The organism is Bacteroidota bacterium (assembly GCA_016714535.1).
Taxonomy (GTDB): domain Bacteria; phylum Bacteroidota; class Bacteroidia; order AKYH767-A; family OLB10; genus JADKFV01.
Genome location: JADKDR010000002.1, coordinates 403,700 through 461,370 on the forward strand (window position 1 = coordinate 403,700; position 57,671 = coordinate 461,370).

Here is a 57,671-nt window from a genome sequence, read left to right on the forward strand (position 1 = left end):
CATCATAAGTACAACCATTACAATTATGAAACAACTGAATGCAGCTGCAATGACCAATATTAAACGCTTTGATGAGTTAGGCACAGCAGGCATATCAGGCGGATCAGTAATCGAAATATTCTCAGTTACTACCAGGTTGCGCTCGCGCAGTTTAGCCTGATTTAAATTATGCAACAGGTTTAGATATTCCTTTTCAGAAACATCAACATCGCGCTCCAGCTTATTTAAATCAGAACCCATTGGCGCAAAGAGATCATAAATTTTTTCAAACTCTGCTTTGCTTTTTTCAAGCACTTTTAATTTAGCCGTTCCTTCTTCTGTACTCACCGTTAAGGATAACCACTCATCCAGTAAATCTTTGCCGGGTATGCCTTCGATTGAATTATTTACTTCATACAGTCCCTGAATATTTTCTTTTAAATCTTTTTTCAGCGCATCAATCTTTGTATTTTTAGCCGCATCATTTTGATTACCTTTTACAAGTGATAGTCCTAATGAATTGTATTGTGCCGAAAGTTCATCTTTTGATTTTACCACTTCATCGCTTTTCAATTGTATTACAGCGCGGCTGCTTAATTTTTTTTCCACCTTGGCTAATGCCGATTTATAGCCTTCCAAATCCATTTGCAATTGCGATTCGCGCTGATCGTAATCTTCTTTCTGATCTGCGATATATTTTGTTTGCTCATAATAATTGATGAGGCGGTTAGTTGTTCTGAAATTTTTCAAGATCATTTCAGCTTTTTGCAATCGTGCCAAAGCCAAAGCAGTTTGTTCTTCAAAATATTTTACAACACTGCTAACTTCACCTATGCGCATACCTTTGTATTTCTGTAAAAAAACTTCGGCTAACAAGTCAAGCGTTTTTTTGGTGATGAATGCATCTTCTGATGTGTATTCAACTTTAACCATATCGCTAAAACCGATACGCGTAGCTTTAATAGTGTTAAGCGTACTCAGGTTAAATGGATTTGCATACTGGCCATAAAGCAATTGGTAGTAAGGGTTTTGGCTTCCCTGTAAAATTTGTGCCGACAGGTTTTGCATTGTTGCAGCTTCGCTGGCACCGCGCACTTTTTTTAATGTGCTGCTATCGTTCAACCAATCAAAACGTTCTAACTTTAATTTGGTAACAACACGATTTAATTCCTGCGGATGATTAATTAAATCAGCTAGCAATCTTAATGCTACAACTTTACGTGTTTCTTTTGATGTGATGGTGTTTATCAGATTATCAAACTTAGAATTGGCTTCGTGATAATCGATTTTACCTTCTGCATCACTGTTGAAATTATAACCGCTGGCAATGCCTGTGTAAATTACCATTTCTGATGAATAGGTATGCGGCATGTTGCGCGTAAGAAAGAAAACAGCCACTCCGGTAATAATTGGAAATGCAATTATCCACTTTTTATTCCTGAGTAACAGTTGTATGAATTCTATAAAGTTCACGTTTGTTAGTTTTAGTTATTGTTAAATCTTCTGCCGCAAAATTGCTCCAGCTGCATGTAATAATTTTTTAAATCGTTGATGGTAGTTTCGACTTCCGTTTGTGTCTTGGTATAAATCTCCGTTACACGCGAAAGTTCTCCAAGTGCAATAGCACCCTGATTAAATTCTTTCTCAGCCATTTTCTGATGTACATAAGCTGCGTTAACAGCCTCGCTTTTTATTCGTAAAATATTTTTTTGCGATTGCACATTGTTATATAAGATGGTTATTATTTTGTGCAACTCAAATATTACTTCTTCGCGTTTATATGTTGCCACTCTTTGTTCGGCTTTGTACACATTTACCAAATCATGATTACTGGCAATATCGTAAAGTGAAAACGACACCGATGGACCGTAGCCGTATCCAACCTGTGTTTGATTTATTACCGAATTGCCGTATTGACCATTGCTGATGTTGGCACTAAACTTTACTGCATCCATCCAACTTTTTCTTACACGTTTAGTATCGGCACCGGCTTTTTCTATTAAGGCATCCTGTATTTTTATGGTGGCGTAGTTAGCACCGGCCCATGCAAACAAACTATCGATGGGAGGCATATTTAACTCGTTATCAGCATTGGATGGTACATTCTGTGCCCACACATTAGAAGTACCAAAAAACACTATCAATAAAAATAAATTTTTCATCGTGTTATACATTTTCCTCCTGCAACAAAGCCGGGAATGTTTTCATAAATATTTTGAAATCGGTTTTGAAAGAAAATTCTTTTGCGTAAGTTTTATCGAGTTCTATACGCTCTTGCTCCGAAACTTCGCCCTTTCCACGTTTGGTAATTTGCCATAATCCTGTTAGGCCCGAAGGTGCATTGAAACGGGATATGGCATCATCTGTTGTTAGTTTTTCTGCTTCGTACAATGGCAGCGGCCTGTTGCCAATGAGCGACATATCGCCTTTCAAAATATTTATTAGTTGCGGCAATTCATCGATGCTGGTTTTGCGTAAAAGCTTTCCCAGTGGAGTTACCCGCGGATCGTTTGCTATTTTCATAAAGGCCGCTTCTTTTTTTTGTGCTTTGCGCATCAAATGCAGATTTTCGCATATTACCACATCATCGGCAATCAGTAAAGTAGAACATGTCTCTGTCAATATTTCGCAAAATGGGCATGTACGTATTGTTGAAGAATCCGTTGATGTTTTATATTGATTCAAATCTTTCATGAGCCCAGTTTGCTTATCAGACTGCGCGTACATAGTTCTGAATTTTATCATTCCAAAGGTTTTATAATATTGACCTACACGTGGTGATACATAAAAGATATTGCCACGTGATGTTAGTTTTATTAAAATGGCTGCAACAATTAACACAGGAGAAAATAGAATCAATCCTGCAAGGGCAGCGCAAATATCATATGACCGTTTAAAGTGTTTGTACATGACTATTTATTTATTGATTTTGTAAGTAAATGATTGGCAAGCATCAGGTGCAAACGAAAGCTCAGTTCTGTAGGATTAAAAGGTTTTAATAAATAATCCTTAGCACCATTTTTAAAGCAACTGATTTTGTCGTTGCTGTTTTCCACACTCGATAACATGAGTACAGGTGGCATTTTAAGATTTGCGATTTTCAATGCTTTGAGGAATTCTATTCCTGTCATTTCGGGCATCATTATGTCCGCTATAATGGCATCAGGGGTTCCGCCTCCTTGCAACCATGCAAGTGCATTTAATGCATTTTCCATTTCTACCACTTCGAAACTCGATTGAAGGTAGTGCGACAAAAGCTTTCGTGTTGAAAGCTGATCTTCGATAATTAAAATTTGATTTTTCATCTCTGTTATTATTTTGATGCAAAAGTGCGGTCAAAACAGGTGCAGAAATGTTTAATTCGATTAATGTGGTTTTTGGGAGGTTAAAAAAGACATTACCGCTGCTAAAAAAATCAGATAATGTTTAAACGGGCTTGCAAATTGGCTTTGTACTTGTTTCCGATAGGGATAATATGGCCGCCAACTATGGAAGTTTCGGCATCAAAATTCTCCAGAAAATTGAGGTTAATGATGTAGGAACGATGCACACGCATAAACTGCTTGTTCATCTTTAATTTGTCCTCAATGTTTTTCATGGTTGAATTAACCACATGGGTTTTTTCTTTCAGATGTACTTTTACATAATCGCCAAGCGCTTCGCAATAGATAATGTCCTTATGCATAATTTTAGAAAGCACGCCATTTTCTTTAATAAAGATATAATCCAGGTGCTGATTGTTATCGGCTTCATTGATTTTAAAAACACGTTCAACAGCTTTTAAAAATTTACCATACTCAACAGGCTTTACCAAAAAGTGGATTACTTTATGTTCAAATGCTTTAACAGCATATTTTTCTTTCGAAGTGATGAGGATAACCGGTGGCAGTTCTTTAAACGATTCAAGGAATTCTATACCCGTCATTTCGGGCATTTCCACATCCAGAAAAATTAGATCGGTGGTTGCTGCATTTTTACGTATGTAATTTACACCGGCAATGGGATTTGAAAAAGCTTCCACAAAATTTAAACCTTCAGTACTGGTAATAAAATGTTTCATCAGGTTTATCGAAACCGGATCGTCATCTATAATAATGCAATTTATCATGCTGCAAAGTATAAAAATATTTATGATACAATGAACACTAAATTTTATTGCTCAAAATAAGTGAGGCGTGGCAAATATTGAAAGAGCCGAATTTACATTGCATGGTTATGTATACAAAGCAATGGATGGACCGGGCAATCATAATTTTACTTTCAGCGAAGGTTTATCGTTTGTAATAAATTGCGACACGCAAGAACAGATAGATTATTACTGGAATAGCTTTACAAAAGATGGTGGTGAAGAAAGTATGTGTGGATGGTGCAAAGACAAATTTGGTGTTTCGTGGCAGGTTGTTCCATCCATACTTGGTAAATTAATGAATGATGCTGAAAAAAGCCAACGTGTAATGCAAGCTTTTATGCAAATGAAAAAATTCGATATTCAAGAATTATTGAATGCTTAATACAGATTGCATTTTTTAACTTTGGTTTTAGAATTGCAGATTTTATTACCATAAATACAATGAGATTTTGAAGTCCCTCGTAAAATTATGTATTTGCATAAAGTCTGCAATGTTTTTAATATTGAGTTGGCATCGCTACACTTGAAATTGAATTCCTTAGTGCCTTTGCGTCTTAGTGGCTGTAATTTATTTATCGAAAATCAATAAGATTTTGGCACGTATAAGGTGTATGCATATCACTTTTCAAATTTGTTTTTCACATACTGCATTCAACCTTCAATTTTTATTTCCGCAATTATTACCTTTGTAAAATATTAGAAATAAAAATAAAATGGAACCAATATTCTTTGCCAAACAATCGGATTTTAGAAAGTGGTTGATAAAAAATCATAAGAAAGAAACTGAGTTGATAGTGGGTTATTATAAAGTGGATAGTGGTAAACCAAGTATAACATGGCCACAATCGGTTGATGAGGCTTTGTGTTTTGGATGGATAGATGGTGTACGACATTCCATAGACCAGTACGCTTATCAAATAAGATTTACACCGCGAAAATCAACCAGCGTTTGGAGTGCAATAAATATTAAGAAGGTAGAGGAGCTAACAAAAAAGGACTTATGCAGCCTGAGGGGCTGGCCGCTTTTGAAAAGCGAAAAGATGAAAAGTCGAAAATATATGCTTTTGAAAAGGATGAAGTAAAATTAACAGAAGGTTTTGAAAAAATTTTTAAAGCGAATAAAAAAGCATGGAATTATTTTCAAGCACTTGCACCTACATACAAAAAACCTTCGGCCAATTATATAATGAGTGCAAAACAAGACGCAACCAGGTTAAAACGGCTGAATGAAATTATTGCAGATAGCGCAGCGGGAATAAATAAATGGAAGGATAATAAGTATAACAAAAAGCAAAGCTAAGGCAGTCAATATTTTTGTGCATGGTTCGTGACCTCGCAAACTATTCTGCATTCAACATCAACATCCTTGAAATCTATCGACAAATCAAGAAAATATTTTTTAGTGCATGGTTCGCGGAAACACAACCCAGAGACACAAACATTTTCTTATTTTTCTTGTTGCAAAATAATCTTTTCGGTGTAGCTTCCTTTTGTGTCTGTTGTAATTGTAAGAAAGTAAACTCCATCTTCGGCATCAAAATTTACTTCTGTAGTTTTATTTATCAGTTTTAACTCCTGCAACTTTTGTCCAATTACATTTCTTAAAGTAAGAGTTTGTTTTTCAGTTGGAATATCGGAAAGCTCAATATAAAATTTTCCATTACTTGGTTTAGGATAAATTTTAATAGATGAACTCAAACCATTTTCTTTTACACCAGTAATCGAAATCACATTAGATGTTCCTATACAGCCATTGCTATCATTAATAATAACATAATAAGCGCCCGCTTGTATGGGTACAAAAAAACTATTGGTTGCGCCAAAAACAATACCACTACCAACATTCCACCATTGATAAGAAAAAGCTGGTGAAGCAAACAAGGTATCGTTAGATTGAGTAATGGATGGTATGGGAGATTGATATTCATTAATAAAACCGGGTAGGGTTAAAGTGTCACAACCTGCTGTGTTACAGGCTATGAGTGTAACATCAAAACTTCCATAATTGTTGTAACAAATGTTTGTTGGATTTTGAACAGTTGAAGTATCAGGCGATGCTCCATTGAAATACCATTGCCATGATGTTGGGTTGTTGGTTGAAAGGTCAGTGAAATCAATGCACTGTTTCTCACAAAATATCGAATCGCTTGAAGCAAGATTAACCACTACCGCTCCACAAGGATCAAATAGCACATTTACAGAATCTGTTCCACTACAACCATCCAATGTAACTGTAACAATATACGTAGCTGTACTGTTGGCAGTAATCGTATTGGTTGTGTTGCCATTATTCCACAAGTAAGTAGCGTACACAGAATCAGGCGATAATATGATGGATTGTCCATTGCATAAAGTGGTATCATTGCCTATAAACGGCAATGGGCTCTTATTAATCTTAATATTAAAATTTATCGTGTCAGAAAATGGAGCTATTGATTTTGTTCGAAAAAGTTGCACGTTATAATTGCCTACTGCTGCAAAATAATGTGAAGTTGATGCATCAATAGATTGATTGAGAGGGCCACTGCCGGGATCACCAAAATCCCATTGATAGGTGAGGTAGCTTAACGAGTCGTCAAGAATGAATGTGGTAGTATCGCCAAAACAACATTTGGCAATTTCAACAAACTGAAAAATGCCCTGGTTAAAATTCGGCAAACCATATATGCATTTTGCCCCTGCCAAAAACACAGCACTATCAACAAAGTTGCAGGCCAGGCCTAATAAATTAGGTGAGTTTATTGCGCCCAACCATTCTGCACTAAAGCGCGAATAATAAATTTTACCATCAGGCGCTAATTGTATTGCACCTGGAATAAAAACGCCTAGAGTTTGAGTTGGGATGGTTATTTGCGATGCTGCAATAGCAGCACTAGAGCCGGCATTTAAGTCCCATTGATACAATTCAAAAACATCATAAGTGCCAGCATATAATACATCGCTCGATGGTGAAAACTCTACGCTATAACCCCCGGTTAAATTTGAATTTGGCGTAAGCACATTTGCATTTGATACTATACCGGTTGCGTTGTCAAAATCACAGTACCAAAATTCGCAAGGCTTACCTAACGCAATTGCCAAGCGCTTGCCATTAGGAGACATTTTCAAATTTCCCACAAAAGCAGGAGCTAAGTTTGAACATACCGGTCCAACACTAGATATGATTGGAGCCAATAAACCGGTGGGTGTTAGCTGATAGGCTACAAAATTAGTACCTACTGCTTCATGCGATACTACCCAAACATCTTTTCCATTGGCATGGAAACAGGCGCTTAATCGCTCCGATGTGGGGCCATACAGTAATTGATTTTTCAAAGTAACAGCTCCTAATCCGCCATTTAACGAAATATCAATTATGTTATATCGAAAGCCATCGGGGCCGCAAAAGCCATCAGTGGTAAATACATAATAGATAGTATTTGGCCCAGGTTGTTTTACAATTAATGCCGATTGTGTGGATGAAGAATTTCCAAGTAAGCCGGTACCATTGGCCATTAAAATATGATTTTTATTCCATACACTTATTCCGTCAGTATAAAATTGCAAATCGCCATTCTGGTCGGCAATGCTACTGCAACCTTCTACTTGGGTCATAACACTTGATAGATTGGCAACAGGAACTCCCGAGTTGAAATCTACAGCTGCTTCGTGGCCAAAGTACCATTGGTTAGCGGTTTTTTTTGGCCATTGGCAATTAAGCTAACTAGCATAATGTAAAGCAAAATTTTTGTTTTCATGTTTTATTTATTTAGATGTTTAGATAAATCAATTGATAAAAAATCGGTTCGTATAAATTTTATTGGCACAAATTATTTTTGCAAAACAAATACAGATTATAAGGAATAGATTTTTTTTCCCCGATAAGAATCGGGATTTCGCTTCTTGTTTGTAGTTGAGTTCAACATTTTGTTCGTTTTTAATTGTTGGAGTAAAATGATTTTGTCAACTGTACAATTAAATAAAACAGGTTAACTGCTTGAAATGTTTTTCTTTTTTATTAGTTAAAAACTAAAAGTTAAAAGTGAATAGTTTTTTTGTCCCTTGTTCGCTGTGACTTGAACCATTAACACAATTTATTTTTCCACGACAAGTTTTTTTGTTTCAGTAAAATCTGCTGTTTGAATTTTAACAACATAAATTCCCTTTGCAAAATCTTGCGTGTTTACTTCTAGTTTTTGCGTTTCTACTTCAATTGTTGTGTAAATTATTTTTCCCGTAATATCGGTAATGTTTACATCAACTTTTTTGTTGTTGCTACCTAAATTGATTGTGAATTGACCTGTGGTTGGGTTAGGATAAATTATAAAGGAAGAACTAAAACCATTTTCTTTTACACCAGTAATCGCAATCACATTAGATGTTCCTATACAGCCAATGCTATCATAAATAATAACATAATAAGCGCCCGCTTGTATGGGTACAAAAAAACTGTTGGTTGCGCCAAAAACAATACCACTACCAACACTCCACCATTGATAAGAAAAAGCTGGTGAAGCAAATAAGGTATCGTTAGATTGAGTAATGGATGGTATGGGAGATTGATATTCATTAATAAAACCGGGTAGGGTTAAAGTGTCACAACCTGCTGCGTTACAGGCTATGAGTGTAACATCAAAACTTCCATAAGTGTTGTAACAAATGCTTGTTGGATTTTGAACAGTTGAAGTATCAGGGTTTGCTCCATTGAAATACCATTGCCATGATGTTGGGTTGTTGGTTGAAAGGTCTGTGAAATCAATACATTGCTTCTCACAAAATATTGTATCAGAAGATTGAAGTGCTATTATAGGAATATTTCCGGTTGACGAAGCACACAGTGAAGAAACCTGACCGGCAGTTAATGCGACATTGTAAAATGTTATGTCATCAAGTTTTCCATCGAAATGATCAAAAATAGATTCTCCCTTTTTTCCAATACCGATTCCGCTTGTGGATTGTGTAATGTACAAACCACTGTTTAAAGATTGTGATTCAAGTAAACCATTAATATATAGTTTCCAGGTGCCATTGTTATAGGTTCCGGTAACGCAGTACCATTGACCGACCTGGAGTTGTGTGGTGGAAAAACAAATATGCGTGTTAGAATATCCTATCATTATTTTATTGTTGGTGAACAGATAGATTCCATAATCCCAATTTGAGCTCATTGGTGTTGGACCATTATTACATTTAATAAACAAAGCCCTTGCACTACTGTTAAAAGAAGCCGAGTTTACCCATAAACTAATCGTAAACTGCCCCGCAGGAAGAATATTAAAATCGCTGTGATAAGCAATTGAAATAGACTGATTCAATCCATTAAAAGAGTAAGCACTGGCCGGGTTCCCATTTCTGTCAACTGACAAAACAGCTCCATTGACAACACCATTGTGATTATTCCCACTTATATCATTCGCATTTCCTGTAAATGGATAGGAAGCAACCTGCGCATGTGAAATTTGAACAAAGGATCCGATCAAAATATAGAAAATAATATAAGAGCTTTTTTTCATTTTCGCGATTCTAAAAACTACAGTGAACAAACTTATGGATAACCTGACTACTGGTGCGAAGATTAGTCATTCAACTGCGAAATTAAATTTATTTTTCAATGACAAGTTTTTTTGTTTCAGTAAAATCTGCTGTTTGAATTTTAACAACATAAATTCCGGCTGTAAAATCTTTTGTGTTCACTTCTATCTTTTGTGTTTCATATGCTGTTGTTGAGTAAATTATTTTTCCTGTAATGTCAGCGATGGTTACTTCAACATTTTTATTGTTGCTACCTAAAACGATGGTGAGATGATTTGTGGCGGGATTGGGGAAAAGAGATATTGATGAAGCAAACGAATTTTCATTTATTCCTGTAGCAGTTGTTTGCCCAGCAAGGATGGTTTGGTTGTGAATGGAATTGTAAGCGTAATCTTTTAAAGTAAAATATACTGGAGGAATGCCGGTAACAAATACATTCAAACGTGCCCAACCGTAATAAGTGCTATTGCCAACTGTAATTTTCAAACCAAGATAATGGTCTGATGTACTTGTCCAACTTCCGCCTGAATCAGGGCAAGCGTCAAAAGAAATAAATCGTAATGCTGCGGGATTTGCACTAAAAGTTAGATTACTACCTACTGTATCGTTTGAGTTCATCATAAGCGGGGTATTCATCATTGGTGAAACCGTTCCTTTTCCACTTTGAGGAGTTATGTAAACTCGCTGTTTAATTGCAAGGGGACTAAAAACGCTTGCTGTGCAATGGAGAGAATCAAAATAGGTATTTAGAATGAAATCTACCATTCCATCATTATTTAAATCAAGATTATAAGATTGGGTGCAGGGAGAAGATGAACAGATAACAGTCGTATCCGGATTTACATCCGTGTAAATAATCTGTGCATTTGCACTTGCTGAAAATAGCATTGCTGTTACGATGAAAGCATAAAACTTTTTTGAAAGTAGATTTTTCATTTTGTTTTTGTTTTTAATTGTTTTAGTAAAATATTTTCGTCAAAATTATAATCAAACTCAGCAGGTTGTACTACCCGAAATGGTTAGTTTTGATGGTTGATATTTAAAACTTGATGAGCAAAAGAATAACTTATATTATTATCAGAGTCCCGCGAAAAGCAGAGACTCTGATAATAATGAAACTTTATTTTGTAACAATAAGTTTTTCAGTCTTGGAATATTCTGCTGTTTGAATTTGCAAGAAATAAATACCTGAATTTACATCTTCCACTCTCCATTCTATTGAATGTTCTCCATCTTCAAAAAGATTATCAGCAAGCACTTTCATTAATCTTCCATTTAAGTCAACAACCTTTAATGAAACTTTTTGTGATTGCTCAAGCGTGAAAGAAATAGATGTAGTGTTAGTGATTGGGTTAGGAGCAATTTGTAATTCATATAGATTTTCTAATTGCTCGGTAAAAACTTCGTTAGTTAATCTGCATGGAATGCTAACCGTTCTTGTTCCGGAACCTTTGCTGCCACAGCTGTTGGTTACTTTGCATTTGTATATGCCTGCTGTTTTTGCAACGTAGGTTTGTGCTGTTGCTCCTGCAATATTTACATTATTCTTTTTCCATTGGTATTGATAACCTGTTCCATTTGCTGTGAATGTTACACTATCGCCTGCACAAAAAGATAACGAACCGCTTTGCGTTATACTTACTGTTGGAATTGCGCAACTTGTTTCTCCGGCACGGATAGGTTGGTTGGGAATAGTATTGTAAGCGTAATCTTTAATCGTGCAGGATGAGGTGCTTCCATCTGAATTTATTTGCATTCGCGCCCATCCGTAATAGGTATTTGCTCCGACAATTAATTTTAGCCCCAAGTAACGATCAACTAAGTTTGGCCAAACTCCAAGAAGACTATAACCAAGGCAACCACTCGATGTATAACGTAAATATCCGGAGGCGGATAAACTAAGTCCTGATGAAATGACATTATTGAAATTCATTGCAAGCGGATAAGTTGTATTTGTAACCGCAACTAAAGTATTCGTGTTGAGAGCAGAAACCGAAACATATACTTTAGAATAGCCCAAAGGATTATTAGGTGAACATTTGCCATTATTTTTAATGCTCAAAATGTTATAATCACTGATACCATCATTGTTTAAATCTAGACTATATGATTTGGTACATGGACTGCTTAAACAGGTAATAGTCGAATCCGGATTTACATCCGTGTAAACAATTTGTGCATTTGCACTTACCGAAAACATCATTGCTCCCGATATAGTCGGGATGATGAAAGCAGAAAGCTTTTTTAGTAGTTGTTTTTTCATTTTGTTTTTGTTTTAAAGTTTAAAAAATAATTTAAGTCAATAATAATTTGGTCAAATGTATAGTAAGCCGAAGCTGGTTGTACTGCATGAAACAGGTAGTTTTGGTGAAAGGTGTTTAATACTTGGAGAAAAAATGGGACAGGTTATAATATTTCAGAGTCCCGCGAAAAGCGGAGACTCTGAAATAATGATGCTTTATTTTGTAACAACAAGTTTTTCTGTCTTTAAATAATCTGCTGTTTGAACTTGCAAGAAATAAATACCTGCATTTACTTCTTCCACATTCCAAACTACTGAATGTTCTCCTTCTTCAAAAACTTGCGCTGTAAGCGTCTTTACCAATCTTCCATTTAAGTCAACAACCTTTAAAGAAACTTTTTGTGATTGCTCAAGTGAGAAAGAAATAGTAGTTAATCCAGATGTTTCGGAAGAAATTGGATTAGGAGCAATTTGTAATTCATAAGGATTTTCTAATTGCTCGGTAAAAACTTCGTTGGTTAATCTGCATGGAATGGTAACCGTTCTTGTTCCTGATGATTTGCTGCCGCAACTGTTGGTTACTTTGCATTTGTATATGCCTGCTGTTTTTGCAACGTAGGTTTGTGCTGTTGCTCCTGCAATATTTACATTATTCTTTTTCCATTGGTATTGATAACCTGTTCCATTTGCAGTGAGTGTTACACTGTCGCCATTGCAAAAAGATAATGGACCGCTTTGAGTTAGGTTAACTGTTGGAGTAGTGCAACTTGTTTCTCCGGCACGGATAGGTTGGTTGGGAACAGAATTGTATGCAAAATCCTTAATGACTAAAATTGAAGCATTTGGTCCGCTCGAAAAAGCTTGAACGTTCAATTGAATCCAGCAATAGTGAGTTTGCCCTCCTGCAATAAATCTAAGACCCAGAAATCCATCTGAAGTAGTATTCCAGTTTCCTGTGATGGTAGTAGTATTACCGGATTTTTTATTAGAAATTATAAACTGGTCGGTTATTGCACTCCAAGTGGCATTAGCATTTATACTATTATTTAGATTCATCTTAGCTGGATATCCTGAATTACCTGTTAGGATGGCGCTCCCATTTAGTGGGGTGGCCTTAACTGTTCCTGCCGTATAACCAGGTTGCCATTGGCTAAATGATGTGATAATACTTGAAGTCAAAATAAACTTCAAATCGGATATGCCATCATTGTTTATATCCATAATATGTTCAATGTGAACGTGACCTCTTTGATTAAGTCTAGTCCGGGTAATTGAATCATTAGGACTGATGTCTGTGTAAAGAAGTTGAGCATTTGCATTTGCGGAAAACATCATTGCTGTTACGATGAAAGCATAAAACTTTTTTGACAGTAGATTTTTCATTTTGTTTTTGTTTTTAATTGTTTTAGTAAAATATTTTCGTCAAAATTATAATAAACTAAGCCGGTTGTACTACCCGAAATGGGTAGTTTTGATGGTTGATATTTAAAACTTGATGAGCAAAAGAATAACTTATATTATTATCAGAGTCCCGCGAAAAGCAGAGACTCTGATAATAATGAAACTTTATTTTGTAACAATAAGTTTTTCAGTCTTGGAATATTCTGCTGTTTGAATTTGCAAGAAATAAATACCTGAATTTACATCTTCTACACTCCATTCTATTGAATGTTCTCCATCTTCAAAAAGATTATCAGCAAGCACTTTCATTAATCTTCCATTTAAGTCAACAACCTTTAATGAAACTTTTTGTGATTGCTCAAGCGTGAAAGAAATAGATGTAGTGTTAGTGATTGGGTTAGGAGCAATTTGTAATCCATATGGGTTTTCTGATTGCTCGCTTAAAACCTCGTTGGTTAATCTACCTGGAACGGTAACCGTTCTTGTTCTGGAGGTTTTGCTTCCGCAACTGTTGGTTACTGTGCATTTGTATATGCCCGCTGTTTTTGCAACGTAGGTTTGTGCTGTTTCACCTGCAATGTTTACATTGTTCTTTTTCCATTGGTACTGATAACCTGCTCCATTTGCAGTGAGTGTTACACTATCGCCATTGCAAAAAGATAATGGACCGCTTTGAGTTAGGTTAACTGTTGGAGTAGTGCAACTTGTTTCTCCTGCAAGGATGGGTTGGTTGGGAATAGTATTGTAAGCGTAATCTTTAATTATGAAAGTTGGTTGATATCCAAAAACAACCTGCATTCGCGCCCATCCGTAATAGGTATTTGCCCCAACAATTAATTTTAGCCCCAAGTAACGATCAACTGAGTTTGGCCATAAATTAAGGCTGCCAGTGCCGCAATTACCCCAATATTTACTAAACACAAATCCGGAGGTGGATAAACTTAGTCCTGATGAAATGACATTATTGAAATTCATTGCACGCGGATAAGTTGTATTTGTAACCGCAACTACAGCATTTGCGTTAAAAGCAGCAACCTTAACTTGACTTCTGTAAACCATACCACCATGTTGACAAATGTTACCTGAACGAATGCTCGAAATTGAATAATCGTTGACACCATCATTATTTAAATCAACATTATATGTTTTGGTGCATGAATTGCCTAAACAGGTAATAGTCGAATCAGGATTCACATCCGTGTAAATAATCTGTGCATTTGCACTTGCAGAAAACATCATTGCTGTAACGATGAAAGCATAAAACTTTTTTGACAGTAGATTTTTCATTTTGTTTTTAATTGTTAGAGTAAAATTATTGTTATTTGAACGGGGACAAAGGTGGAGCGATAAATAAAACAGAACAATACCATAAACAGGGTGTTTTGCTTATGCAACTAAAATAATACACCATGTTCAAGGGGTTTCAGATGAAATATGAACAGGTTACATTTGCAACGTTTTTATTGCAAATTTTAAAGCCCTCACATAAATGAAGCTTAAGTTATGAAAAATTTTTTCCGCCTTATTTCCGTTTTATTCCTGTGTGGAGTTTTATTTAATGCTGCACAGGCGCAGAATCAACAAAAGATTGACTCGTTGCTGAATGTTTTGAAAACGGCAAAGGAGGACACGAACAAAGTAAATCACCTCTACAACCTCGGCCGGGAGCTGTTGTATTCCAACCCCGATACTTCCATGATACTTGGCAATCAAGCATTATCACTTTCCGAAAAAGCAACAAGCAAAAAACACATTGCTGATTCTTATCACATAATTGCGCTGGCGTATTTTTTGAAGGGAAATTATCCTTCTTCCCTGGAAAACAATTTTAAAGCATTAGCACTCAGAGAAGAACTTGCCGATAAATCAGGAATTGCAAAATCTCTCGGCAACATCGGAAATAACTATATGCACCAAGCCGATTATCCCAAAGCATTGGATTATTATTTCAAGGGATTGAAAATGCTTGAAGAACTTGCCGATAAAATGGGAATTGCCATACATCTCGGCAACATTGGAAATGCCTATTATTCCCAAAGCGATTATACCAAAGCACTGGATTATTATTTCGAGGCATTGAAAATGAATGAAAAAATCGGAAATAAAAATGGAATTGCAATGTGGCTCGGTAACATCGGAGTTGTCTATTGGAAACAAAAGGAATATCCCAAAGCATTGGACAATTATTTCAAGGCATTGAAAATACATGAAGAATTCGGAAATAAAAATGGAATTGAAACATGTCTCGCCAACATCGGAAGTGTCTATGCTGATCAAGGCGATAAACCCAAAGCACTGGATTATTATTTCAAGGCATTGAAGATTGCGGAAGAACTCGGAAATAGAGATGGAATTTCAGCACATCTCGGCAACATTGGATTTGTCTATCATGTACAGAAGAATTATCCCAAAGCACTGGACTATTCTTTCAACGCATTGAAGATTGCGGAAGAACTCGGAGATAAAAATGGAATTGCAATACATCTAAGCCGCATCGGAAGTGTTTATACTGAAACAGGAAAGTTCGCAGAAGCAGAAGAGTATCTGAAAAAAGCAATTGCTATATATGACAGCATTGGCGTTATGGATTTTTTAAGGCAATCTGAAGAATCACTATCTCAACTTTACGATACCACCGGAAGATACAAGCTCGCACTGGAGCATTACAAAAAAGCAATGGTGTTAAGGGATACTCTTTTTAACCAGGAGAAGAATAAAGAAATCACACGCAAGGAAATGAATTATGAGTTTGATAAAAAGGAAGTCGCAACAAAAGCTATGCATGATAAGCAAATGGCAGTGGCAGATGTAGAATTAAAAAAACTAAACTGCAAAACATCCGCAACCGGATTGCAAGCGACCTTCACGATGATGTTGGCTCTACGTTAAACAGTATATCGGTTTACAGCGAAGTGGCAAAACAAAAATCTCCGGCTGTGGTGGATGAACTGGAACATATTGGAGATGCATCAAGAAAAATAATAGAGGTGATGAGCGATATTGTCTGGACCATCAATCCAAAGAATGACACCTTTGAAAATATCATTTCACGCATGGGCACACTTGCGTACAACTTGCTAAAGGCAAAAAACATTGAACACACATTTCAGGCAGATGAAAACTTAAACGAGACAAAACTCTCCCTGGAATCGAGAAGAAATTTTTACCTGATTTTTAAAGAAGCACTCAACAACCTTGTAAAGTATTCCAATGCTACCCGCGCATCCATTACGTTAAAGAGCGAAAACGGATTAATAAAATTAGCAATCAGGGATAACGGGGTTGGGTTTGATGTTGCTCAGACATCAAAAGGGAATGGCTTGCTCAATATGAAAAACCGCGCAGAAGAAATGAAAGCGCAATTGAAAATAGAATCGGAAAAAGGAAGTGGAACAAATGTTGAATTAATTTTTAAAGCATAAGAAAAAAGAAGATAGAAGATAGAAGATAGAAGATAGAAGAGAGTAGAGAGTAGATAGAAGTGAGTAGTAGTGTATAAATAATGATTTCGGAAAGGAATTTAATTGAAAAAGATATCCAATGAATAGTCCATCAAAAAGTTTTAGAAATATAATTTACCCACTTCTGCTATCTACTATCTTCTAACTTCAAAATTCAAGTAAAATGAATACACCATCAAAAAATTTTCGCGATTTAATTGTCTGGCAAAAAGCGCATCAATTCGTTTTAGAAACTTATGATTTTACAAAGAAATTTCCTAAGGAAGAAGTTTATTGTTTGACATCTCAGTTTCGAAGAGCTGCCGTTTCCATCTCAGCAAATATTGCAGAAGGTTATAAAAAGAAAGGAAAAAACGATAAGTTAAAATTCTATAACATTGCCGAAGGCTCACTATCAGAATGTCAATATTACTGTATACTTGCTCAGGATTTGAAATACGGGAATTCAAATGAACTGTTGAATTTGTCATTTGAAATTGAGAGACTATTAAATTCCTACTGCGATTCCATTAGAAAATCTCAACAATAACTCTACTATCTACTAAATTCTATCTACTACACAAAATGAACATACGAGTAATTATTTTTGAAGACAACAGAAGCCTGCGCGAAGGATTGTTCCAGCTTATTAATGGTAGCCCCGGCTTTGAATGTGTGGGCGCATTTGCTAACTGTACAGATATTGTAAATGACATCCATCAAACAAACCCTGATGTTATTTTGATGGATATAGAAATGCCTGGAATATCGGGCATTGAAGCAGCTCTCATAGTGAAAGAAAAATTTCCTGATGTTAAAATTTTGATGGAGACCATTTTTGATGAAGACAATAAAATATTTCAGTCTATCTGCAATGGAGCTGATGGTTATATTTTAAAAAGTACGCCTCCGGTTCAAATACTTGATGCCATCAAAGAAGTATATGAAGGGGGTTCTCCAATGACACCAAGCATTGCCAGAAAAGTATTGAAGATGGTAAAAAATAAACCATCAACTGAATCAGCAAATGATTTTGATCTGTCAGACAGGGAAAAAGATGTGCTGAAATATCTTGTGCAAGGAATGAGTTATAAAATGATTGCTGAATCTTGCTTCATCAGCCCCGAAACGGTAAACGGTCACATCAAAAACATTTATAAAAAGTTGCAAGTTCATTCAAAAGGTGAAGCGGTGGCGAAAGCGATTAAAGGGAAGATTGTTTGAAGAAAGTTTTTAGCCGATATAATTGTTTTCCTTCCTACCTGCATCAAACAACCAAAACTGTTGGCGTAAGGAACACCAGCTCAAACAGAAGTATTTATAAATCAAAAAAGCGGAGCCATATTATTTAGCTCCGCTTTTTCGCTTTAATAATTTAAAAATTGTTCCGCTTCTAAGTCGTCCTCTTTTATTATTTTTTTGGGGTTGACAGACTCTGAAACTAAGAATCCTTATAGATTAGCCGCTGCTTTATTTTAGTGCTATCAATTTTTTGTGCTTGCGAGATGTTAATGATAAGGCAATTAAAAAGAAGTAAGATAAACTTTACTTTAGGAAACGTCATTATTATTTTGTTTAAAAAACTCATTATAATTATTTGTTATGGTTTGCGAAATCTTCTAAGTTACTATTGTTCCATTTCAGAGTCGTTCAGTTTTTTTGGGGAGTGGACATACTTGGAAACTAAGAAATATTTGTATCAACTTATTTAAAAAATAACCCATAAAAAGACAATAAAACAAGCGGTATTAAAAGCCATTTAATTGGAATGGGAATAATGGGAGTGCAAATTTTTACTTTGCCTTTTCTTTCTAAAAAAATCAACCAAATGTAGGTTAACAGAACAATTATGAATATGTGATAACTCATATATTTATCTGAGCTATCGCTATCAAATACGATCCATACAATTATAAAGTAAATAAATGCTGGAATTATCCCTACAGCGGTTGTTATATATTCTCCAATTAGTGGCAAACCTAAAGCTTTCTGAAGAAACGTTTTTTCTTTTTCGACATATTTTTCTTCTTCTAAATTTTTGTTCTGCTCATCCATGACTTTTGCTTTTGGAAAGATTTATTTATATAACTTTTTAACTTTTTTGGTATGTGATTCGCGGGGACGCGAACCAGGGACATAATGTAAAATACTAAAAATATATTCCCCAGTTGAATTGTATTGTATTCCATTTGAAAGGCGAAACAAAGTTTGCGCCATTAGAGTAGCCTATACGGTGATAACGATCCCAACCATACGATAGTGATACATAATAAGATTTTTTCTTGCTTATTGGCGTATATAAATACTTTACGCTTAAAAGATTTATCCCCGTACTTTCCAAATGGCTTTGGATTACTTCAGGAATTAGCCGATAATCTATAAAGAAGCGCGCAACTCTTGCATGTAATGCGAAAGCAGTACCGTAAGTATGACCCATTTGCGCATCGCCACGGAAAAAAATAGGGTAGTATTTTAACCCAACATCAAAAGTTTTATTGATTCTGTATACTGACTGTAGCCCTAAACCGTAAATAGCAGAAAAGCCGGCACGTGTGCTTTTAGATCCTCCTTCGATTCCTGGATTGAGCGATGCACCTATTACGATATCATCTGCAATCCTGAATCTGTGCTTATTCTTATGAACAAATAAATAGATAAGGGGAAAATGTCCTTCAAGACCACCGCCAAAGCCTGATCGAACTTTATCCACTTCATTTCCAGTTAATGTGTAACCCTCATATCGAATGTTATTTATAAAGAAGCCCATATCCATGAAGCCATAAGGCGCTGAAGTTTCTTCATTTATATAATCAACTTGAGCAGTTAAATAATAGTGATTTAAGCAAAAACATACAAGAAGTAGTAATACTTTAAATGTCTTCATAATTTTATTTGGATTTTGGTTTCTCGAATTTTTGTTTTCGAGACGTTATTTGAATTTTGTAAATATAAACTAAATTAGATAGGATTAAACAAAAAGTTTATATTGGATAAAAAATCTTATTAATGATATTGCTTTATCTAAATTTTTATTGGGCAATTAGTGAAGTTTATCTTTTTACCGCATTAAGGACACTTTATTGTCAGATCCAATTAAAATTGATGTCTTATAGATAAGTTATCAAACCGGTTTCAACTTTTTTGTTTTGAGTAATAATAATTTCTCGTTGCAAACCTCTTAATATAAAGTCATTAATGTTAAATCTAATTATTGCTTCACAATCACGAATACATTTAATATTCAGCGCGAATGCTTGAATAGTATCAAGTATAATGAGCTCTGGTCTTCTTTCAAATTCGCCTATTCAAACGCTCATATTATACTTTCTCATAAATTGAAAATAGGGTTGAAGACAAACAATATTAATAGTTAGCTCTACTAATTTTTTATTAAAATCTCAATCAACAATGCTTCACCTACCTGCCCTGCTGCCATAATCAAATTGAGATATCAACTTTCTATTGTAATAGTGATGTATAAAATGATGTGTGCTTTTTATATGGCTAGCAGACATGCAATATTAAGTAAGTGCAAAATCAAAACGTATACACCAACAGATACAACCACCAAGTAACCCAACACACACTTATACAGGTAACAAGTTGTAGCTCATACTAAACAAATCGAGGCTTGTGTCGCTCTGCGCCATCTATGCAAAAAACGCGCTCATTTGTTTTACTCGAGAGTAGGTTTTGTATTGATGACAAAATGTAGTGTTGGCAGGTGTTCTTGTCATTCGTATATTTTTAGTACAACATTTCCTTTTTTTCTTCCTGTGTCTACGTATCTGTGTGCTTCAACTATCTCGGCAATTTTAAAAGTTCTGTCAATCGTAGCTATAAAATCTCCTTTCTCAAACAACTTTTTTAATAGCGTTAGTTGTTGTATATTTTCAGAAGCGTATCCTATGTTCACACTTACATAAGCACCGTTTTTGTTTAAGATATTTTTACATTGATTTTTATTGTACTTACCAATTGCGTCAAAAATAATATCAAACTTTTCTGTCTGTTTTGTAAAGTCTTCCTGGTCATAATGAACAATGTTATTCACTCCTAATTCGGCAACCAGTTTATCACCTTGAGAGCTACATACTGCAGTTATATTTGCATTATGATATTTGGCAACTTGTATTGCTGCTGCTCCTACTGAGCCAGTTGAACAAATTATTAAAATATTCGGATAAGATTTTTTTGCAATCTGTGCTTTTTCTAAAAAATGAATCGCTGTTTGTCCACCAAATATTATTGCAACAGCTTCTTCGAATGTGGCATTTTTAGGCATTTCAAGTACATTGCTATTCTGATTAACTGCAATATATTCTGCATAGGTTCCGAATTTGAAACCAGTCATTCCAAAAACTTTATCTCCAACTTTAAATTTTGTTACTTTATTTCCTTTGCATTCAACAATGCCTGAAAATACAGTTCCTAAAATGGATTTTCTTGGTTTCGAAATACCTAAGACCAATCGCATAATGACCTTCATAAGTCCCTTCACATCAAGGCTTCTTACCCTTACATCTCCAGAGTTAACCGCAGTGGCAACTATTTTGACAAGAATTTGATTGTCCTTAGGTATTGGTTTCGAAACTTCCTGAATTTGCAAAACTTCAGGGGGGCCGTATTTGGTGCAAATAACTGCCTTCATCAAATCATTATAGTTTTAAAAATTAAATCCAACATTAAGTCCTGGTTCGGGAAAGATGAACTTAGACCATTTATCATCTAGCTGTTTAAATCCATCGGGCAATTGTGTATGGTGTGCACGATGGGTTACACATATTGATGGTTGAAAGAAAAATTTGTCCTTAAATAGTTTGATATGATAACCAACACGGTATGAGTTGAAAATCTGAAAACCATCGTTAATTTTCTTACCATTATCATTCACAAAAATTTGCCAGGTAGGCATTACATCAAGTTGGGCATACAAACCTTTCCATAAAAATCGTGTGTAAGACGCTGTTACACCATACTCACGAACATATCCCGGAAATTTTTCTTCCGGCTTTTTGTAGGCTTTGTTTAATAATGGATGAATGCCATTTGGCCAGGCATATTTCCAGGTTTTGGGAGCTAGTGTAATAACATCTTTTCCAGTAATCCGATATCCTATATTTAGTTGAGCGAAGTTGGGTGGGTTTTCTTTATCAAGATTACCCAATAGAACAAATAAAGAAGTCCCAACGAACCACCGTTTGTAAGTACTGTCTTGTTTGGCATATTGTGCTTTGAGGTGTATTGCGATTGTCATTAATAAGACTAAACCAAAGAAGGAATTTTTCTTTTGCATATCAATTCAATTTGTTTTTAAATTAGAATGCAAATGTAGATTGGCGAGATCCTATAACTCGTTCACTTAAGTTAAGAAATAATCTTTACGTTTTATTTTTTCCAGAATCCTAGCTCTTAATCTGCTTAATGATTGAGGTTTAATACCTAGATAACTTGCTAATTGGTGTTGTGGCACACGTTGCACAAGGTCTGGTCTTTTCTGTAATAAATTTAAGTATCGTTGTTCGGGTGATGAAGTCCTAAACTCGTCAAAGTCTATTTGTTGTTTAGCTAAAAGTTCTTCGGATAATATTCTACACATTATTTCAAATTTAGGAGATTTCGTAAAATAATCATCTTCCATATTTGAGTTTCCAACCGTTAGTATGGTATCTTCTACACAACTTATAAAATATTCAGACGGAGCATTAGTTATTACACAATGGGGTGTTAAAGATTCCAATTCTGTAAAAAAGGCGGTAGTTTTTTCTTCACCGTTTATGATGTAATATTTCCGAATACATCCTTTTAGAATAAAATAGACATTCTCCGATTTCTGTCCTTCTTTGAGTAACATAGTTCCCTTCTTAACAGAGCGGAATATATCTAACGAAAGTATTGTGTTCTTCTCATCTTCTGTTAGAGAAATGTATTTTGATATAAAGTCAAATAGTATGTCTTTCATTTTTTAATGTTGTTACCGTGTTCTGTTACACATGTCACCAAAGTTTTGCATGTTTGAAATGCGTGGGCTTTTTACTAAAAGTGTTCATACGCAGTGCTGAACTTTCGTCTACCACCAAACCGTATGCATAGCATAACCACGAAGCAGTGCCGATGGTAAACTCCAGCTTTTTGAGCAGGTGCTGTTAACAGTGGCGTTTTTACTTCTGCACACACATCAGTCTTTTTTTAATACAATAGCCCTGTGTTTAAGTCCCCATTCAACAATGTGTTTAATTAAGTCTTTTATTGACATACCATGTTTTGTAAGTCTGTATTCAACTATGATTGGCGTTTCTTGAATTGCTTTTCTTTCTACCATTTTGATGTCTTCCAAATAGCGCAATTCCTTTGTTAGCGTTGAAGAAGTAATTCGATTCAAAACTGTTTTTAGTTCGTTGAAGCGTTTTGGATTGTCGCACAAATGGGCAAGAATTTGGCCACGCCATTTGCCACCAACAATGTCCAAAACATCGGCCACCACTTTAATTCCTTGTTGTTTGTTTTTTACTTCCATCTGTTGTAATTAAAGTAAGTATCTTAAAAACTACTTGTATTTTTTCACTACTAAGTAGCAAATATATACTAGGTAGCATACATTTGCAACATCATTCAAAAATCTGTTTCAATGAAGACGGGTATGGATACGGTTGAAACATATGATAATCTTTAAAAAACAAACAAATAAAAAATATGAAAGCAATACAATACAATGACTTTGGAAATTCAGAAGTAATAAGCTTGGTAGAAATTCCTACACCAGAGATTAAAAATGAAAATGACGTTTTAATTCAAGTGAAAGCTGCAAGTGTAAACCCTTTGGATATGAAAATACGAATGGGTTTTATGCAAAAAATGCGACCTGTTCAATTGCCTTTTTTTCCAGGTTTAGATGTCTCAGGAATTATTGTTGGTATTGGCTCTGGCGTTACTCAATTTAATATAGGTGAGGAAGTCATTGCCGCAACCATGGGAAATGGATATGCTGAATATGTTGCAGCAAACGTGAATCTTGTTTCATTAAAACCAACAAATATTTCATTTGAAGAAGCTACTTCATTGGCAGTAAATATTGGCACTGCACAAACAATTTTATTTACAGAAGGTAAATTAGAAAAGGGTCAAAGAGTTTTGATTCAAGGTGCTGCTGGAGCGGTTGGAGCAACAATGGTTCAATTGGCAAAAAACAAAGGCCTTTATGTTATTGCAACAGCATCAGGAAAAGGATTAGAATTAGTAAAAAGTCTTGGTGCAGATGAAGTGATTGATTACAAAACACAAGATGTATCCAAACTTGTTAAAGATCTTGATTTGGTTGCCGATTGTGCAGGTGGTGAATCACAAGCTAAACTTTTTGAAGTATTAAAGTCAGGCGGTAAATTATTAAGTATTGCTGGTATGCCGTCAGTAGAGTTGGCACAAAAATTTAATGTCGATGCCCGATTTATTTCTTCTAATTTATCAGCAAAGAGTTTGGAATATGGATTGACTTTGGTTCGCGAAGGAAAACTAAAGCCGTTTGTTACAAAAACTTTCAGACTTGAAGAAGCTGCAAAAGCACAAGATTTTGTTTCGGCTGGTGGTGCCAATGGTAAAGTTGTGCTTGTTGTCGGAGAATAACGGTTTTGGTGTTAGTAGTAATTTTTTTGGTGTTACATGCAGTGCTTGCCGCTAGCGGTTGGGTGCTTCGCGAAAAAACGGAGTTCAGAGTACAGAATTATTAATCGAGAAGAAAAATTGATACGAGGAAGTATGTTCAATTAACCTTTGGACCTGCTTTTTTGCCTGGCGACTATTATCGGTTTGGTTTTCTTTTCGCGTGTCTTTCAATTCGCAGGTTTCAAAAATTCGTTCCAATTTTCTTTTAAGGCCAACTCAAATTTATTAATAGTTTCCTTTTGTGTTGCCGAGCAGTTTTTACAATTTGATTTTAGTTTCTTAATGTAGTCGTCAACTTTGGTTTTGTCATAACTTCCTTCTTCGCGTATGCTAAATTCCAAAATTACAATGTGCGCCCATATTGCTAAATCATTATCTGTATGGCATTGTTTGTTGTCAAAGTAGGAAGCAAATTCTTGAGTGTTGTTCAAAACGTAATTGTAACCTGCGTAAGCAAGTCCTTCCGCGAAATAACCGTCCGCTTTCTTCTCTGTTTTCGTCACTACCTTAAAATAAAAGGGTCTTGAATTTTTGTCCTTCGCTGTTAAACTATCAAGCAATGCCAAAATTTTATCGTCAGTACTTAAGTTCCATTCTTTGTCAAAATAGATATCTTTCGCAATTTTTGGTGTCTTCGGGTCATTTAAAAATATGTCAAAGTCACACCTATAAAACTCTTTGTATTCGTTGCTGCTTACTTCATTTTCGGCAATGTAAAAACTGTCAATGTGAACTAAACTATCTTTTTTCATTTGATTAGTTTCATTGTCCCTTAAATTATTCTCTCTTGCATTGTTGCATGCAAAAAATCCAAAAGCCAATATTGTTATAAATTTCAATTTCATTGTTGGTGTCGTTTTTTAGAAAGAAACAAATGCAAGAAATCGAGTAGATTACGAATGAATTTATGCTCACTTGTTGGACTCATATCTGTTGTGTTTTTAAAAAGTATTCATTTTCAAAAGCTCCTCACCTCAAAATGCTAAAGCCTTAATACCAATAAGTTTATTATAGCTGGTATTTCTAAATGTACAATTATTATCATGTTTGAATTTATAGTATTTAGCTTTTATTGGTTTACCAATAATGCCCGTTTGGCAAAGTTCCGAAAAAATTGGAGCGAAGCGAAATTTTGGAGTTTTACCTAGAAGAGTTATCCTTTATTGTAAAATAGATTTTTCAAGTATCAAGAAATTGTATGCCAATTATTTTTTCACTTCCTTCCCATAGTGCTTTTGCTTTTTGTTCATCATAGCTGTCAGTTGATGACTCAATAGCCTTTTCTTTATCATAATATTGTGCACTTGTGTTGACACTATCAATTAAACGAACCACTGCTTTTGCAGAATCTTTTGGATTATCACCCAAACCAATTAATTTAAAAATGAAATCTAAAATATTTCTATATAAGTTTTCACCCTTTGTATACTTTCTACCCAAATTGGTGGTAAGCATTAATCCAGGATTGATGGCATTCACTAATATATTTTTGTATAATCCTTTTGTTTTAAGCCTTCGGTCAAGTTCATAAGCAAATAACACCATGCATAATTTTGAAGTAGCATAAAATGATTGTGTTTGTTTTTGCAAAGTTGAACTTGCATCTACTTCCGGATAGGCTAATTCATTTACAGGTTTGAATACTGCCTTTGCAAATGGCGATTTATTTATAGGGTTGTGCAGTTCACTGGAAACTATAACAATTCTCTCAAGGCTATACTTTTCAAGTAACAAATTGGTGAGCAGAAAATGTCCTAAGTAATTTGTTCCAAAACTTGCTTCCACACCATTTTTTGTATACCGAAATGGTCCTTCATAAGATATTCCTGCATTACAGTCAAGGGCATAAATATCTTTAAAGTCAGATAAATCGTTTACAAAATTTTGGACGCTTTCAAAATCAGCCAAGTCAAGTTGTTTTATAATAAACGATTTGTTCTTATCAAATGGAGAAAAGTCATTAATGGCCTTTTGAGTTTTTTCGATATTTCGACAAGCCATAATAACTCGGTAATCTAAATCAAGAAGATACTTTGTTGTCCATAAGCCAAGACCACTATTTGCACCTGTTACAATTACTGTTTTCATTTGCATGTTTTCATTTGTGTGTTCTAGCAACTCAATTTACAAATTCACTCCAAACGTATAAAATCAATCATCAATTCGAAATCTTCTTCTTGTTTGTTGGCAATCAAAAAACTGATTTGTTCAATACTTTCAAAATTGAAGTTCGGGATGTTCAATTTGCGCCCTCGAAACTGTGGGTAAAATTCACTTATTGATAACTTGATATTTTCCCATTCTCCTGAAGTATTAAATTGGTGCACGTATGATTCGGATTGCCAAGTTTCGCCCTTCAAACGAAATTCATATCGCTTGCCATCCCCTTTTACACGCAAAATAATAAACTTTTTTTCGTCAGATATTTTTATCGTTGTGTTCAATTGTATAGATGCAAATCCTCCATTGTTCGCTAATGAAACGTGACCTAAAAATTGTCCATGTCCGGCATCGGAAAGCGCCAATGAACTTTTTGATATACCACCCATAACACCATCGTTGACTATGCGCCATTCCTTAATGATCGTATGTGTTGTGAAATTATAAATCTCGTCCATGTTTGATTTCTTGGATAAGCTTAGCATTAGTATGATTATGAAATATTTCATCAAATTTATTCTTTTAAGTTGTTTATGACTTCCTATGAGACAATATACAGTCGATTTTGTTTTCTTGTTTCATTAATTTTCATTTTTTTAAATCCCATCAACGCTTTATGGTATTCTGTTTTCTACTTCTTTTCTTAGGCTACCTGCTTACAACCGCTCCTCTAGTTTAAGGTGACGATTTTCACCCTCCCAATCTTAGTTGGTATTGATGAGGAGAACCAAGGTTTGATTAGCCAAAAATGTGCCTGCGTAGCGCTGAACCACCACGTTTGCTAAACCGCTGTTCTAGCTACACCTTCTATGAACCATGCTTGTCAATGTGCTTTTTATACTTTCTTGCATTTAAGTTTAGCCAATTAAAACAAATCAATTGCAAAAGAGTAAAAGTTCTTCCACTGAAGTAAGTGCAGAGTCGTAAATCGGGAGCAATAGCGATTGCATATTTTACCTTGTTTAATTATCATAAAAATATTTACACCCACCGTTACAAAAATCAAATACCCAACCAAAAACCAATACACTTAAACACACAACAGGCTCTAGGGCATATAAAGTTCATCATGGCTCATGTCATTTAACACTATCTTTCGGAAAACGCCCTTGTTATCTTTACTCGTGTGTGGGTTTGGTATAGATTACTAAGTGTTGCACGCAGTCCTTATTAATCCATCCTTCATTTGTATTATTAAAAAATTCTTCCGTTGAAATCAGCCTCTGTTGAGAAAGTAATAACTTCCGTTAAGCACGCTTGCAAAAGTCACCCATAATAAATATGGTACATTAATATATGAGGCTATAGGCGTTATTTTGTAAAACAACACAAGCATAAGTATAATACTAAACCATAATAAAATTATTTCAATGAATGCAAAGCCTATCAGGTTGAAATAGAAAAAAATAAAACTCCAGCCAAAGTTTAAGAGCAATTGAAGTACAAAGACAAAGAGTGCCAAATTTCGCTCTTTGCTCATTTCCTGTTTCCAAATCAGGAATAATGAAACACCCATCAAGATGTATAGCGTTGTCCAAACAGGTCCAAATATCCAACTAGGCGGATTGAAAGATGGTCTGTTTAAGGTTGCATACCATGCAGGTACTGATTGAGCAGTAAATATTCCTGCTATGGAGCCAAGTCCTAAAGGTAATACGATAGATACAATTAATTTAATAATTAGTAATTTACTCATCTGTAAATATTTTTAATTTGACTCTTTCTTGTTCTTAAAAGTATAAGACAATCCAAACGAAGCATAATGGAACAGTGCAAAATTGTAAACTTCGTTATTATCTGCACCCCCTTCTAGAATGCGGTATCCTGCACGAATACCAAAATTGTTGGTGATACTATAAGTAGCAGCGATGAGCACATCTTCAGCTCTTCCCTGAGGGGCGGCAAGTGCATCGCCATCCAGAAGAATACCAAACTTATTATCAACTTTCCATAAAAGCCTGAAATTAATAATTGGAACAAAGCCAACATTAGATTTTGTAGAAGTTATTGTAGGTGAAGAAAGTGCAATTTTTGCATCTCTGATTTTTGCAGTGAATCCTAACCCAAAAACAATCTTTGATTTATTTATTATATCGTATCGGTAGGTTAGCCTATATGAATTAAATTTATAAGTGCCCACAAGATCAGTGTTGGCAGGAAATAAAACACTTTCAAAGAAAATATCATTTGCCACACGACCTTCTGATTTAGTTTCTAGCGGAGCATATAACAGAGAAAAAGTGTGACGCTTTTTTATTACGTAACCCGCTCTCAAACGATAAAATAGCTGTGCATTAGATTGTAAATCATCTTTAAGAGAAAAGTATGTACCCACATCACCCGGAATGCGAACATCATTATAGCCAATAATAACAGCACCGGTTTCAAAATCAAAAATTGCCTGTGCTTTCGCTGTTGTTTTCAAGAAAAAAGTCAGGAGCATAATGGAAATTGAACAAGTTATTATTTTCATTTTCTTATGTAATTTTTATTTTTTAATGGATGGTTAACTTTCAAGGTTATTAGACTTGCGCACAAAGGCAGCATGCGAACATACTTGATTTTACCTTCCGACAATCGTGTAAACAAAAACTTTATCTATAAAGGCCGGATATAAAAAACATGAATAGATGTTTTTTTGCAAGGTTTTTGGAGTTTAAGAAGTTGGCGACTTTTGAAAATAAAACTCTATAGCAGCGCTGAATTTGATAAGAAGATCAAATGTTCGTTTAACCATTGAAAGGCCATTTTCTTAAACCCACTTTTAGCATTAGTGCATATTGTCTCTTTACCAATTATTTGGCTAATATTTGGCGCCATAATTCGCAGATTTTATCAAAGTCAATACCTGTGTTTGCTGGACTTGAGCTTGGTAAAGAAAAATATTTTAAAACACTTTTTCTATTCAAATACTTGTCGAACATTTCTTCTGCTTTTGTCCCGTTGAAACCGATAGCTTTTAAATTCTTGTGATTGGCGATAAAGTTATCCAGGTCGTTTGGTTCTTCGTCAGCAATTTCACTGTCAAGGCTGCGTTTTCGATTTGCTTTACGAGCTACGTCCTAAATTCCAATTTTAGATTTCAGTAAAAGTTCTTTTTTGTCGGAATAGGTAAGCGGTAAATCGCTGTTAGTAATAGTGGAAATAATTTTCCAAAATCTATTTCTTGTATTTGAGTAATACTCGCCAAGTTCAAGAGATTTGTCACCCGGCATAGTTCCTAAAATCAAAATGTTCGTATCAGTATTTGAAATTGGGTCAAACGATGTTTTGGTATATGTCGAGTTTGGTCTTGGTAATTCTTCTAAAGCCTTCGGTTTTTCTGCTGGTGTTGCTTTTACTTTAGTTGTTGGTTGTTCGATTAGTGAAACTGTCGAGCCGTCACGGTCAAAAATGGTAGCGTAGTTTCTTGTTCTGCCGTGAATTTGAAATGCTTGAATTGTCGAGCCGTCCTTTTTTTGATACCAACCATTTTTATTCAACTCGTCAGCAATTTGCTGGGTCGTCATTGATCGTCCAGTTTGTCTTAATAGTTTTTCTGTTGCTTCGTGTAGAGTCATGTTTTTCTGTTTGTTGAAGGTCGTTCTGCTAATACTACTAAATTAAATTCCCCTTTTGTTTGGAAAGATAACCAAGATAAATGTCCGGCATTATTTCACAAATTAAACAAAAACTAATTTATAAGAAATCAATCAAACTTTTTATTTCAAAATATTTTATTGCTGCCCACGTACCTGTAATCCTCCCTTTGTTTTCCACTTTTGTCACATAGCAAATAAGGCAGGAATAAGCAAATTGATAAACCTCAATTAAAATTAAAAATGTAATGGCTATAGAAACTGGTAATTAAAAGAGACGGAAATATTTTTGGAATAAAAAATTAGTCAACCTTTATGTGCTGCGCTGTATCGGGAATAACTTCGGATGGAGGAAGTTCGGTTTTAATATCTTTAATGTTGAGTTGTAGGGTGGTCTTATTATTAAAATAATTTTCGTCAATATGGTAAATAATATGAAATGGCAGTCGCTTGTTAACGTGCGCAAAGTGGTCGCCTAATTGAAAACCAATACCATCAAGTTTTAATTTGCTCACCCCATCCTGATAGAGCGAAATTTTAAGATGATTATTTCCAACCACACGCCCATAGCCATTATCAGTAACTTGATTGGTGCGGAAGTTAGGAGCCATATTACCAGGGCCAAAGGGAGCAAATTGTTTAAGTATCCTGTAAAACTTGGGAGTTATATCATGAAAATCTAAAATGGCATCAACTTCTATTTCTTTGGTCAGGCTATTTACTTCAATCGTTTCGGCAACTATACGTTCAAACTTTTCAATAAAGGCATCTACATTTTCTATTTTCATAGTAAGGCCTGCTGCATAGGTATGACCACCAAACTGATCGAGCAAGTCGCTGCATGCTTCTATGGCATTGTAGATGTCAAAATCTTTCACACTGCGTGCCGAACCGGCAATGTGTCCATTGGTTTGTGTAAGCACAATGGTTGGTCGGTAATATTTATCGGTAAGGCGCGAAGCCACAATTCCAATAACCCCTTTATGCCACTCTGGATTAAAGACCACCGTAGAGCGTCTGTTTACAAAATCCATATTTTGCTCAATCATAGTCAGGGCCTGTTCGGTAGTAATGGCATCCAGTTCTTTGCGGGTATTATTTTTTTCATCAATCTCATCGCCATGAAATCCGGCACGTTCCACATCTTTGCTAATCAACAATTCAACCGCCTGCTTGCCACTTTCTATGCGTCCGGCAGCATTTATGCGTGGCGCAATAACAAACACGATATCGTTAACATCAAGAATCTTATTTTCAATTTTCCCAACTTTAGAAATTGCTTTAATGCCATGCCGTGGATTCGAATTTAAGCGCTTCAACCCAAAGTGCATCAATATTCTGTTTTCACCTTTTAATTCCACAATATCGGCAGCAGTGCTTATGGCTACAAGGTCCAGGTATTGTTCCAGTTCGCTAAAGGGTATGCTATTGTTTTGCGCTATGCCTTGTGCCAGTTTAAACCCAATGCCGCAACCGGTAAGTTCTTTATAAGGATAGTTGCAATCGTTACGTTTAGGGTCGAGTACGGCAACTGCATCGGGCAATTCGTCACTTGGTCGGTGATGATCGCAAATTATAAATTCTATCCCCTGCTCTTTGGCATATTTCACCTTGTCCATTGCTTTAATGCCACAGTCAAGAGCAATAATCAGGGTGCATCCTGTTTGTTTGGCATAGTCGATACCTGCAAAACTTACTCCGTACCCTTCCAGGTAACGGTCGGGAATATAAAAATCAACATTGGCAAACAAACTGCGCAGAAATAGATACATTAACGAAACAGCAGTAGTTCCATCCACATCATAATCGCCATAAACCATAATGCGCTCTTTGGCAGCAATAGCTGCATTAACACGTTCAACGGCCTTATCCATATCCTTCATCAGGTATGGGTTGTGAAGTTGGTCAAGATTGGGGCGGAAAAAATTTTTGGCTTCTTCAAAAGTGGTTATACCACGTTGTACCAGGAGTCTGCATAAAACAGGGTGTATGCCTAGCTGTGCAGTAAGTTCTGCCACAGCTGCATCATTATCTGCAGGTTTGAACACCCATCGTTTCGACATTTGTGTTATTTATATTACTTTGAGTAACGCTACAAATGTAATATTTTATTGCTACAAAAAAATATTAAAGCCGCACCCCATCCAATGCATTAATTGCAATGCCTGAATTGTTTGTTTCTATTAACCTATACCGATGTTTTGCAAAAAAAATATAATCAAGTAACGATACAGATATGATTTACTAACCAGGTAGCTTTGGGATTTATAAATATGTTTTTACTTTTGGAAAATTACTATTCAGGAACTTAGGACAATTATTTATTAATTTTTAACAAGCCACAAGCAGTTTAATTATGAGAATTTTGAAAAGGGTTTTCGGTTTTATTTTTTCTGTAAATTTTATTTTTGGTTTTTCGTTTGGTCAATCCATTTTCCCTAACGGAAAAAATATTTATAGCACCGCTTTGCATGTGCATGCATTGAGCAATCACAATGGAAGTATAACACCTGCTAGTATGCAATATCAAAACAATCAGGCAAATAAAATGAACGTAGACGCTATTTGGTTTACCGAACATTGGGATTTTTGGAAGCAACAAAGTGCAGTGCAGTTTAAATTTAATAATGCAACCATATTATCCAACGGAGATATTTCTATTCCAAACGGAACATCAACATCGCCCAAAACATGGAAGTTACAAAAGGCAGGTGGCATCCACTCGGTAAGCTTTGATTCGCAAGATGGTTTTAATATTAATTTTCAATCAAACTCAAGTTCAAGCACATATCAATATGTTGGGTATAACCCCAAAAATGCTAATGGATCTTTGTTGCAGGGCACTGCCGGATTTGTAAAACCCATGACTTCGCATCCTTATGCACTAATACAAGTGTTTTGTACTAATCTGCCATCAACAGGACATATAAGGCCAGAAATTACCTTTTTACTTGCCTATCACAATAGAGGAACCAATGTGCAACAGAAAATTATTTATCGTTTTGTAAATAGTTTTATGAATGCTACAAAAGAGTTGCTCAGTCCCAATACCGTGTTGGTTACTGTTCCTATTGCAGTAAATGTGTGGAACTCGCGCAATCTTGATTTATATGCCGATGCATCGCTTATGCAAGATGGAAATGACAATACACTTAGCGATTATAACATCAAAGTATCAACCCGTAGTTTGCAATCTACTTTGTTTAAGTTTAAATTTTTCAAAATTTGCTCTGACGATGCTGGGCAATCGAACCTTGCTGAAGAACGCCAATTGGCAAATAGCTATTCTAATGAGTATGGAATAAAGAATTTTGTTAGCTCTGAGTTCAGTCCCGGTGCCGCGGCCACACATATCAATTCGTATTACCCGGTAGATACTTTGCCGCTTGATGTGCTTATTGACTATGGTAACAAAACCAATTACGATTTATTTGTGCAGCGCACAGCGGCAGTAGGTGGAATTACTTCTATGTGCCATCCATTTGGTGTGAAGTATACACCTCAACAATCTGATTCGGTACTCGATTCAAGAACAGACTCGCTCATGAACCTGCTTGTTACCAATAATGTATATGGTGTAAATATGATAGAAGTTGGCTACGCCATTCGTGGTTATGCCGATATGAAACACCACCTTAAATTGTGGGATAAGCTTACCAACAAAGGCCGCTTGGTATATGGGGTGGGTGCAAATGATAATCATGGTGGTACGTGGAAGACGCTTAATAGTATGTCAACTATTATATGGTCGCAAACAGATGATGCTGCAAACCTGGTAGATGCCCTAAGCAACGGGTACATGTATGCTGCCAATATGAAACTGTGGAAAAATAAATTCTTTTTTCAGGCAGGTGGTGTGCCTATGGGTGCGCGGGTGGCCTCGCCCGATAGCGTAGTTTATTTACGAATGAGTGCCTTAAGCTTGCCACCAAATTCGAAGGTGCGGCTCACACAAGGGCTTATTGATAGTAGTGCCAATGTTCATTATATTCACGATGCATTGCTTATTAATCCGGTAGATAGTTTTATGCTCGATATATCACAACCAAATTTTGTTCGCATAGCCATTTATGATCAGTATGATAATCCGGTTGTAATTAGTAACCCCATTGTTTTTTATGGATTTAATCATTTACGAAAGGCACAACAAGAGGTAGTGAGCCTATCAAAGTTCCAGCTAAGTGCTTACCCCAATCCGGCAGGCGATTTTGTAAATCTTGCCATCGATATTCCACAAAGCATTAACAATGTTACCATTACCGTATATGATGAATTGGGTAGAGCCGTAATTGCCATACCTTTTTATGAATTTACATCGGGCAAGAACAACTTTACTATTGATACCTCTGCACTTAAAAGCGGATTATATCATATCTCTTTCGAGTCGAAGGAATATCGTGGCGAAACAAATATACTCAAGCAATAGTAGTTTATCATTTAATAAACATGCAGCAATCTAAATATTGCTGTATTTTTGTTTATAGCGCATCAGGGGTTTTTCAATTATAAAATAGGAGCAGGCAGCCACTGCCATAGTTAGTGCCAGGTTTTGCGGAAACTGCTGAAACCATTTTTGGCTGGTAGGTGCAGTACCTAAAAAGAGTCCTTGCCATATATAAATAGCATAGCTCATGTTGCCAACCAAAACCAACACGTTGGTTTGTAATATGCGCGAAATAATACTGTTGTTAAAAACTGTAATCCATAAAATAAAAATACTAAGCCCCGCAGCTTGCAATATAAATGCAAAAGGCAAAATTGCCGATGGAAAATACATAGGGCAGCACATGAGCAAAATGCATAATGGTACACTCACAGATAATTTAATAAGCGAGATTACTTTGTTATTAAAATAAAAAAACAATAGAGCCGCCACCGAACCACACAATACCGGACAAATGGCTGGAAGCAAGAAGCGCTCTTCAAAAAATGCGGAAGCGATGGTATGGGTTTCGTTTTGATAAGAAAACGAAATGTGTGGGTAAACTACAATAGCAACAATAGAAAGTATAACCGTACCGATACAGATGAGGTAAATAATTTTGCTTCGTAAATATTTTATAAGCCATGGCCATAGTAGGTAAAATTGTTCTTCAACCGACAGGCTCCAGGTATGGCTGAGTTCGTTGCTCCAAAATTTGTTGGGTATAAAATTAAAACAATAAAAAACCGAACAGGCCAATGCTACCCATTGAGGCACTATCAAGCCTTGATGCATAAACAAGGCCACTACGAGGTAAAATAAAATCAAAGGAGGCAACAGGCGCAATGCCCTCCTGATTAAAAATCGCTTTATGGATACATCGCCACACTTTTCTTTTTCTTTAAGTAGAATAGTAGTAATTAAAAAACCACTCAAGCAAAAGAAACCATACAAGGCAGTGTGTCCGCTAATGGTAAGCCAAATGCGGTGTGTGAAGGCTCCACCATAAAGAAAATCAAACACTCCTAAATGCGTCATTAACACCGGAGGTACAAATGCACCACGTAGCCCATCATAGCTTTTTATATAATAACCGGAGGTTTTCACTTTCATTAAATCATGGGCAAAGTAAGTTTTGTTTGCAAAACTATTTCAAGCGTCTAAACTTTTTATTAAATCGAATTGGTCGCAACTTTCTGGCTGGCTAAACTTATTTTTAATAATACTATGGTAAGTTTTTTTTCCTGTGCAGGTATTTTGATAATACAGTGTGAGCGAAAATTTTAGACTAAATTTCAATTCAAAGGTTGGGGCATGTTCGGATATCGCTTGTTATGAATGGTGCCCACCATTTGTATTAATCGTTCGCGCAGTTCGTCCAGGTTGTTTTTTTGTTGCGCACTAATAAATACACATGGCGCATTTACCTTGGCAATCCAAGTACGTTTCAATTCCTCAAGCGAAATATTTTCTCTTGTCATTGGAGTAAGGTCGTCTTCTTCCTTAGGGGAAAACCGATATGCATCAATTTTATTAAAAACAAGAAGGGTAGGCTTATCGGCAGCATTCAGTTCTACCAGTGTTTGGTTTACTACATTTATTTGTTCTTCGAATCCGGTATGCGAAATATCTACCACATGGATGAGGATATCCGCTTCGCGCACTTCATCTAAGGTAGATTTAAACGACTCTACCAGGTCGTGCGGCAACTTGCGTATAAACCCAACTGTATCACTCAATAGAAAAGGAATGGTGGACAACACCACTTTGCGCACTGTTGTATCTAATGTTGCAAATAATTTGTTTTCGGCAAACACATCACTCTTGCTCAACAGATTCATCAGGGTAGATTTGCCAACATTGGTATAACCTATTAATGCTGCGCACCACATTGCCGCGTGATTTTCGTTGGGTGTTATTTACCTTATCAATATCAGCAAGCTTTACTTTTAATATGCTTAGCTTGTTTCGGATTGCGCGCCTGTCGGTTTCTATTTCTGTTTCTCCGGGGCCACGCATACCAATACCACCACGTTGCTTTTCAAGGTGTGTCCACATGCGTGTAAGTCGTGGTAATAAATATTGGTACTGCGCTAGCTCCACTTGTATTTTTGCTTGCGCGGTACGCGCACGCTTGGCAAATATGTCAAGTATCAATCCAGTACGATCAAGTACTTTGCACTTAATGCTGCCTTCAATGTTGCGCAGTTGAGCAGGGCTCAACTCATCATCAAAAATGGCCAGGTCTATATTTTCGGCCACAATAAATGCTGCCACATCTGCCAACTTGCCTGAGCCAACATAGGTTCGCTGGTCTGGATAGTCTAATTTTTGGGTAAAGCGTTTGACTACTTTTGCTCCTGCTGTTTCGGCAAGAAACGCTAGTTCGTCCAGGTATTCTGTAATAAGTTCATCGGCATTGCTCTTGAGCGAAACTCCTATCAGTATGGCGCGTTCGTCTGTAGCTAAGCGCTGTATGTGTTTTGGCAACTTGGTGTTTTATTATTTATTTAAAGTCTCTACGTAGCTAACCACCGCTTCTATCTGCTCAGCACTCAGCATTTTATCATAAGCTTGCATGGCATTTTTGCCATGCGTTACAATTTCAACTTTCTCTGCATGGGTGCGTGCGCTTGCAGTTAAATCCTTAGCACCACTCAACCCAAGTTTGCCATCGCTACCATGACAGTTTACACATTGATTAGCAAATATTATTTCTCCCGCTTTAAGGTCTGTACCAGCAGGCAAATCGGGCTTGGCACTACTAAACATGAGGTTCTTGCTCTCGCTGACACCGTAAGCATATACAATGAATATAAGTGAAAGTAATGCCAGATTTTTATTCTGTTTTTTAAAGGCCATAATGGCAAGAGGAATGCTGGTGGCTACAGCAATTAATTTTACCCATAACCATGCACCTTTATTGCCGGTATATATTAATAAGTAAATGCCCGTGGCCAAGAACAAGGTGCTTATAATCATTTCGGTAATGCGTGTTGCTTTGGTAACACGGGTAAGCAGCTCAGTTTTACCAAAAATAAGCAAAGCAGTTTTTATCAGATAAAGAACTAAGAATAAGATCACACTCAACTTGTGTGTATGTAGCATTCCAGTATACATCGTTTTGTTTTTTTTTGAGGAAACAAATAACAACAAAGTGCATGAATGATGCAAAGAAAATTTAGAACCTGTTTGCGATTTATGTTTTGTATTTATGCTGAGTGGATTTTTTTTTGAAAGTAAAGGGTGTTGTACAGGCCCAAATGCACCCCAAACCCATTAAGGGGCTTAAATTCAGGGATTATGTAAAATTTGTTTTATATGAGTAAGAAATATTTTTAAAATCTGCATTTATCAGCAAAGCCAATTCAATTTGAAATTTTCGATTGAAGTAGATCACAAAGTACATCAAAATGTAACTCAGAAGGAATACGATATTGAGCGCACCAAATTATTGAATGAAAAAGGTATTTATGAAATTCGCTTTACCAATGAAATTATCCTAAACCAAATCACCGATGCATAGAATGAAATCGAAAACACAATCAATCAACTGAAACAAAAAATTAAATAAAGCAAATCAGCCATCCGAGTAAAGGCAAGCCCCTTAAGGGGTTTGGGGTGTATTGGGATTAAAATGCGCTGAATAATTTGCATTTAGAGATGGTAAGGCTGAGTAAGAAGTTAGACTAATAGTAAAATGAACTATCGTTTAATATAGATATTCAACAACCAGTCCTAATAGTATACTTCTTAAAGCGGGCTTTGAAACAAGTTCAAAAGCAAGCCACAAGACTCTTTTATAATTTTACTATTCGTCTAACTATTCTATTTTCTTTTGAATATAGCAGCAGGTTATAAACACCGGGGCTGAGTTTTTCAATGTTAAGCTGAACTTCGTTTGTAAGCAGTGGTTGCTGTAAGCAAATCCTGCCATGTGTATCGGAAAGTATTAGTTGCGTACCATCACTAGCAGAAGTTGTGCGTATTGTTACCATGCCTGTATTAGTTGGATTGGGAAATACCAGAATATCCATCGCATCCTTCTCTGGTATAGATAAGCAGTTGTCAACACCTATGGTGCCAATGGCTGCATCTGCGCAGCCATTGCTTGCTGTATAGATATAAGTTACAGCGTGTATTCCGACACCGGCAGCAAGTGGGTCAAAAAATCCATTGTTTACAGCTGTTCCGCTGTAAGTTCCACCTGACGGGCTTCCTCCGGTTAAGTTGATGGCACCATTGTATAAGCAAATGGTTGGCTGCGTGGCAAGGGTCACTATCGGATTTGTATTTACTATTAGCGAAGCGCTATCACTAAACGCACAGCCTCCAATGAGGCAGCGTATACGGGCACCGTTATAACTTGTATTTACATTTCCAAGCTGCAAGGTATCATTGGTGACACCACTTACATTTCCACTATCAACAAGTGGGCTCCAGCCGTTTCCTGAATTTATATACCATAAGTAAGTGGTGGCAGCAGCGGCTTGCGCAACGAATTGAGCGTTAGCGTTCTCACATATACTTAGATTGACAGGCTGTAAAGTAATTGAAGGAGCCGCATTATAGTTCAGGATCACTTCCTGGGTATAGGTAACAGTGAAATTACATGAGTTATATATTCCACAGCGAAACTTAAAGCCATTCATTGATGCCGAAACATTAGTGAGCTGTAGTAGATTTGTTGAGGAGCCGTTATAAACCGAGTTGCTTGTTGCGAACTGAAACCCTGAGCCATTAAGGCTGTCAACTTCCCATTCATAAATAATACCCGAAGCAATTGCCTTTACCTGAAATACCACCATGCCGGTACCGCAAGAGTAAGCATCTTGTGGTTGCGCATTTATTACTGTGTTCGAATTTACATATAAGGTTGCCTCGTTGGAGTAGGAGCACTCACCAAGTTTGCAACGGTATTTATACCCGTTCAACGCTACTGCTGCCGATTGTATATATAATTGGCTTGTTTTGGTGCCTATATACGTTGAGCTATTACTTAAGTCAGTATAGGTGCCGCTACCCATATCCACCTGCCATTGATAAGATGATATGTTGTTGCCTGCAACCGTAAAAGCAGCATTATAGAATTCACATATCGCACTATCTGTGGGTTGTTGGATAATGGAGGCATAAACATTACTTACGTTAAGTGTAACGGCAGTGCTGGTATCAACCGAATTGCATTCGCCCGAAACAATACAACGGTATTTATTACCATCCATCCATGCCTGAGGATTGGTAAGGTACATCAGGGGCTGATTTACCGAAACATGATAACTGTTTGCTTGTAAATTAAAATAGCCGGTTCCAGTATCAGCCTGCCAGGTATATTGCAGGTTGCTGCCGGTAGCATAACAGTAAACAGCAGTATTTTGATTTTCACAAGTTTTTTGATTGGCTGGTTGCAATTGTATTTTTGCTTTAGCGTATATGGTAACCGGTACAAGCATGGTCTCGGTTAAAACGGCTGGCGAAGTTGAAAAAACTTTAATCTTGTAATTGTTGGCTTGCGCCACATTGGTAGGAATAGAACAGGCAATAGAGGAGGCTGTAGTAGCCATTAATGACCCAATGGTATCAGCCTTGGCAAAAAAGCCGTTGCTGTCGCTCAACAATACATAAAAAGTGTTGTCGCTATTAAAAGTGAGTGCACTGGAGAAACTTACGTTCAGGCTAGTACCACTACAAAGCGAAGATGCCGAAGTTTGAACATTAGTAATATTCAGCACCGCATCGCGCGACCATAGCGAAGAGCCTTGTGTAGCTGCATATAATTTTCCATTATCTTCACGAATATCTGAAATTGCTCCCAAATCATTTTTAAACCCATCATTATAGTTTTGCCAATGGGCTCCGTCATCTATCGATATCCTATCGCCACTAATCAGGTTGCCTTGATAATAGATTATTTCTCTGGTACCCGAGTATTGCAGGTTAACAAGTTGCCATGCCGAATCAGTCAATAGCTTGCTGTGTATAAATCCAAGTTCGCAAAGCCAAACACGATTTCCATTAGCAAGTAATTTTCGCTGAAAGTAAGGTGAAACAATTCCGGCATTATCTAGGGTCCAACTTTGACCTGCATTCGTGCTGCGATAAACATCATCGCTCTGTGTTGTAAACCATGTAGTGCCAATGTTTATAAGATCATCATAAGTAACATTTGCCGGCAGGCCATTATTAGCGTTGGTCCAAGTGATGGCATCTGTCGATTTCCATATGCCATTGTTGGTGGTCATGTATAATTCGCTACCCCAATTCATAAATTTTTTGGTAATACCACCCGTCAAACTAAAAGACATAGCATAGGGGCCCATAGCAGTTGGCGATCTATAAATTGTACCAAATCCACCTGCAATGTATTCATTATTGAAATAGGCAAAATCCAAAATAACATCGTTGTTCGAATTATTGGTAGCTGCCCAATTGACACCATTATTGGTTGATGCATAAATTCCAGCTTGGCTCGAGAGACTTGCCAGAAAATCGTTTCCACGTTTGAATATTTTTTGGATGATGGTATTGGTTATTCCGGTAGATGATTTTGCAAAACTATTCACTCCTCCGCTCGATTTATAAATGCCTTCGATAATGCCAACAAAATAGCTTCCGTTATATTTGGTAAACGAGCGGCACAATACTTTTTGAGGGAGACCCGAATTTACAACCGTAGTCCAGGTGCCTCCACCAAATGGAGCTGCTGAAAGTTGCGAATCAAAAGCAATACAATAAATTGTATTGCCATCCACCAGAAAATTGAAAGTAGCAATTTGCCCAAACAGTCCATTAGAGGCTTGATTCCATGATTGTCCGCCATCCAATGAATTATAAATGTCGCTACCTGCCGATAGGTAAAGGGTATCATTACGTCCACCTAAGGCTAAGGCACTTACATTAAAGGCAATACCATTTGAAGCATTGTTCCAGGTAACACCTTCGTCAGTGGATTTTAAAAGGCAGTACTGCCAGTTGGTTAGCGCATATATGGCATTTCCTATCGATTCCAGTTTGGTTACATAGTAGTTGGTGCTAAACAGCGAAAATCCCGTGTTGGTCCAGTTTCCATTAAGCACATCTAATTTCCAGATTTCGCTAAGGCCACCTGGTGTAGACATGTTACCATACAATTTATTATTGTGTACACACAAATTTATCATGCCTGTATATTGAATAAGGCCATTGTTCATCGGATTCCAGGTATCGCCTTTATCGGTTGAATAATACACGGTATCATAGGTTGCTACAACAAGCGTATTATTCCAGTTAACAATATCGCGCACATGATTAGAGTTGAGGCCTGCTGTTTTTTCAATCCACGATTGGCCATTGTTTTGTGTGCGCCAAATACCACCTGCAGCCTGATTAAATTCGAATGCAGCAAAAAGATCGCCATCAACTTCCTGCAACTTGTTGCACATGCCACCATTGAGATCGCCATATAATTGCCATTGGGGTTGTGCCTGCGCAAAGTTGCTTAGTATAATGGCAACAATAATGAATGATAGTTTTTTAATATTCATTTAAATAAATTTTTTGAGTTGTGAAAGTAATACAATTTAACATGAATAAAATATGTTTTTGCAAGTGGTGAAGTAGAAGCAGGGGTATGTTCATTATTTATTTAGAAATGGTAAATGCGTTGTAAATGCTAGCAATGCATGGTTGGATAATAGCAGTCAATGGAATTATCTTTTTTTCCATCTTAATTATTAAGTATTCTTGCAGCCGATGACACTACAAGAATATAAAATATCCGAATTAGAAAAATTACCAATAGTTGCTCATGCTATTGCAGACAAACTAAAGGAGTATCCGGTAGTCGCATTTTATGGCGAAATGGGTGCTGGCAAAACCACACTCATCAAATTGATTTGTAATGAGCTTGGTGTAATGCAAGCAACGGCAAGTCCAACCTTTGCCATTGTAAATGAGTATGTGAGCGAATCGGGCAGGTTAATCTATCATTTCGATTGTTATCGGTTGAATTCGCATCGCGAATTTTATGACCTTGGCTACGAAGAATATTTTTATGGTCACGATATATGCCTTATCGAATGGCCCGAGAAAGTGGAAGGATTGCTGCCTCCACAACATTTAATTGTCAGAATTATTAAGGAGGGAGAAAGTCGAATTTTTAAACTTAGTACTTCTAACTAATTACAATGTTCTTAACCTTGTATTAGCAGCGACTTTATAAGCAGAACAACACAAATAGAACTTCGAATGATAAACGAAAAAAGACATTGCACAAAGCTGATTTACCCGCTAAACATTTTGAAGGAAAATGAATACTTTATAATCTAAAACAAAACCCAAAACACAGAACCCAAAACAAAACATCAAACCCAAAACACATAAAATTAAATAAAATTGAAACCATCCAATAAACAAATGACAAAGGAAGCCACCATAAAATTATTTGAAGAAACGCAAGTACGCACCATTTGGGATGTGGAGCAAGAGAAGTAGTATAGTTCCATTGTGGATGTGATAGAAAATGCTTACTGGAACTGACCGCCACCTCGAAAGTATTGGAGCGACCCTAAAGCCAATCTAAAAAAGGATGGTAGTGAGTTGTCCGAAAAAATCGGACAACTGAAAATGCAATCAGCCGATGGTAAATTATATCAGACCGATGTAGCAGATACCGAACAACTTTTTCGTTTAATACAATCCATTCCTTCGCCCAAAGCAGAACCATTTGAACGATGGTTGGCACACGTTGCATCAGAAAGGCTCGTTGAAATGCAAGACCCTAAACTATGCATAGACAGGGTATTAGAGTAATATCTGAAATTGAGCTATTCTAAAAGCCGGATAAACCAACGGCTAAAAAGTATTGAAATACGAAAAGAACTTATCGATGAATGGAAGAAAAGAGGCTTAAAAGAAGGACAGCAATTTGCTGCGCTTAGGAATATTATTACAAAGGCATGGAGTGACAAAACCACTACGCAGTATAAAGTCTTTAAGGGATAGAAAAAAGAGAACCTACGAGATAATATGACTAACACAGAATTAATTCTGAATATGCTGGCTGAAGCTTCTACCAAAGAAATCTCAGCTGCCTTTAACCCAATAGGTTTTGAAGAAAGCAAAAAGATAGCGAAACCAGGAGGCAATGTAGCTAAAGTAGCAAGGTTGGAATTGGAGTCAAAAACTGGAAAAAAAGTAGTAACGTCATTAAATGCAAAAGATGCTCTAAAGTCATTGCCTGCTAAGACCAAAACTCCAACTAAAAAAAAGGTAACAGTAGTAAATAAAAGTTAAGCGACTGCAAATAAATATTAAAAAGTATAGATGGTGATGAACATGCATATGGCAATTCACAATTGCAGAAAGAATTACCATAGAATAATATGTGTGAATAAAGCACGAACTTCGAGATGTGAGTTTAATTAATGACAATCAGTGAGTGAGAAAGAATGAGTTTTTTGTAAATAATCTCTCCAAGTTTGAAAACGCTTTTCTGCGATTTATTAAGAGTATAAATCAAGAGAAAAATCACACTTTTGAAAAGTAAAAATAACTATAGACAAGAAGGGCGGGAACTGCAAGTGGGATCAATTTGATTGCGGGTTCAGTGGTCAATAGAAGAGTAGTTCTGTAGATCCATTTTTGCTCAGGGTTTGCAATTTAATAATCTAAAAACGGCAAGCCATTTTTTAGGAGTCAACAAATCAACCAACTAAAGAAGCAGCAAAGACAGCATCTTGAATACTTGCTTTTTACTCTACATGATTATCATGCAAGTTGGTTTGAAGTTTATTTCTCCTCATTTTTTTGCTCTTTAACTGCCTCTTTCTTAATTTAAATTGAAATTATTTATCTTTATTTGCCACAGCAATTAAGATATTTGCAAGTGGTTCCGAATTATATTTGTTATGCTGAAAACAAGTTTCCTTTTTTTCTTATTATTCTTTACAAACGTACTTTTTGCTCAAACCATCATTACCGGTAAAGTAACTGATGAACTTACAAATGAACCACTGCCTTTTGTTGCGGTTGTATTTAAAGGGTCGCAGGCCGGTGTCAATACCGATTTTAATGGTGCTTATAGCATCAAAACAAATACCCCTTCCGACAGCTTATTATTCAGTATTGTAGGATATAAGCAAGTAGCCATGCCGGTTAAAAAAAATCAAACCCAGGTTATTAACGTATTAATGAAGGTAAATAGGGTAGAGTTGCTCGAGGTAGTAGTTAAAGCAGGAGAGAACCCTGCTGATATTATGCTTAAAAAAATAATTGAACGCAAAGACGCTAACAATAAACGTAATCTCGAATACTATCAATGCGAGGTATATAGCAAGCTCGAATTTGATATGACTAATATTCCTGACAAAGTTAAAAACTCCAGGGTGGTAAAACCATTTAGTTTCATTTTCGAAAAGATGGATTCATCAGAAAGCAATGAGAAACCTTTTCTTCCATTTTTTATCACTGAAAACCTCAGCGATTTTTATTTTAAAAACAGCCCTAAAACTACTCAGGAAGTAATTAAAGCAAGTAAAGTATCAGGGCTTGAGAATGCTACCGTAACGCAGTTTCTGGGAGATATGTACCAAAATATTAATGTATATAACAATTTTATTTATTTGTTTGGAAAAGATTTTATCAGTCCCATATCGGGATTTGGACAAGCCTATTACAAATATTACTTAACCGATAGTGCATCGTTGGATGGACGGTGGTGTTACAAGATGAAATTTAAGCCACGCAGAAAGCAAGAGCTCACCTTCACAGGAGATTTTTGGGTACACGATACCACATTCGCCATTAAGAAGATGACTATGCGCATTGCCGAAGATGCCAACATTAATTTTATCAACGATATGGCCATAGTGCAGGAATACACTTGCCTGCACGATACCTTGTGGATGCAAAGCCGCGATATTCTTGTAATAGATTTTGCAACCAAAGAAGATGGTCTGGGCATGATTGGCCGTAAGACAGGTTCGTATAAGAAGTATATTGTTAATCAAAAAATAGACGATAAAATTTTTACACCTGCCGAAAATATTCGTGTGCTCGAAGGCAGCGAGAAAAAAGGTGAAGTCTTTTGGAATGATGCGCGGCATGATAGTTTGAACGCACGCGAAAAGCAGATATATGCCATGGTAGACACTATAAAAAGCCTGCCTGCTTTTAAAACGTATGTAGACTTAATTACACTATTTGTTACCGGATACAAAGATTTTGGCGCATTAGAGTTTGGCCCCTACTTTACCTTTGCCAGTTTTAATACCTACGAAGGGTTTCGCCTGCGCTTGGGAGGCCGCACCAGCAATGAGATTAGCGAACGTCTGCAACTGGAGGGATATGTTGCATATGGTTTTAAAGATGAGGATTTTAAATTCGGTGGTGGCTTACGATATATTATTGATCGAAAACCTCGCACTACCATTGGACTCAACTATCGCGATGATATAAGACAATTGGGGCAAAGTGATAATGCTTTTCAGGACGATAATATTTTATCGTCTGTTTTCAGAAGATCGCCTGCTACCAAGCTAACCAAAATTATTACACAGAAAATTTATCTTGAACGCGAATGGTTTGATGGATTTAGTAATCGTATCTCATTTACAAAAAGCGAATTAAGTCCTATTGCGCCTCTAAGTTATGCTTACTATCCCATGAGCGATACGAATGCGGCACCACGCGAATTTCTTAATAGCTCGGAAGTAAGTTTTTATACACGATTTTATTATCGCGAAAAGTTTGTTGCCGGCAAAGTTGACCGCATTAGCATTGGGTCACGATGGCCTATTATTCAAGCTAATTATACAGTTGGACTAAAAGGAGTTCTTAATAGTGATTTTACTTACCATAAAGTAAGCATTCGGGTTACCGATGATATTTCGTTTAAACCCTTTGGATATACCTACATGATTGCAGAAGCAGGAAAAATTTTTGGGACCGTGCCTTATCCTTTGCTCCAAGTACATCAAGGAAACGAATCTTATTTTTATGATTATGCAGCCTACAACCTTATGAATTTTTATGAATTTGTAAGTGATGCCTATTTAAGCGTGATTGCTACCCATCACTTTAATGGAATATTTTTGGACAAATTCCCCCTGTTGCGAAAACTAAAATGGCGTGAGGTAGCCACCGCCCGCATTGTTTATGGAAGCCTTTCCGAAAAAAACAGGTTAATTTTAAAAGACCCGTCTGCATTTAGTTCACTCAAGAGTAAGCCATATTTTGAAACCGGGGTTGGCATAGAAAATATATTTAAAATTATTCGCATCGACTTCCTGTGGCGACAAACGTACATTAACAAAGAATACATTGCTAAGTATAAAGAGCGATTTGGAACATTGAGCAAAGCCCCAGCACAATTTGGTATTCGTGGTAGCTTGCAACTTACCTTTTAATAAACTGCACTTTTGTATTCTAATTAGGCCTTTGGTAAATAATGAATGAATTTGCCGCAACACATGATAAATTAATATAATTTTGGCACGATTAATTCTCCAGACCTTCTATTAAAAAAATCAAAGTATCGAATATGAAAAAAAGTCTTTTAGCCGCAATCTTAATGTTGGTATCGGTTATCACTTTTGCGCAGCAGGCAAGCACTTTGCCCCGTGTAAATGTAAAAAGCTTAAATGGCACAATTGTTACTACCGACAGCATCTCTAATGGCGACAAACCAATGATAGTTAGCTTCTGGGCAACCTGGTGCAAGCCTTGTGTAAATGAGCTTAATGCTATAAGCGAAGTATATACCGAGTGGCAGGAAAAAACAGGAGTTAAAGTTGTGGCTATCTCTATTGATGATGCCCGAACCATGAATAGTGTAAAACCATTTGTAAATGGTAAGGCATGGCCATACGAAGTTTACATTGATGCCAATAGCGATTTTAAACGTGCCCTTAATATTACGAATGTTCCCTTTACTCTGATACTGAATGGTAAGCGCGAAATTATTCATCAGCACACCAGTTATGTTCCCGGTGATGAATTAAAATTGTTAGAAGAGGTAATAAAACTATCGGCTAAAGAATAAGGCTTCAGCCTATAAATTTGTTGTGTGATATAGTTTGCAGAAGAAATGAAATTTTTAATTGCAGGGTTGGGAAATATTGGTGAAGAATACGAATACACCCGACACAACATTGGTTTTAGCATACTCGATAATTGGGCCATGCAGGATAGCCTCACCTTTAAAACGGACCGCCTCGCTATGGTTAGCGAAGCCAAATGGAAAGGCAAAACAGCAATCTTGATTAAACCAACTACATATATGAATCTGAGTGGCAAAGCAGTAAATTATTGGATGCAAACAGAGAGAATTTCAATTCAGAATTTGCTTGTAGTTACCGATGATTTAGCATTGCCATTTGGAACAATTCGCCTTAAAGGAAAGGGCAGCGATGGCGGACACAATGGATTGAAAGATATACAGGCCACCTTGAATACGGTTGATTATGCGCGATTGCGTTTCGGCATAGGAAGCGAATTTGCCAAAGGCCGGCAAGTAAATTATGTGCTGAGCAAATGGAACACCGAAGAACAAAAGGCATTAACCGAACGCATATCGACTGCCACCGATATCATAAAAAGTTTTATGGCTACAGGACTTGAACGTACTATGACCGCATACAATAAAAAATAATATTTCTATGAGCACTACCTCTTCAACCGATACTACAAAACCCGCAACTCCGCCTGCCAAAAAGAAAAGCTGGTGGAAATTAAAGTTGCTTCTGACTTTAGCTGTACTTGCCGCTATTGCCTATTTTATCCTCACCTTTACTTATAGCGAAGGCAGTCGCAGTGGAATACTTATAAAGATTTCGAACAAGGGCTATGTGTTTAAAACTTATGAAGGCGAATTAAATATTTCTGGTTTTGGTGATGATGGACAAGGAAGTTTATTGCCAAATAAGATTTGGGCGTTTTCGGTAAAAAACAAAGAGGTATATCAAAATTTGGAATCGTTTCAAGGTAAGAAAGTAGTATTATTCTATGACGAAGTGATTTACAATTTCCCCTGGCAAGGAGACACCAAATATTTTATTGATAGTGTAGCTCTTGAAAGCAGCATTGCTAATTAATTGAAATTTGCTTAACCAAAAATTAATGCGTTAGGCAACGTTTTTGGAAGGTAATACTTATATTTGTACCAATTAAAACCTAAATGCCTTATGCGCAAACTAATACTTCTGTTTTTACTTGTAATCGGAATGGCCTCAGCCAGTCAGGCTCAGACCATTTTATTTTACGACAACTTTAATACATACGACAGTACTTCAGGACCCAATTATAACGGATGGCAACTAACTTATGTAGGTGCTTTTAGTTATTATACTAGCACACAAAGTTCCGGACCCAGCGGACCAAATTCATATAAATTTGGATGGGACAGCGCAACTGCGGTGTCTCCCGCTTTTGCCAATGCAGATAGTATTACTTATTGGACAAAAGGTAATGGAACCGACTCCTTAAGTACTATGTATGTTTACACAACTACTGATGGAACTACATGGAATTTACTCGATTCATATATTTTCCCTAATCCGCAATCTAATATTCCTGGAGTGTTCAAGCGTTATGCTTTACCTGCAGGTACCATTCATGTGAAGTTCTTTTATGATAAATCAGTTGGTAACATGGCCTTCGATGATTTTTCGGTAATAAAAAATTCAAGCAGCATACCTTCAATTGATAAGTACCGTATGTTTAGCTTGTTTCCTAATCCAAGTAAAGGTGTGGTTCAGCTAACCTTTGCCGATATGCCTTTGCGCGAACCAACCATTCGAGTATATAACATGGTTGGAGGCTTAGTAAAAGATGTTGTTGCCGAAAAAATTGCACCAGGCAAATATTCCTTAAACCTAACTAATAAGGATAATGGCTTTTATTTTATAAAAGTTGAAACTGAGCGAGGTGTTTTTACGCAGCGACTTACCATTAATTAAGCAATCAGCTTTTAGTTATAATATAGTGAAGCCCCGCCATGTGTGGGGCTTTTTCTTTTTGCAAAGGTTGCTATGCCCAAAGTCTTGATTAAATTTGCACTTCGTTAAAAAAAATAGAATGGCAGGATTTATCATGGCTGCGCAATTGATTGGGGCGCTTTCCATATTAGTTACATTACACGAATTAGGACATTTTTGGGCAGCACGTGCCTTTGGAATTAAGGTAGAGAAATTCTATCTCTTTTTTGATGCCTGGAATTTTAAATTATTCAGCAAAAAGTTTGGCGACACCGAGTATGGTATCGGGTGGTTGCCTTTAGGAGGCTACGTAAAAATAGCTGGTATGATTGATGAAAGCATGGATACCGAAGCATTAAAACAACCCGCGCAATCATGGGAGTTTCGCAGCAAGCCTGCCTGGCAGCGTTTGATAGTTATGATAGGTGGAGTAACGATGAATGTAATTCTTGGCGTAGTTATTTTTACATGTCTTCTCTTTTTTCTTAAAAAAGAATTTGCCACGGTAGATGAGGTTAATAAACAGGGTATTGTTGCATATCCTGCAGGGCAAAAAATTGGATTTGAAAACGGTGATAAAATAATTAGCGTAAACGGTAAATCCATTGAAAGGTTTGATGATTTGTATTCGGCCACGGTAATCATGGGTGCTGAAGTAGAAATTGAACGCAATGGAAGTTCAAAAACCATCGAAGTTCCTTCCACATTTTACCGAGACATTGATAAAAGCCTTCGTGCACAATACATAGCACCTGACTCCATCAAGTGCTTTATTAAAAAAGTAACCGAAGAGTCGAATGCTTTTAAAGCCGGCCTTATGGCTGGCGATAAGTTTGTTGCCATAAAATATTCGCGAATAAATAATGCGTGGGATCTGGTTAGCGTGTTACATGCATTTAAAGGTACAACAGTGCCAATAACTATTGAGCGAAAGGGTAGCCCACAAGTCATCAATGTGGAAATAACCCCCGAGGGAAAAATTGGAATTATGCCTCAGGAAAAATGCGATTACAAACAAGACTTTGTAAAACAGCCTTATACCTTAGCCTCTGCTTTTTCATATGGTGTAAAAGATGCATTCGAAGCAATTACAAGCAACATTAAAGGGCTTGGCAAAATTTTTAAAGGCGAAGAAAAGGTAAAAGATTCATTGCAAGGGCCAATAGGTATAGCAACCATATTTGGTGGCGATTTTGATTGGTTACGTTTCTGGACACTAACCGGATTACTAAGCATGGTGCTGGCATTTATGAATATACTTCCAATTCCTGCACTCGATGGTGGACATGTAGTATTTCTATTGTGGGAAGCTATTACACATCGTAAGCTTAGCGATAAGTTTATGGAGCGTGCTCAAATAGTAGGAATGGTTATTCTGCTATCCTTAATGGCTTTCGCTTTTGGGAATGATATTCTTAAAGTGATATCGAAGAATTAATGCTGATTATTATTAATATATTTTGAATTTAGCAGGTATGAATTTTTTATTTGCAAGGCATGTATTTATAGGTAATAGATGCATATGATGGGTTAAAAACATAACTAAGATAATCGTAATTCGTATCAGGAAAACAAATATATAAAACTTGACCTGTTTCTCAAATTGGAAATGCTGTTTAATTTACAACAGCAGCACTTTATTGTTGCAAGGGGCATAAAGCTACCTTACTTCTACCGCACCACCACAAACCTCGTACGCATCTGTCTTTCTCCATTACTTATTACCGCATTGTAAATGCCGTTGGCAAGTTGGTTTATATTTATTTGTTCTTGTGGTGCAATCATTTTTTGCAAATGCACAATACCCTGTGCATCGTATATGGTAAGGGTTACCAGTTTGTTTTGCTTTACAGTTGGCCATGCAAAGGTTACATAATCATCTGCCGGATTTGGAAACGCACTCACCTCATCTTGCTGTGGCAATTCTATTTGACTGGTGAAAATGGTGTTGCCGAGGGAGTCGCATGAAATAAGGCACGAATAATAAGTATTGTTTTTCCAAAAATAGCCACAGTATGCAAATCCCCCATTATAAGTTTGTTTTGCATAGTTTATTACACATGCAGTTTTGAAACTATTTATAGTATCAGCGTTCTGATCTATTAAATAATATTTAAAAGAGCTCACATCACCGGGAAAAATAAAACGATTATAAGATAATGGAAAAATATAGGATTCGTTAGAACCAGCATTTATATTTTTTGTCCATAAAGTATCGCCCGTATTGCGATCTAATTTCATCAATTCGTATTCACCTCTATCACATCCTATTAAATAATTACTGTCTTCACATACAACTCCGGTAGCATACAAGTCTGGCGTAGAGTTATTCCATAAATTGCCGTAGTTTCTATTCCAAATAATGGTTCCATTACTATCTCTTCTTTGCACTTGATATGGGTCAATTAAGCCATCGCTATATCCACATGCGAAATATCCATTGTCTATATCTGGATAAATAAAACCTGCAAATCCGAAATTTGCATAATCGTGCCAAACATCATTAAAATTTGAGTCTAATACCTGAAATGCATAATTGTTAATAGATACATTATTAAGCAAGTATTCGTTATTATTAATTCTTTTAATTAACCTACTGATATCAGTACCTGAGTCAATATATTCAATGGAAGTTATGCTATCTCCATTTAAATCAATAATGGTAAAAGTAATGTTTGGATTGTTGGCATATTTACCAGTGATAATTGCAGAAGTATCGTTTAACATTTCAATGTCACTAGCAATAAAAATATTTTGATAAATCTTTGTCCAAATCTCATTGCCATATTTATCTAACCTATATGCAAAACTAAAATATGTTGGAAGGGTAATACTGATATTATGCATTCCGACTACTAAAAAGCCCGAATCTTTTAATTGAATAAAAGATCGGGCTTCTGATGTTCCACTGATTAGCTTGGTGAAAACAAATGGCGATTGACAAATTACTTTGTACAAAAAATAGCATTGTGAAAAGTAAAATTACTTCATTTTTCATACGTTTTTTTTTTAATTTGTAAATATTAGGGAGAACATTTAATGCAAAGAACAATTTGGGTGTCCGAATTTTTATGTAATTACAAAGTAACGTGATTATTTTTTACAATTGGAAATTTTAATTTTGAATATTTTCGTTTTTTCAAAGAAATACCATTTTTTTTATTCTATGTATTAAGCTCGCGTTAGATTAAGACTATAAAACTGATTGCGAAAAAAAATATGCGAAAAAAAAACAATCAGATAATATTAACCAGGCTCCTAATGCTGATAAAAAGGCGAAATCATTAAATAAATTACCACACCAGTAATTGTTACATACAGCCATATTGGAAAGGTAAATCTTACAAGTTTGCGATGCTTTTCTACTTTGTTATACAAACCATAATAAAATGACAACAGTACCATGGGCATGACCAGCGCAGCAAGTACAATATGCGAAAATAGAATTGCCAGGTAGTAAGGCCTTACAGGATTATCTTTGGGGTAATGTGTTTCGTCACACAGATAATGGTACATAATATACGAAACAAGAAAAAGCGAAGACATGCAAAAAGTAATAATATTGATGCGTTTATGCATTACAATATTCCGTTTCTTGATATAGTAAAATGATAACAAAAGCAACAATGTGCAAGTGCCATTAATAAGTGCATTTAAGGCAGGCAGGTTGTATGCCCATGCGGGCGCATCATCGGGACGGGGCAGCACTTTACGGTTTAGCACAACCACCGTAGCAAACACTACAGCCGAAATAATCATTATCATCCTGAATACCAGTTTTTCGTTCTTCTTCGAGTCCATTTATTTTTTTTTGTAAGTGCCTGTTTAAGATTTATAGTTTGAATTTATTAATAGCGAATATTTTGATTAGCAAGGCATGTTTTGCAGTACAAAGCAACCAACTATGAGCCAAAAACATAACGAAGATAATCGTAATATTCGCCTTAAGGAAACAAATCATATAAATTTTAAACAGGCTCTAATGTAACTTTGCAAAATTGATTATTGCAATTTAATCCTTTGTTTAATAAAGGAATGAATTATGCACAATGTGCTTTGGCAAAATTGAAAATTTCTGCTTATACCTTTGCAATTATGTTGCAATTAAAAACATTATGATAGAGGGCCTTGTTTATAATTGATGATAAAGTTTTCTAAGTTGATGTTGGTAAATCTGCAACAAATGTCTCACGTTTTTTTTAAGCCTAAAGGTGGGGTGGGTGTTAAGCTCTAGTAACCATGGAGGTTTTGGCGTTTTTTTAAAAAAGGTGTAGGTATATGCAACAAAAAAAAAGGTCACAATGCAAAGTAATTTTTAATTTCGCATCTCCAAAAAAGTAAAAATGTCAAAATATTCATTTGCCGACAGGCACCTAGGCTGCAATGCTTCAGATATACAGGCAATGCTAAACACCATCGGAGTAAAATCTGTGGAAGAACTTATTGATAAAACCATACCACCGGCAATTCGCCTTAGCGAAGATGTTGTGCTTCCTCCTGCAATGGATGAGAAGGAGTATCTGCAATACATTAGGGAGTTGGCAAATAAAAATAAAGTGTACAAAAATTACATTGGCTTGGGATATTATGGTACCATCGTTCCCGGGGTAATACTTCGAAATATTTTCGAAAATCCTGCATGGTACACTGCTTACACTCCTTATCAGGCCGAGATTGCGCAAGGCCGTATGGAAGCGTTACTTAATTATCAGACCATGGTGTGCGACCTCACAGCAATGCCATTAGCTAATGCTTCGTTGCTCGATGAAGCTACGGCAGCAGCCGAGGCTATGTCTATGTTTTTTCATTCCAGAAGTAAGGCCAAACAAAGTGCCATGAAGTTTTTTGTGGCCGATAGCTGCTTTCCGCAAACCATTGATGTAATTCTTACCCGTGCACAACCATTGGGAATTGAAGTAATAATAGGCAATCCATTTGAAGAAAAACCTGATCATCAATTTTTTGGCGCGCTCTTACAGTATCCTTGTGCTGATGGAGCCATACTCAATTACGAGTCAATTGTAGCTCAATGGAAGCAAAACGAAATGATGGTAGTTGTAGCAGCCGATTTGCTTAGCCTGACTCTATTAAAACCTCCGGGCGAGTGGGGTGCCGATTGTGTTGTTGGAAATACACAGCGCTTTGGTGTGCCTCTTGGATTTGGCGGACCTCACGCAGCCTTCTTTGCATGCAAAGAAGATTTTAAGCGCGACATACCCGGTCGGTTAATTGGTGTAAGTATTGACGCTGCCGGTAACCGCGCTTTACGTATGGCGCTGCAAACCCGCGAGCAACATATTAAACGCGACAAAGCAACTTCTAATATCTGCACAGCTCAGGTGTTGCTTGCCGTTATGGCAAGTATGTATGGCGTATATCACGGCCCCGATGGGCTTAGGCATATTGCTACAAACATACATCTGCTCACAAAGCTGTTTGCCAATACCATTACATCGCTCGGCTATCATGTGCAAGCTGAAAATTATTTTGACACACTTAAGATACGTGTGCGTTATACACGCGATGCTATTTTAAATGATACAACCAAAGCAGGTTACAACCTGCGTTGGGATAGTGAGGAGGAGTACGTGTATGTTGCTTTTGACGAAACGTCTGGCATTGAAGATGTGCGTAAGCTGGTCGAAATTTTTAGCTCAGCAAATAAATCAAAAGTAGATGTTAGCAAACTTGCACTAGGCACTTCTATGCAAACTGGTGAGGCCTTGCAACGAACAAGCACCTTTATGCAACAAGAGGTATTTAACAGCCATCACATGGAACATGAAATGTTGCGTTACATTAAACACTTGGAATTAAAAGATCTTTCGCTGGTTCACTCTATGATAGCGTTAGGCTCTTGCACCATGAAGCTAAATGCCACTGCTCAAATGGCTCCTTTAAGTTGGGCAGCTTTTAGCAATATCCATCCTTTTGCTCCAGCCAATCAGGTAGAAGGTTATATGGAAATGATTCACAACCTTGAATCGTACCTGAGCAAGATTACTGGATTTGCTGCTACTTCGTTGCAGCCTAATAGTGGCGCACAGGGAGAGTATGCCGGGCTGTTGGTAATTAATGCTTACCTGCAATCGAAAGGACAGGGACATCGCAACATTGCACTCATTCCACAATCGGCTCATGGAACCAATCCGGCAAGTGCTGTTATGTGTGGTATGAAGATAGTAGTAGTGAAGTGTGATGATAAAGGAAACATTGATATCGCTGATTTGCGGGCTAAGGCAGAGCAACACGCTCATGATTTGGCCTGCTTGATGGTTACCTATCCAAGCACACATGGTGTTTACGAAGAGGGCATAAAAGAAATTACTAAAATTATTCATGACAATGGTGGTCAGGTATATATGGATGGTGCTAATATGAACGCACAAGTAGGACTTACCAATCCGGGAATGATTGGTGCCGATGTTTGCCATCTAAATTTACATAAAACTTTCGCTATACCTCATGGTGGTGGAGGCCCGGGCATGGGACCTATCTGTGTTGCTGATCATCTGATGCCGTTTTTACCCGGACATCCATTGGTAAAAACCGGAGGAAGCAAAGCCGTAAAAGCAGTATCGGCTGCGCCTTTTGGTAGTGCAAGTATATTGCATATCAGCTATGCATACATACGCATGTTGGGTGCCGATGGGTTAAAAAAATCTACGCAGCATGCAATTCTTAACGCCAACTATATTAAAGCACGATTAGAAAATCATTACCCCATATTATACAAAGGCACCAACGGATTTTGCGCGCACGAGATGATATTGGATTGTCGCGCATTTAAAAATACAGCAGGCATAGAAGTTACTGATATTGCCAAAAGGCTTATAGACTATGGATTTCATGCACCTACTGTTTCCTTTCCTGTAGCTGGTACACTCATGATAGAACCAACCGAAAGTGAACCCAAAGCAGAGCTCGATCGTTTTTGTGATGCTATGATTGCGATACGCAAGGAGATTGAAATGATAGAGAATGCTACCTGGAGCAAAGAAGATAATCCGCTTATTAATTCTCCGCACACCGCAGCAGAAGTTACTGCTACGGCATGGACACATTCCTATTCGCGCGAGGAGGCTGCTTATCCATTGCCTTATGTGCGACACAGTAAATTTTGGCCAAGTGTAAAGCGTGTTGACAACGCATACGGTGACCGTAACTTAGTGTGCACTTGCTTGCCAATGGAAGAGTATATGAAATAATCAACAGCAGCGTTATTATTCAACAGCTGTTTTAATATCAGAATAAATCAAAACTAAAAGTAAACCATGAATAAATCTTTATTCATGGTTTTTTTAGGAAAATCAAACTAGTATATCCATCGTTCAATTTCGTTCATTAATAATACTTTTTAATAATTGCCTTTCTTCTCTATCATAACCCCTGCCTACAATCGCGAAAAAATGATTGCCATCACTATCAACAGTGTGCTGGCGCAAAAATTTACAGATTGGGAGCTCATTATAATTGACGATGGGAGTAAGGACAAGACACGCGAAGCAGTAAGTACGTTCGAAGATGTGCGTATAAAATATTTTTACCAGAATAATGCTGAACGCAGCGCAGCGCGCAATAACGGGATTAGCAAAGCTACCGGAGAGTTTATTTGCTTTCTTGATAGTGACGATGAATACCTGCCGCAACACTTACAAACGTTTTATGATTATATTGCTTCAAAAAATTTTGAAGCTGCATTTTATTATGCGCCAAGTATAATAAAAAAGCATAGTGGCCAAACGGTAAGCTTAATGTACGATGGCCCAGAGCATGCTGCGCAATGGGCATGGCATGCGCTGTTGCAAAACTGTGGTGTATGCATGCCTCGAGAATTCCTGGATACGCATCAATTCCCTGCTGAATTTAATGTATGGGAAGATATGCATCTGTGGTTACGACTGTTGGTTCAACACAAATTTTACCAACTGCCTGAGCCGCTTGCTGTAGTTCATTATCATGACGACCGTAGCATAAACAATATGTTCGATAATCTCGACACACGTCATATAGATAAGTATGCTGCATGTATCAATCACCTGTTTGAAAATTACGGTAATCTGCTTGCACCAATACTGACACTCGACATGCGCAATCAATTTTTGTTTGATAAGTATATGACCTTTGCAGAGATAGCAGCGCAAAAAGGCAAGCTTGATAAATTTAAGTACTTGCTTCACCGGGCACTCTACTAT

General features: G+C 36.6%; 46 protein-coding genes and 3 pseudogenes (2 of these 49 running past the window's edge). 19 read left to right on the forward strand and 30 right to left on the reverse strand.

Annotated features, from left to right (window positions below):
• From IPO27_04755 to IPO27_04775, 5 genes are all read right to left on the reverse strand, one after another.
• A protein-coding gene (locus tag IPO27_04755; GenBank protein ID MBK8845908.1) for a hypothetical protein crosses the window boundary here: on the reverse strand, nucleotides 1–1,452 show its 5' portion. The gene continues 600 nt to the left of window position 1, outside the view; the window shows 1,452 of its 2,052 coding nt (coding positions 1–1,452); its start codon is at nucleotides 1,450–1,452; its stop codon lies off the left edge, out of view.
• An 11-nt stretch (nucleotides 1,453–1,463) separates the two neighbouring features.
• Nucleotides 1,464–2,141: a TolC family protein gene (locus IPO27_04760; GenBank protein MBK8845909.1), complete on the reverse strand. Its 678-nt coding sequence runs from the start codon at nucleotides 2,139–2,141 to the stop codon at nucleotides 1,464–1,466.
• Between the two features lie 4 nt (nucleotides 2,142–2,145).
• Nucleotides 2,146–2,889 (reverse strand): sugar transferase, encoded by a 744-nt coding sequence (locus IPO27_04765; protein ID MBK8845910.1) that lies wholly within the window; start codon nucleotides 2,887–2,889, stop codon nucleotides 2,146–2,148.
• Between the two features lie 2 nt (nucleotides 2,890–2,891).
• Nucleotides 2,892–3,284, reverse strand: a complete 393-nt coding sequence (locus IPO27_04770) for a response regulator transcription factor (protein ID MBK8845911.1) — start codon at nucleotides 3,282–3,284, stop codon at nucleotides 2,892–2,894.
• A 110-nt stretch (nucleotides 3,285–3,394) separates the two neighbouring features.
• Complete coding sequence (locus IPO27_04775) at nucleotides 3,395–4,087, reverse strand: response regulator transcription factor (protein MBK8845912.1); 693 nt, start codon at nucleotides 4,085–4,087, stop codon at nucleotides 3,395–3,397.
• Nucleotides 4,088–4,154: 67 nt separating this feature from the next.
• Here IPO27_04775 and IPO27_04780 point away from each other — a divergent pair, with 67 nt between their 5' ends.
• Both IPO27_04780 and IPO27_04785 read left to right on the forward strand, forming a co-directional pair.
• Complete coding sequence (locus IPO27_04780) at nucleotides 4,155–4,490, forward strand: VOC family protein (GenBank protein MBK8845913.1); 336 nt, start codon at nucleotides 4,155–4,157, stop codon at nucleotides 4,488–4,490.
• Nucleotides 4,491–4,821: 331 nt separating this feature from the next.
• A pseudogene (locus tag IPO27_04785) lies at nucleotides 4,822–5,408 on the forward strand (YdeI/OmpD-associated family protein).
• Between the two features lie 146 nt (nucleotides 5,409–5,554).
• Here the strand turns inward: IPO27_04785 and IPO27_04790 are convergent.
• The 6 genes from IPO27_04790 to IPO27_04815 all read right to left on the reverse strand — a co-directional run bounded on the left by IPO27_04790 (nucleotide 5,555) and on the right by IPO27_04815 (nucleotide 14,549).
• Complete coding sequence (locus IPO27_04790; GenBank protein MBK8845914.1) at nucleotides 5,555–7,702, reverse strand: PKD domain-containing protein; 2,148 nt, start codon at nucleotides 7,700–7,702, stop codon at nucleotides 5,555–5,557.
• Between the two features lie 479 nt (nucleotides 7,703–8,181).
• Complete coding sequence (locus tag IPO27_04795) at nucleotides 8,182–9,600, reverse strand: T9SS type A sorting domain-containing protein (GenBank protein MBK8845915.1); 1,419 nt, start codon at nucleotides 9,598–9,600, stop codon at nucleotides 8,182–8,184.
• An 88-nt stretch (nucleotides 9,601–9,688) separates the two neighbouring features.
• Nucleotides 9,689–10,555, reverse strand: coding sequence for a T9SS type A sorting domain-containing protein (locus IPO27_04800; protein MBK8845916.1), 867 nt, complete (start codon nucleotides 10,553–10,555; stop codon nucleotides 9,689–9,691).
• Between the two features lie 184 nt (nucleotides 10,556–10,739).
• Nucleotides 10,740–11,882: a T9SS type A sorting domain-containing protein gene (locus tag IPO27_04805; GenBank protein ID MBK8845917.1), complete on the reverse strand. Its 1,143-nt coding sequence runs from the start codon at nucleotides 11,880–11,882 to the stop codon at nucleotides 10,740–10,742.
• Between the two features lie 195 nt (nucleotides 11,883–12,077).
• Complete coding sequence (locus IPO27_04810) at nucleotides 12,078–13,244, reverse strand: T9SS type A sorting domain-containing protein (GenBank protein MBK8845918.1); 1,167 nt, start codon at nucleotides 13,242–13,244, stop codon at nucleotides 12,078–12,080.
• 183 nt (nucleotides 13,245–13,427) lie between these two features.
• Nucleotides 13,428–14,549 (reverse strand): T9SS type A sorting domain-containing protein, encoded by a 1,122-nt coding sequence (locus tag IPO27_04815; GenBank protein ID MBK8845919.1) that lies wholly within the window; start codon nucleotides 14,547–14,549, stop codon nucleotides 13,428–13,430.
• 216 nt (nucleotides 14,550–14,765) lie between these two features.
• Between IPO27_04815 and IPO27_04820 the strand changes: the two genes are divergently transcribed.
• The 4 genes from IPO27_04820 to IPO27_04835 all read left to right on the forward strand — a co-directional run bounded on the left by IPO27_04820 (nucleotide 14,766) and on the right by IPO27_04835 (nucleotide 17,926).
• A complete protein-coding gene (locus tag IPO27_04820; GenBank protein ID MBK8845920.1) occupies nucleotides 14,766–16,151 on the forward strand; it encodes a tetratricopeptide repeat protein in 1,386 nt (461 codons plus the stop codon).
• A 23-nt stretch (nucleotides 16,152–16,174) separates the two neighbouring features.
• Nucleotides 16,175–16,684 (forward strand): hypothetical protein, encoded by a 510-nt coding sequence (locus IPO27_04825; protein MBK8845921.1) that lies wholly within the window; start codon nucleotides 16,175–16,177, stop codon nucleotides 16,682–16,684.
• A gap of 202 nt (nucleotides 16,685–16,886) precedes the next feature.
• Nucleotides 16,887–17,252 carry a four helix bundle protein gene (locus IPO27_04830; GenBank protein ID MBK8845922.1) on the forward strand — a complete coding sequence of 122 codons (366 nt, stop codon included), beginning with the start codon at nucleotides 16,887–16,889 and terminating at the stop codon, nucleotides 17,250–17,252.
• A gap of 35 nt (nucleotides 17,253–17,287) precedes the next feature.
• Nucleotides 17,288–17,926, forward strand: coding sequence for a response regulator transcription factor (locus IPO27_04835; GenBank protein MBK8845923.1), 639 nt, complete (start codon nucleotides 17,288–17,290; stop codon nucleotides 17,924–17,926).
• 480 nt (nucleotides 17,927–18,406) lie between these two features.
• On the opposite strand, the gene IPO27_04840 is transcribed toward IPO27_04835, so the two are convergent.
• From IPO27_04840 to IPO27_04865, 6 genes are all read right to left on the reverse strand, one after another.
• Nucleotides 18,407–18,757 carry a hypothetical protein gene (locus tag IPO27_04840; protein MBK8845924.1) on the reverse strand — a complete coding sequence of 117 codons (351 nt, stop codon included), beginning with the start codon at nucleotides 18,755–18,757 and terminating at the stop codon, nucleotides 18,407–18,409.
• 94 nt (nucleotides 18,758–18,851) lie between these two features.
• Nucleotides 18,852–19,586 carry a hypothetical protein gene (locus tag IPO27_04845; protein ID MBK8845925.1) on the reverse strand — a complete coding sequence of 245 codons (735 nt, stop codon included), beginning with the start codon at nucleotides 19,584–19,586 and terminating at the stop codon, nucleotides 18,852–18,854.
• Between the two features lie 849 nt (nucleotides 19,587–20,435).
• Entirely contained in the window at nucleotides 20,436–21,353 is a 918-nt protein-coding gene (locus tag IPO27_04850; GenBank protein MBK8845926.1) for an NAD(P)-dependent alcohol dehydrogenase, read from the reverse strand.
• 15 nt (nucleotides 21,354–21,368) lie between these two features.
• Entirely contained in the window at nucleotides 21,369–21,998 is a 630-nt protein-coding gene (locus IPO27_04855; protein ID MBK8845927.1) for a hypothetical protein, read from the reverse strand.
• A gap of 66 nt (nucleotides 21,999–22,064) precedes the next feature.
• Nucleotides 22,065–22,664: a Crp/Fnr family transcriptional regulator gene (locus IPO27_04860; protein MBK8845928.1), complete on the reverse strand. Its 600-nt coding sequence runs from the start codon at nucleotides 22,662–22,664 to the stop codon at nucleotides 22,065–22,067.
• A gap of 216 nt (nucleotides 22,665–22,880) precedes the next feature.
• Nucleotides 22,881–23,219 carry a helix-turn-helix transcriptional regulator gene (locus IPO27_04865; GenBank protein ID MBK8845929.1) on the reverse strand — a complete coding sequence of 113 codons (339 nt, stop codon included), beginning with the start codon at nucleotides 23,217–23,219 and terminating at the stop codon, nucleotides 22,881–22,883.
• A 176-nt stretch (nucleotides 23,220–23,395) separates the two neighbouring features.
• Between IPO27_04865 and IPO27_04870 the strand changes: the two genes are divergently transcribed.
• Complete coding sequence (locus IPO27_04870) at nucleotides 23,396–24,322, forward strand: NADP-dependent oxidoreductase (protein ID MBK8845930.1); 927 nt, start codon at nucleotides 23,396–23,398, stop codon at nucleotides 24,320–24,322.
• Nucleotides 24,323–24,528: 206 nt separating this feature from the next.
• Here IPO27_04870 and IPO27_04875 read toward each other — a convergent pair whose 3' ends face one another.
• The 7 genes from IPO27_04875 to recJ form a co-directional block, all read right to left on the reverse strand.
• Nucleotides 24,529–25,206: a hypothetical protein gene (locus IPO27_04875; protein MBK8845931.1), complete on the reverse strand. Its 678-nt coding sequence runs from the start codon at nucleotides 25,204–25,206 to the stop codon at nucleotides 24,529–24,531.
• Between the two features lie 334 nt (nucleotides 25,207–25,540).
• Complete coding sequence (locus tag IPO27_04880; protein ID MBK8845932.1) at nucleotides 25,541–26,449, reverse strand: SDR family NAD(P)-dependent oxidoreductase; 909 nt, start codon at nucleotides 26,447–26,449, stop codon at nucleotides 25,541–25,543.
• A 44-nt stretch (nucleotides 26,450–26,493) separates the two neighbouring features.
• Nucleotides 26,494–26,979: a CIA30 family protein gene (locus IPO27_04885; protein MBK8845933.1), complete on the reverse strand. Its 486-nt coding sequence runs from the start codon at nucleotides 26,977–26,979 to the stop codon at nucleotides 26,494–26,496.
• 758 nt (nucleotides 26,980–27,737) lie between these two features.
• Nucleotides 27,738–28,217, reverse strand: a complete 480-nt coding sequence (locus IPO27_04890; GenBank protein MBK8845934.1) for a tryptophan-rich sensory protein — start codon at nucleotides 28,215–28,217, stop codon at nucleotides 27,738–27,740.
• Between the two features lie 12 nt (nucleotides 28,218–28,229).
• Nucleotides 28,230–28,994 (reverse strand): hypothetical protein, encoded by a 765-nt coding sequence (locus tag IPO27_04895; GenBank protein ID MBK8845935.1) that lies wholly within the window; start codon nucleotides 28,992–28,994, stop codon nucleotides 28,230–28,232.
• Between the two features lie 589 nt (nucleotides 28,995–29,583).
• On the reverse strand, nucleotides 29,584–30,081 hold the full coding sequence (locus tag IPO27_04900; GenBank protein MBK8845936.1) for a hypothetical protein: 498 nt from the start codon (nucleotides 30,079–30,081) through the stop codon (nucleotides 29,584–29,586).
• A gap of 320 nt (nucleotides 30,082–30,401) precedes the next feature.
• Nucleotides 30,402–32,162, reverse strand: coding sequence for a single-stranded-DNA-specific exonuclease RecJ (gene recJ / locus IPO27_04905; protein MBK8845937.1), 1,761 nt, complete (start codon nucleotides 32,160–32,162; stop codon nucleotides 30,402–30,404).
• Nucleotides 32,163–32,455: 293 nt separating this feature from the next.
• Between recJ and IPO27_04910 the strand changes: the two genes are divergently transcribed.
• A complete protein-coding gene (locus IPO27_04910; protein ID MBK8845938.1) occupies nucleotides 32,456–34,525 on the forward strand; it encodes a T9SS type A sorting domain-containing protein in 2,070 nt (689 codons plus the stop codon).
• 30 nt (nucleotides 34,526–34,555) lie between these two features.
• Here IPO27_04910 and IPO27_04915 read toward each other — a convergent pair whose 3' ends face one another.
• From IPO27_04915 to IPO27_04925, 3 genes and pseudogenes are all read right to left on the reverse strand, one after another.
• A complete protein-coding gene (locus tag IPO27_04915) occupies nucleotides 34,556–35,629 on the reverse strand; it encodes an acyltransferase (protein MBK8845939.1) in 1,074 nt (357 codons plus the stop codon).
• Nucleotides 35,630–35,817: 188 nt separating this feature from the next.
• A pseudogene (gene hflX / locus IPO27_04920) lies at nucleotides 35,818–37,000 on the reverse strand (GTPase HflX).
• 24 nt (nucleotides 37,001–37,024) lie between these two features.
• The gene (locus tag IPO27_04925; GenBank protein ID MBK8845940.1) at nucleotides 37,025–37,642 is read right to left on the reverse strand and encodes a SirB2 family protein; all 618 of its coding nucleotides are present in this window, start codon (nucleotides 37,640–37,642) and stop codon (nucleotides 37,025–37,027) included.
• A 214-nt stretch (nucleotides 37,643–37,856) separates the two neighbouring features.
• Here IPO27_04925 and IPO27_04930 point away from each other — a divergent pair, with 214 nt between their 5' ends.
• On the forward strand, nucleotides 37,857–38,048 hold the full coding sequence (locus IPO27_04930; GenBank protein ID MBK8845941.1) for a DUF559 domain-containing protein: 192 nt from the start codon (nucleotides 37,857–37,859) through the stop codon (nucleotides 38,046–38,048).
• A gap of 274 nt (nucleotides 38,049–38,322) precedes the next feature.
• Here IPO27_04930 and IPO27_04935 read toward each other — a convergent pair whose 3' ends face one another.
• Entirely contained in the window at nucleotides 38,323–42,045 is a 3,723-nt protein-coding gene (locus IPO27_04935; GenBank protein MBK8845942.1) for a T9SS type A sorting domain-containing protein, read from the reverse strand.
• A 208-nt stretch (nucleotides 42,046–42,253) separates the two neighbouring features.
• Between IPO27_04935 and tsaE the strand changes: the two genes are divergently transcribed.
• From tsaE to rseP, 8 genes and pseudogenes are all read left to right on the forward strand, one after another.
• Nucleotides 42,254–42,682, forward strand: coding sequence for a tRNA (adenosine(37)-N6)-threonylcarbamoyltransferase complex ATPase subunit type 1 TsaE (gene tsaE, locus IPO27_04940; protein ID MBK8845943.1), 429 nt, complete (start codon nucleotides 42,254–42,256; stop codon nucleotides 42,680–42,682).
• Nucleotides 42,683–42,916: 234 nt separating this feature from the next.
• Nucleotides 42,917–43,795 (forward strand): annotated as a pseudogene (locus tag IPO27_04945) (hypothetical protein).
• 614 nt (nucleotides 43,796–44,409) lie between these two features.
• Nucleotides 44,410–46,908 carry a carboxypeptidase-like regulatory domain-containing protein gene (locus IPO27_04950; GenBank protein ID MBK8845944.1) on the forward strand — a complete coding sequence of 833 codons (2,499 nt, stop codon included), beginning with the start codon at nucleotides 44,410–44,412 and terminating at the stop codon, nucleotides 46,906–46,908.
• Nucleotides 46,909–47,042: 134 nt separating this feature from the next.
• A complete protein-coding gene (locus tag IPO27_04955) occupies nucleotides 47,043–47,543 on the forward strand; it encodes a TlpA family protein disulfide reductase (protein ID MBK8845945.1) in 501 nt (166 codons plus the stop codon).
• Between the two features lie 45 nt (nucleotides 47,544–47,588).
• The gene (locus tag IPO27_04960) at nucleotides 47,589–48,152 is read left to right on the forward strand and encodes an aminoacyl-tRNA hydrolase (GenBank protein ID MBK8845946.1); all 564 of its coding nucleotides are present in this window, start codon (nucleotides 47,589–47,591) and stop codon (nucleotides 48,150–48,152) included.
• 85 nt (nucleotides 48,153–48,237) lie between these two features.
• On the forward strand, nucleotides 48,238–48,594 hold the full coding sequence (locus tag IPO27_04965; protein ID MBK8845947.1) for a 6-phosphogluconate dehydrogenase: 357 nt from the start codon (nucleotides 48,238–48,240) through the stop codon (nucleotides 48,592–48,594).
• A gap of 90 nt (nucleotides 48,595–48,684) precedes the next feature.
• Entirely contained in the window at nucleotides 48,685–49,458 is a 774-nt protein-coding gene (locus tag IPO27_04970) for a T9SS type A sorting domain-containing protein (protein ID MBK8845948.1), read from the forward strand.
• Between the two features lie 118 nt (nucleotides 49,459–49,576).
• On the forward strand, nucleotides 49,577–50,914 hold the full coding sequence (rseP, locus tag IPO27_04975) for an RIP metalloprotease RseP (GenBank protein MBK8845949.1): 1,338 nt from the start codon (nucleotides 49,577–49,579) through the stop codon (nucleotides 50,912–50,914).
• 233 nt (nucleotides 50,915–51,147) lie between these two features.
• Here the strand turns inward: rseP and IPO27_04980 are convergent, their stop codons facing one another.
• Both IPO27_04980 and IPO27_04985 read right to left on the reverse strand, forming a co-directional pair.
• A complete protein-coding gene (locus IPO27_04980; protein MBK8845950.1) occupies nucleotides 51,148–52,434 on the reverse strand; it encodes a T9SS type A sorting domain-containing protein in 1,287 nt (428 codons plus the stop codon).
• 300 nt (nucleotides 52,435–52,734) lie between these two features.
• Nucleotides 52,735–53,277 (reverse strand): DUF420 domain-containing protein, encoded by a 543-nt coding sequence (locus tag IPO27_04985; protein MBK8845951.1) that lies wholly within the window; start codon nucleotides 53,275–53,277, stop codon nucleotides 52,735–52,737.
• Nucleotides 53,278–53,819: 542 nt separating this feature from the next.
• On the opposite strand from IPO27_04985, the gene gcvP reads away from it, so the two are divergent.
• Nucleotides 53,820–56,684, forward strand: coding sequence for an aminomethyl-transferring glycine dehydrogenase (gene gcvP, locus IPO27_04990; GenBank protein MBK8845952.1), 2,865 nt, complete (start codon nucleotides 53,820–53,822; stop codon nucleotides 56,682–56,684).
• Nucleotides 56,685–56,840: 156 nt separating this feature from the next.
• Nucleotides 56,841–57,671: the 5' portion of a glycosyltransferase family 2 protein gene (locus IPO27_04995; protein MBK8845953.1), read on the forward strand. It continues 75 nt past the right edge of the window; the window shows 831 of its 906 coding nt (coding positions 1–831); the start codon lies at nucleotides 56,841–56,843; the stop codon falls past the right edge of the window.

Bases quoted from the DNA above. Each gene is read 5' to 3' on its own strand.
- IPO27_04760 (MBK8845909.1), bottom strand. From the start codon at position 2,141: ATGAAAAATTTATTTTTATTGATAGTGTTTTTTGGTACTTCTAATGTG.
- IPO27_04765 (MBK8845910.1), bottom strand. From the start codon at position 2,889: ATGTACAAACACTTTAAACGGTCATATGATATTTGCGCTGCCCTTGCA.
- IPO27_04770 (MBK8845911.1), bottom strand. From the start codon at position 3,284: ATGAAAAATCAAATTTTAATTATCGAAGATCAGCTTTCAACACGAAAG.
- IPO27_04775 (MBK8845912.1), bottom strand. From the start codon at position 4,087: ATGATAAATTGCATTATTATAGATGACGATCCGGTTTCGATAAACCTG.
- IPO27_04790 (MBK8845914.1), bottom strand. From the start codon at position 7,702: ATGACCCAAGTAGAAGGTTGCAGTAGCATTGCCGACCAGAATGGCGAT.
- IPO27_04795 (MBK8845915.1), bottom strand. From the start codon at position 9,600: ATGAAAAAAAGCTCTTATATTATTTTCTATATTTTGATCGGATCCTTT.
- IPO27_04800 (MBK8845916.1), bottom strand. From the start codon at position 10,555: ATGAAAAATCTACTTTCAAAAAAGTTTTATGCTTTCATCGTAACAGCA.
- IPO27_04805 (MBK8845917.1), bottom strand. From the start codon at position 11,882: ATGAAAAAACAACTACTAAAAAAGCTTTCTGCTTTCATCATCCCGACT.
- IPO27_04810 (MBK8845918.1), bottom strand. From the start codon at position 13,244: ATGAAAAATCTACTGTCAAAAAAGTTTTATGCTTTCATCGTAACAGCA.
- IPO27_04815 (MBK8845919.1), bottom strand. From the start codon at position 14,549: ATGAAAAATCTACTGTCAAAAAAGTTTTATGCTTTCATCGTTACAGCA.
- IPO27_04820 (MBK8845920.1), top strand. From the start codon at position 14,766: ATGAAAAATTTTTTCCGCCTTATTTCCGTTTTATTCCTGTGTGGAGTT.
- IPO27_04830 (MBK8845922.1), top strand. From the start codon at position 16,887: ATGAATACACCATCAAAAAATTTTCGCGATTTAATTGTCTGGCAAAAA.
- IPO27_04835 (MBK8845923.1), top strand. From the start codon at position 17,288: ATGAACATACGAGTAATTATTTTTGAAGACAACAGAAGCCTGCGCGAA.
- IPO27_04840 (MBK8845924.1), bottom strand. From the start codon at position 18,757: ATGGATGAGCAGAACAAAAATTTAGAAGAAGAAAAATATGTCGAAAAA.
- IPO27_04845 (MBK8845925.1), bottom strand. From the start codon at position 19,586: ATGAAGACATTTAAAGTATTACTACTTCTTGTATGTTTTTGCTTAAAT.
- IPO27_04850 (MBK8845926.1), bottom strand. From the start codon at position 21,353: ATGAAGGCAGTTATTTGCACCAAATACGGCCCCCCTGAAGTTTTGCAA.
- IPO27_04855 (MBK8845927.1), bottom strand. From the start codon at position 21,998: ATGCAAAAGAAAAATTCCTTCTTTGGTTTAGTCTTATTAATGACAATC.
- IPO27_04860 (MBK8845928.1), bottom strand. From the start codon at position 22,664: ATGAAAGACATACTATTTGACTTTATATCAAAATACATTTCTCTAACA.
- IPO27_04865 (MBK8845929.1), bottom strand. From the start codon at position 23,219: ATGGAAGTAAAAAACAAACAACAAGGAATTAAAGTGGTGGCCGATGTT.
- IPO27_04870 (MBK8845930.1), top strand. From the start codon at position 23,396: ATGAAAGCAATACAATACAATGACTTTGGAAATTCAGAAGTAATAAGC.
- IPO27_04875 (MBK8845931.1), bottom strand. From the start codon at position 25,206: ATGAAATTGAAATTTATAACAATATTGGCTTTTGGATTTTTTGCATGC.
- IPO27_04880 (MBK8845932.1), bottom strand. From the start codon at position 26,449: ATGAAAACAGTAATTGTAACAGGTGCAAATAGTGGTCTTGGCTTATGG.
- IPO27_04885 (MBK8845933.1), bottom strand. From the start codon at position 26,979: ATGGACGAGATTTATAATTTCACAACACATACGATCATTAAGGAATGG.
- IPO27_04890 (MBK8845934.1), bottom strand. From the start codon at position 28,217: ATGAGTAAATTACTAATTATTAAATTAATTGTATCTATCGTATTACCT.
- IPO27_04895 (MBK8845935.1), bottom strand. From the start codon at position 28,994: ATGAAAATAATAACTTGTTCAATTTCCATTATGCTCCTGACTTTTTTC.
- IPO27_04900 (MBK8845936.1), bottom strand. From the start codon at position 30,081: ATGACTCTACACGAAGCAACAGAAAAACTATTAAGACAAACTGGACGA.
- recJ (MBK8845937.1), bottom strand. From the start codon at position 32,162: ATGTCGAAACGATGGGTGTTCAAACCTGCAGATAATGATGCAGCTGTG.
- IPO27_04910 (MBK8845938.1), top strand. From the start codon at position 32,456: ATGAGAATTTTGAAAAGGGTTTTCGGTTTTATTTTTTCTGTAAATTTT.
- IPO27_04925 (MBK8845940.1), bottom strand. From the start codon at position 37,642: ATGTATACTGGAATGCTACATACACACAAGTTGAGTGTGATCTTATTC.
- IPO27_04935 (MBK8845942.1), bottom strand. From the start codon at position 42,045: ATGAATATTAAAAAACTATCATTCATTATTGTTGCCATTATACTAAGC.
- tsaE (MBK8845943.1), top strand. From the start codon at position 42,254: ATGACACTACAAGAATATAAAATATCCGAATTAGAAAAATTACCAATA.
- IPO27_04950 (MBK8845944.1), top strand. From the start codon at position 44,410: ATGCTGAAAACAAGTTTCCTTTTTTTCTTATTATTCTTTACAAACGTA.
- IPO27_04955 (MBK8845945.1), top strand. From the start codon at position 47,043: ATGAAAAAAAGTCTTTTAGCCGCAATCTTAATGTTGGTATCGGTTATC.
- IPO27_04960 (MBK8845946.1), top strand. From the start codon at position 47,589: ATGAAATTTTTAATTGCAGGGTTGGGAAATATTGGTGAAGAATACGAA.
- IPO27_04970 (MBK8845948.1), top strand. From the start codon at position 48,685: ATGCGCAAACTAATACTTCTGTTTTTACTTGTAATCGGAATGGCCTCA.
- rseP (MBK8845949.1), top strand. From the start codon at position 49,577: ATGGCAGGATTTATCATGGCTGCGCAATTGATTGGGGCGCTTTCCATA.
- IPO27_04985 (MBK8845951.1), bottom strand. From the start codon at position 53,277: ATGGACTCGAAGAAGAACGAAAAACTGGTATTCAGGATGATAATGATT.
- gcvP (MBK8845952.1), top strand. From the start codon at position 53,820: ATGTCAAAATATTCATTTGCCGACAGGCACCTAGGCTGCAATGCTTCA.